The sequence below is a fragment of the Rossellomorea sp. y25 genome, assembly GCF_038049935.1.
Classification (GTDB): Bacteria; Bacillota; Bacilli; order Bacillales; family Bacillaceae_B; genus Rossellomorea.
This window is the reverse complement of record NZ_CP145886.1, coordinates 886715-944385: the sequence shown is the minus strand read 5'-3', so window position 1 is coordinate 944385 and position 57671 is coordinate 886715. Positions and strand designations below refer to the sequence as shown.

General features: G+C 43.9%; 59 protein-coding genes, 1 pseudogene and 1 riboswitch (2 of these 61 running past the window's edge). Of the genes and pseudogenes, 16 read left to right on the top strand and 44 right to left on the bottom strand.

Going from position 1 to position 57671, the window contains the following annotated elements:
• A protein-coding gene (locus AAEM60_RS04660; RefSeq protein ID WP_341357540.1) for an MFS transporter crosses the window boundary here: on the bottom strand, positions 1–17 show its start. 1231 nt of this gene lie to the left of the window's left edge; 17 of the gene's 1248 nt are visible here — the first part of the coding sequence; its start codon is at positions 15–17; the stop codon falls past the left edge of the window.
• A gap of 315 nt (positions 18–332) precedes the next feature.
• Here AAEM60_RS04660 and AAEM60_RS04655 point away from each other — a divergent pair, with 315 nt between their 5' ends.
• Positions 333–1877 carry a ZinT/AdcA family metal-binding protein gene (locus AAEM60_RS04655; protein ID WP_299742389.1) on the top strand — a complete coding sequence of 515 codons (1545 nt, stop codon included), beginning with the start codon at positions 333–335 and terminating at the stop codon, positions 1875–1877.
• 83 nt (positions 1878–1960) lie between these two features.
• Here AAEM60_RS04655 and AAEM60_RS04650 read toward each other — a convergent pair whose 3' ends face one another.
• From AAEM60_RS04650 to AAEM60_RS04580, 15 genes and pseudogenes are all read right to left on the bottom strand, one after another.
• On the bottom strand, positions 1961–2422 hold the full coding sequence (locus tag AAEM60_RS04650) for a hypothetical protein (RefSeq protein WP_299742386.1): 462 nt from the start codon (positions 2420–2422) through the stop codon (positions 1961–1963).
• Positions 2423–2452: 30 nt separating this feature from the next.
• Positions 2453–2848: a CBO0543 family protein gene (locus AAEM60_RS04645; protein ID WP_299742383.1), complete on the bottom strand. Its 396-nt coding sequence runs from the start codon at positions 2846–2848 to the stop codon at positions 2453–2455.
• A gap of 212 nt (positions 2849–3060) precedes the next feature.
• Positions 3061–3666, bottom strand: a complete 606-nt coding sequence (locus AAEM60_RS04640; RefSeq protein ID WP_299742380.1) for a GNAT family N-acetyltransferase — start codon at positions 3664–3666, stop codon at positions 3061–3063.
• Positions 3667–3894: 228 nt separating this feature from the next.
• Positions 3895–4761: a VanY-A/VanY-F/VanY-M family D-Ala-D-Ala carboxypeptidase gene (gene vanY, locus AAEM60_RS04635; protein WP_299742378.1), complete on the bottom strand. Its 867-nt coding sequence runs from the start codon at positions 4759–4761 to the stop codon at positions 3895–3897.
• 90 nt (positions 4762–4851) lie between these two features.
• Positions 4852–5961, bottom strand: coding sequence for a HAMP domain-containing sensor histidine kinase (locus tag AAEM60_RS04630; RefSeq protein WP_299742375.1), 1110 nt, complete (start codon positions 5959–5961; stop codon positions 4852–4854).
• Positions 5954–6655 carry a vancomycin resistance response regulator transcription factor, VanR-F/VanR-M family gene (gene vanR, locus AAEM60_RS04625; protein WP_299742373.1) on the bottom strand — a complete coding sequence of 234 codons (702 nt, stop codon included), beginning with the start codon at positions 6653–6655 and terminating at the stop codon, positions 5954–5956. The genes AAEM60_RS04630 and vanR overlap by 8 nt, the downstream gene beginning before the upstream one ends.
• A gap of 404 nt (positions 6656–7059) precedes the next feature.
• The gene (locus AAEM60_RS04620) at positions 7060–8295 is read right to left on the bottom strand and encodes an ATP-binding protein (protein ID WP_299742370.1); all 1236 of its coding nucleotides are present in this window, start codon (positions 8293–8295) and stop codon (positions 7060–7062) included.
• 738 nt (positions 8296–9033) lie between these two features.
• The gene (locus AAEM60_RS04615; RefSeq protein ID WP_299742367.1) at positions 9034–9579 is read right to left on the bottom strand and encodes a hypothetical protein; all 546 of its coding nucleotides are present in this window, start codon (positions 9577–9579) and stop codon (positions 9034–9036) included.
• A 56-nt stretch (positions 9580–9635) separates the two neighbouring features.
• The gene (locus tag AAEM60_RS04610) at positions 9636–10019 is read right to left on the bottom strand and encodes a VOC family protein (RefSeq protein WP_299742364.1); all 384 of its coding nucleotides are present in this window, start codon (positions 10017–10019) and stop codon (positions 9636–9638) included.
• A 61-nt stretch (positions 10020–10080) separates the two neighbouring features.
• On the bottom strand, positions 10081–10359 hold the full coding sequence (locus AAEM60_RS04605; protein WP_299742684.1) for a metalloregulator ArsR/SmtB family transcription factor: 279 nt from the start codon (positions 10357–10359) through the stop codon (positions 10081–10083).
• Between the two features lie 242 nt (positions 10360–10601).
• Positions 10602–11040 (bottom strand): annotated as a pseudogene (locus AAEM60_RS04600) (VOC family protein).
• A 100-nt stretch (positions 11041–11140) separates the two neighbouring features.
• Positions 11141–11695 (bottom strand): cysteine hydrolase family protein, encoded by a 555-nt coding sequence (locus tag AAEM60_RS04595; protein ID WP_299742361.1) that lies wholly within the window; start codon positions 11693–11695, stop codon positions 11141–11143.
• An 89-nt stretch (positions 11696–11784) separates the two neighbouring features.
• Positions 11785–11949: a hypothetical protein gene (locus tag AAEM60_RS04590; RefSeq protein WP_341358034.1), complete on the bottom strand. Its 165-nt coding sequence runs from the start codon at positions 11947–11949 to the stop codon at positions 11785–11787.
• Between the two features lie 158 nt (positions 11950–12107).
• Positions 12108–12617 (bottom strand): MepB family protein, encoded by a 510-nt coding sequence (locus tag AAEM60_RS04585; protein ID WP_341357539.1) that lies wholly within the window; start codon positions 12615–12617, stop codon positions 12108–12110.
• 27 nt (positions 12618–12644) lie between these two features.
• Positions 12645–13142, bottom strand: a complete 498-nt coding sequence (locus tag AAEM60_RS04580) for a GNAT family N-acetyltransferase (protein ID WP_299742355.1) — start codon at positions 13140–13142, stop codon at positions 12645–12647.
• A gap of 162 nt (positions 13143–13304) precedes the next feature.
• Between AAEM60_RS04580 and AAEM60_RS04575 the strand changes: the two genes are divergently transcribed.
• Genes AAEM60_RS04575 through AAEM60_RS04565 form a run of 3 tightly spaced genes read left to right on the top strand, consistent with a single transcriptional unit; the run spans position 13305 to position 14357 of the window.
• Positions 13305–13823 (top strand): hypothetical protein, encoded by a 519-nt coding sequence (locus tag AAEM60_RS04575; RefSeq protein WP_341357538.1) that lies wholly within the window; start codon positions 13305–13307, stop codon positions 13821–13823.
• A 14-nt stretch (positions 13824–13837) separates the two neighbouring features.
• Positions 13838–14074, top strand: a complete 237-nt coding sequence (locus tag AAEM60_RS04570) for a hypothetical protein (protein ID WP_341357537.1) — start codon at positions 13838–13840, stop codon at positions 14072–14074.
• Positions 14075–14120: 46 nt separating this feature from the next.
• The gene (locus AAEM60_RS04565) at positions 14121–14357 is read left to right on the top strand and encodes a hypothetical protein (protein ID WP_341357536.1); all 237 of its coding nucleotides are present in this window, start codon (positions 14121–14123) and stop codon (positions 14355–14357) included.
• Between the two features lie 216 nt (positions 14358–14573).
• Here the strand turns inward: AAEM60_RS04565 and AAEM60_RS04560 are convergent, their stop codons facing one another.
• Positions 14574–15839 (bottom strand): MFS transporter, encoded by a 1266-nt coding sequence (locus AAEM60_RS04560; protein ID WP_341357535.1) that lies wholly within the window; start codon positions 15837–15839, stop codon positions 14574–14576.
• Positions 15840–15939: 100 nt separating this feature from the next.
• Between AAEM60_RS04560 and AAEM60_RS04555 the strand changes: the two genes are divergently transcribed.
• Positions 15940–17592 (top strand): ABC transporter substrate-binding protein, encoded by a 1653-nt coding sequence (locus AAEM60_RS04555; protein ID WP_341357534.1) that lies wholly within the window; start codon positions 15940–15942, stop codon positions 17590–17592.
• Between the two features lie 250 nt (positions 17593–17842).
• Positions 17843–19033 carry an MFS transporter gene (locus AAEM60_RS04550; protein ID WP_341357533.1) on the top strand — a complete coding sequence of 397 codons (1191 nt, stop codon included), beginning with the start codon at positions 17843–17845 and terminating at the stop codon, positions 19031–19033.
• Between the two features lie 67 nt (positions 19034–19100).
• Here AAEM60_RS04550 and yiaA read toward each other — a convergent pair whose 3' ends face one another.
• On the bottom strand, positions 19101–19571 hold the full coding sequence (gene yiaA, locus AAEM60_RS04545; protein WP_341357532.1) for an inner membrane protein YiaA: 471 nt from the start codon (positions 19569–19571) through the stop codon (positions 19101–19103).
• Between the two features lie 417 nt (positions 19572–19988).
• Between yiaA and AAEM60_RS04540 the strand changes: the two genes are divergently transcribed.
• On the top strand, positions 19989–20984 hold the full coding sequence (locus tag AAEM60_RS04540) for a tRNA-dihydrouridine synthase (RefSeq protein WP_299742333.1): 996 nt from the start codon (positions 19989–19991) through the stop codon (positions 20982–20984).
• A 716-nt stretch (positions 20985–21700) separates the two neighbouring features.
• Here AAEM60_RS04540 and corA read toward each other — a convergent pair.
• From corA to AAEM60_RS04495, 9 genes are all read right to left on the bottom strand, one after another.
• Complete coding sequence (corA, locus tag AAEM60_RS04535; protein ID WP_341357531.1) at positions 21701–22657, bottom strand: magnesium/cobalt transporter CorA; 957 nt, start codon at positions 22655–22657, stop codon at positions 21701–21703.
• A gap of 99 nt (positions 22658–22756) precedes the next feature.
• The gene (locus AAEM60_RS04530) at positions 22757–24703 is read right to left on the bottom strand and encodes an ATP-binding cassette domain-containing protein (RefSeq protein ID WP_341357530.1); all 1947 of its coding nucleotides are present in this window, start codon (positions 24701–24703) and stop codon (positions 22757–22759) included.
• 34 nt (positions 24704–24737) lie between these two features.
• Positions 24738–26189 (bottom strand): MDR family MFS transporter, encoded by a 1452-nt coding sequence (locus tag AAEM60_RS04525; protein ID WP_341357529.1) that lies wholly within the window; start codon positions 26187–26189, stop codon positions 24738–24740.
• An 8-nt stretch (positions 26190–26197) separates the two neighbouring features.
• On the bottom strand, positions 26198–27451 hold the full coding sequence (locus tag AAEM60_RS04520) for a glycosyltransferase (RefSeq protein WP_341357528.1): 1254 nt from the start codon (positions 27449–27451) through the stop codon (positions 26198–26200).
• A 151-nt stretch (positions 27452–27602) separates the two neighbouring features.
• Positions 27603–28040, bottom strand: a complete 438-nt coding sequence (locus AAEM60_RS04515; RefSeq protein WP_341357527.1) for a MarR family winged helix-turn-helix transcriptional regulator — start codon at positions 28038–28040, stop codon at positions 27603–27605.
• 200 nt (positions 28041–28240) lie between these two features.
• Entirely contained in the window at positions 28241–29248 is a 1008-nt protein-coding gene (locus tag AAEM60_RS04510) for a Gfo/Idh/MocA family oxidoreductase (protein ID WP_341357526.1), read from the bottom strand.
• Positions 29249–30065: 817 nt separating this feature from the next.
• A complete protein-coding gene (locus tag AAEM60_RS04505; protein ID WP_299742313.1) occupies positions 30066–30689 on the bottom strand; it encodes a DUF2306 domain-containing protein in 624 nt (207 codons plus the stop codon).
• Positions 30686–31813 carry a cysteine desulfurase family protein gene (locus AAEM60_RS04500; RefSeq protein ID WP_299742310.1) on the bottom strand — a complete coding sequence of 376 codons (1128 nt, stop codon included), beginning with the start codon at positions 31811–31813 and terminating at the stop codon, positions 30686–30688. Before AAEM60_RS04500 ends, AAEM60_RS04505 begins: the two co-directional genes overlap by 4 nt.
• Positions 31810–32445, bottom strand: coding sequence for a rhodanese-like domain-containing protein (locus AAEM60_RS04495; protein ID WP_341357525.1), 636 nt, complete (start codon positions 32443–32445; stop codon positions 31810–31812). The genes AAEM60_RS04500 and AAEM60_RS04495 overlap by 4 nt, the downstream gene beginning before the upstream one ends.
• A gap of 288 nt (positions 32446–32733) precedes the next feature.
• Between AAEM60_RS04495 and AAEM60_RS04490 the strand changes: the two genes are divergently transcribed.
• On the top strand, positions 32734–33372 hold the full coding sequence (locus AAEM60_RS04490) for a TetR/AcrR family transcriptional regulator (protein WP_299742304.1): 639 nt from the start codon (positions 32734–32736) through the stop codon (positions 33370–33372).
• Between the two features lie 105 nt (positions 33373–33477).
• Here the strand turns inward: AAEM60_RS04490 and arr are convergent, their stop codons facing one another.
• Entirely contained in the window at positions 33478–33894 is a 417-nt protein-coding gene (arr, locus tag AAEM60_RS04485; RefSeq protein ID WP_299742301.1) for an NAD(+)--rifampin ADP-ribosyltransferase, read from the bottom strand.
• Between the two features lie 541 nt (positions 33895–34435).
• Between arr and AAEM60_RS04480 the strand changes: the two genes are divergently transcribed.
• The 4 genes from AAEM60_RS04480 to AAEM60_RS04465 all read left to right on the top strand — a co-directional run bounded on the left by AAEM60_RS04480 (position 34436) and on the right by AAEM60_RS04465 (position 40282).
• On the top strand, positions 34436–34696 hold the full coding sequence (locus AAEM60_RS04480; RefSeq protein ID WP_299742298.1) for a heterocycloanthracin/sonorensin family bacteriocin: 261 nt from the start codon (positions 34436–34438) through the stop codon (positions 34694–34696).
• 134 nt (positions 34697–34830) lie between these two features.
• Positions 34831–36738 (top strand): putative thiazole-containing bacteriocin maturation protein, encoded by a 1908-nt coding sequence (locus AAEM60_RS04475; RefSeq protein WP_341357524.1) that lies wholly within the window; start codon positions 34831–34833, stop codon positions 36736–36738.
• Positions 36738–38684: a TOMM precursor leader peptide-binding protein gene (locus tag AAEM60_RS04470; protein WP_341357523.1), complete on the top strand. Its 1947-nt coding sequence runs from the start codon at positions 36738–36740 to the stop codon at positions 38682–38684. Before AAEM60_RS04475 ends, AAEM60_RS04470 begins: the two co-directional genes overlap by 1 nt.
• 20 nt (positions 38685–38704) lie before the next feature.
• Positions 38705–40282 (top strand): SagB family peptide dehydrogenase, encoded by a 1578-nt coding sequence (locus AAEM60_RS04465; protein WP_341357522.1) that lies wholly within the window; start codon positions 38705–38707, stop codon positions 40280–40282.
• Positions 40283–40926: 644 nt separating this feature from the next.
• On the opposite strand, the gene AAEM60_RS04460 is transcribed toward AAEM60_RS04465, so the two are convergent.
• Positions 40927–41274, bottom strand: a complete 348-nt coding sequence (locus AAEM60_RS04460) for a hypothetical protein (RefSeq protein WP_299742286.1) — start codon at positions 41272–41274, stop codon at positions 40927–40929.
• A gap of 222 nt (positions 41275–41496) precedes the next feature.
• Here AAEM60_RS04460 and AAEM60_RS04455 point away from each other — a divergent pair, with 222 nt between their 5' ends.
• The gene (locus tag AAEM60_RS04455) at positions 41497–41787 is read left to right on the top strand and encodes a DUF4190 domain-containing protein (RefSeq protein WP_299742283.1); all 291 of its coding nucleotides are present in this window, start codon (positions 41497–41499) and stop codon (positions 41785–41787) included.
• Between the two features lie 86 nt (positions 41788–41873).
• Here AAEM60_RS04455 and AAEM60_RS04450 read toward each other — a convergent pair whose 3' ends face one another.
• From AAEM60_RS04450 to add, 7 genes are all read right to left on the bottom strand, one after another.
• Positions 41874–42410, bottom strand: a complete 537-nt coding sequence (locus AAEM60_RS04450) for a GrpB family protein (protein ID WP_341357521.1) — start codon at positions 42408–42410, stop codon at positions 41874–41876.
• A 148-nt stretch (positions 42411–42558) separates the two neighbouring features.
• The gene (locus AAEM60_RS04445; protein ID WP_341357520.1) at positions 42559–43692 is read right to left on the bottom strand and encodes a serine hydrolase domain-containing protein; all 1134 of its coding nucleotides are present in this window, start codon (positions 43690–43692) and stop codon (positions 42559–42561) included.
• 33 nt (positions 43693–43725) lie between these two features.
• A complete protein-coding gene (locus AAEM60_RS04440) occupies positions 43726–44301 on the bottom strand; it encodes a type 1 glutamine amidotransferase family protein (protein ID WP_341357519.1) in 576 nt (191 codons plus the stop codon).
• 519 nt (positions 44302–44820) lie between these two features.
• Entirely contained in the window at positions 44821–45807 is a 987-nt protein-coding gene (locus AAEM60_RS04435) for a hypothetical protein (RefSeq protein ID WP_341357518.1), read from the bottom strand.
• On the bottom strand, positions 45804–46145 hold the full coding sequence (locus AAEM60_RS04430) for a PadR family transcriptional regulator (RefSeq protein WP_299742268.1): 342 nt from the start codon (positions 46143–46145) through the stop codon (positions 45804–45806). The genes AAEM60_RS04435 and AAEM60_RS04430 overlap by 4 nt, the downstream gene beginning before the upstream one ends.
• A gap of 1118 nt (positions 46146–47263) precedes the next feature.
• Entirely contained in the window at positions 47264–48025 is a 762-nt protein-coding gene (locus AAEM60_RS04425) for a hypothetical protein (RefSeq protein WP_341357517.1), read from the bottom strand.
• 283 nt (positions 48026–48308) lie between these two features.
• Positions 48309–49301, bottom strand: coding sequence for an adenosine deaminase (gene add / locus AAEM60_RS04420; RefSeq protein ID WP_341357516.1), 993 nt, complete (start codon positions 49299–49301; stop codon positions 48309–48311).
• Between the two features lie 52 nt (positions 49302–49353).
• Positions 49354–49453: riboswitch (purine riboswitch) on the bottom strand.
• Positions 49454–49737: 284 nt separating this feature from the next.
• On the opposite strand from add, the gene AAEM60_RS04415 reads away from it, so the two are divergent.
• Together AAEM60_RS04415 and AAEM60_RS04410 are read left to right on the top strand one after the other, a co-directional pair.
• Positions 49738–51027 carry an FAD-dependent oxidoreductase gene (locus AAEM60_RS04415; protein ID WP_341357515.1) on the top strand — a complete coding sequence of 430 codons (1290 nt, stop codon included), beginning with the start codon at positions 49738–49740 and terminating at the stop codon, positions 51025–51027.
• A complete protein-coding gene (locus tag AAEM60_RS04410; protein WP_299742258.1) occupies positions 51024–51890 on the top strand; it encodes an RNA polymerase sigma-70 factor in 867 nt (288 codons plus the stop codon). The genes AAEM60_RS04415 and AAEM60_RS04410 overlap by 4 nt, the downstream gene beginning before the upstream one ends.
• Positions 51891–51899: 9 nt before the next feature.
• On the opposite strand, the gene AAEM60_RS04405 is transcribed toward AAEM60_RS04410, so the two are convergent.
• The 6 genes from AAEM60_RS04405 to AAEM60_RS04380 all read right to left on the bottom strand — a co-directional run bounded on the left by AAEM60_RS04405 (position 51900) and on the right by AAEM60_RS04380 (position 55872).
• Positions 51900–52094, bottom strand: coding sequence for a hypothetical protein (locus tag AAEM60_RS04405; RefSeq protein ID WP_341357514.1), 195 nt, complete (start codon positions 52092–52094; stop codon positions 51900–51902).
• A gap of 9 nt (positions 52095–52103) precedes the next feature.
• Positions 52104–52484 (bottom strand): VOC family protein, encoded by a 381-nt coding sequence (locus AAEM60_RS04400; protein ID WP_341357513.1) that lies wholly within the window; start codon positions 52482–52484, stop codon positions 52104–52106.
• 41 nt (positions 52485–52525) lie between these two features.
• A complete protein-coding gene (locus AAEM60_RS04395) occupies positions 52526–53047 on the bottom strand; it encodes an SRPBCC domain-containing protein (RefSeq protein WP_299742249.1) in 522 nt (173 codons plus the stop codon).
• 189 nt (positions 53048–53236) lie between these two features.
• Positions 53237–53563: a metalloregulator ArsR/SmtB family transcription factor gene (locus tag AAEM60_RS04390; protein WP_299742246.1), complete on the bottom strand. Its 327-nt coding sequence runs from the start codon at positions 53561–53563 to the stop codon at positions 53237–53239.
• A gap of 235 nt (positions 53564–53798) precedes the next feature.
• The gene (locus AAEM60_RS04385) at positions 53799–55187 is read right to left on the bottom strand and encodes a HAMP domain-containing sensor histidine kinase (RefSeq protein WP_341357512.1); all 1389 of its coding nucleotides are present in this window, start codon (positions 55185–55187) and stop codon (positions 53799–53801) included.
• Positions 55177–55872, bottom strand: coding sequence for a response regulator transcription factor (locus AAEM60_RS04380; RefSeq protein WP_299742240.1), 696 nt, complete (start codon positions 55870–55872; stop codon positions 55177–55179). Before AAEM60_RS04380 ends, AAEM60_RS04385 begins: the two co-directional genes overlap by 11 nt.
• A 196-nt stretch (positions 55873–56068) precedes the next feature.
• Here AAEM60_RS04380 and AAEM60_RS04375 point away from each other — a divergent pair, with 196 nt between their 5' ends.
• Positions 56069–56506, top strand: a complete 438-nt coding sequence (locus AAEM60_RS04375) for a hypothetical protein (protein ID WP_299742237.1) — start codon at positions 56069–56071, stop codon at positions 56504–56506.
• A gap of 412 nt (positions 56507–56918) precedes the next feature.
• Here the strand turns inward: AAEM60_RS04375 and AAEM60_RS04370 are convergent, their stop codons facing one another.
• Both AAEM60_RS04370 and AAEM60_RS04365 read right to left on the bottom strand, forming a co-directional pair.
• The gene (locus AAEM60_RS04370; protein ID WP_341357511.1) at positions 56919–57473 is read right to left on the bottom strand and encodes a hypothetical protein; all 555 of its coding nucleotides are present in this window, start codon (positions 57471–57473) and stop codon (positions 56919–56921) included.
• Positions 57474–57489: 16 nt separating this feature from the next.
• A protein-coding gene (locus AAEM60_RS04365) for an SAR2788 family putative toxin (RefSeq protein ID WP_341357510.1) crosses the window boundary here: on the bottom strand, positions 57490–57671 show its end. 622 nt of this gene lie beyond the right edge of the window; 182 of the gene's 804 nt are visible here — the last part of the coding sequence; its start codon lies beyond the right edge, outside the window — the gene reads right to left on this strand; it ends in the stop codon at positions 57490–57492.

Sequence of the window (57671 nt, the reverse complement as noted above, 5' to 3'; positions counted from 1 at the left end):
TCGTTGCAATTGTTCATTCAATTAATCCACCCTTTAAAGATTGATCTACCATTACCTAAGTATTTGAATTTTCAATGAAAAACATTCGGCGAATATGACGACTCCCTGCAAAAAAATGTTGAAAGTTAGGAGAATTTTCAACAACCATTTTGTCCATCTTTAGGAACTTCGAGACCATTCAGTGGAAAGTTATGGCCCCATAATCGATTATCTGAGCTTACGGAAAAAAGCGATCATTACTATCTACTACCACTAATAAATCGTAACAATTACTATTTACAAATCGTAACGATTACGATATATTATGTTTAGAAATAATAAGGAGGATACATATGAGGAAAAAATGGGTGGCTTTATTTAGTTTATTATTTGTTCTTTCTCTTGCTGGTTGCGGAGAAGGAAATGAGAATAACAGTGCGGAACAGGCAGCGTCTTCAACTGAACCGGTGAAAATTTTCACTACGGTATATCCCCTTCAGTTTTTTGCAGAACGGATTGCTGGTGAAGAAGCTGAAGTTGAATCACTTTTACCTCCCGGATCGGACTCTCATACCTATGAGCCCACTTCTAAAGACGTAATGGCCATTGCTGAAGCAGATGCATTCATTATGAATGGCGCGGGGATGGAGGCGTACGCCGAAAAAATCACTGAGGCTGTAGAGGCTGAAGATGTGAAGGTCGTTGAAGCAGCTGAAGGGATTGAGCTCAATGAAGGAGCCCATGACCACGATCATGAAGAGGATCATGACCACGGAGATCATGATCCTCACGTATGGCTGGATCCAATCCGCTCCATTGAATTAGCAGAGAACATTAAGAATGTATTAGTAGAATTGAAGCCTGAAGAAGAGAAACTATTTAATGAAAACTTTGAAACACTCAAGGCTGACCTTGAAGCTCTTGATCAGGAGTTTGCCACTGAACTGGAAGCAACACCAGGCAATCACTTTCTCGTCTCTCATGCCGCCTATGGCTATTGGGAAGAAGCGTATGGTGTACATCAGATTGCTGTTTCCGGATTGAGCCCGACACAGGAACCGTCTCAGAAAGAACTCCAGACCATTGTAGAGACAGCTAAAGAATATGGATTAAAGCATGTCTTTTTTGAACAGAACATCACGACGAAAATAGCTGGAGTCGTAAGGGATGAAATAGGTGCAGAAACACTCAGACTTCATAACCTGTCTGTACTGACAGATGAAGATATTGAAAAGGATGAAGACTATTTTACACTGATGAGACATAACCTGACACAGTTGCAGACAGCATTGGAACATGCACCTGCTATTGAACCGGAAGAGCACGACCATGACCATAGCCATAAATTAGATGAAGAAGCGCAGAAGATTTATGATGGTTACTTTGAAGATGAACAAGTGAAAGATCGTGAGCTATCTGACTGGGAAGGTGACTGGCAGTCCGTTTACCCTTATTTACTGGATGGTACCCTCGATGAAGTATTTGCTCACAAAGCCGAAGACGGAGATAAGACTGCCGAAGAGTATAAAGAGTACTATACAATCGGATACAAAACAGGCGTCGAGCGCATCATGATTGATGGGGATACGTTCACCTTCTATGAAGATGGAAAAAAATCGTCTGGACACTATACCTATGACGGGTACGAAATTCTAACCTATGAGAAGGGAAACCGTGGAGTGCGCTATATCTTCAAGCTTGCTGATGAGGAGGAAGGAAAGATGCCAAACTACATCCAGTTTAGTGATCACAGCATTGCCCCAACCGATTCACATCACTATCACTTGTATTGGGGAGAAGACCGGGAAGCGTTGCTGGAGGAAGTTGTTAACTGGCCAACCTATTATCCTTCTGACTTAAGCGGCGAGGAAATCGCTGATGAAATGATGATGCATTGATTTCCCACCCCTGAGAAAAGTACATTTGAATCTCTATTCTGCTAGGATGATATCCGGTGACCCCATAATTGGGCACCGGATATTTATAATGAGGTAAACCTCAACAAAATTGCCCGAATGATAAACCCTGCCGCCAGTCCCGGAATCAGCGCAAGCATCGGCAGCCAAATCGGACCAAAGTGAACGGAGAGGAATGGTTGGGGGGAATACATAATTCCAACCGTGACAAAGTAGGCAGCGAAGGCAAATGGAATAAACGATAACGGAGGATTTTCTCCATCTGAAAATTTGTATGCATCATACATCGCATACATGTAAACACATGGATAAAACATGATCCATTGGTAGTGAATCACTTCTTCAGCTTCCGAAATTCTGCCAAGAAAGCTATACATGATAGACAGATTAAATGTACTCATGCTATTAATGATAAATTCTAATAAAATAAATAAGAATCCTTTTATGACATGACCATTCAACAGCTGCCCAAAGCCCGGAAATGCTATGCTCCATAACACCACTTCTAGTTTTTGAGTCTTTTTCATATGACCAAACCTTTAGTTGACGTTTTAATATTAAGTACTCTTAGGTTGATCCAATCTTTTAACTACGGATACAAGCCCTCTGATGATAAATAATGTGAAACTTACAGAACCAAAGGTATGAAATGGCGACCACTTTTTCCATTGGATTAACTTTGTGTATTTCACAAGAAACCATTGAGTTATACTCATAGGAACACTCCAAGTCAAACTTTTCCAAAGGATCTTCCATAACCCGTCATTATACGTTTGTCTAACCCAGATCACACTCAACAATGGAAAAAACAACATATCAAAAACAATGTTGGTCTTAAACACTCCTGGAAAAGGACGAATTGGATAGGCAACACGTTTCTCCGACACAACATATGTATCAACTAGAGTGGACAGAACTCCCTTTGAAAAGAAAACAATTAAGTTTTGCTTCATCCTAGCCCCCCTGAATAAGAATGGGAAGCAAATCAGGCATAAGGAAATGAGTACGCTTAACATTTTTTTCTCCACAACATGATCCTCCGTTTAAAGGTTTTGTTACTAGTATGATGTTAAGCCGGACCCGTTATGCTATATCTTTTCTTCTAGATTATTGGAGCTCACTATACTAACCTGTTTTTCCAAAAATCAGTCATTCCATAAGCTCTTTAGTCCCCCACTTCTTTCACTTTCACAAGCTTCATATAGACAAGATCATTAACACCACTTTTTTCACTGTGCTTTTGAGGTATACGCATGAACTCTGCAAAACCCAGTTTTTCATAAAGGTGGATAGCACTTATGTTGGTATCTGCTACCTCTAAGACATATTCGTCGTATGAAGTTGAATGTATGATCGATTTTAGCAGTTCAATTGCCACACCTTTTCCTCTATACTTTACCGACGTTGCCACAAACTCTATTGCACCCATCTTTTCAGAAATTTGAAAAGGATATTGCTCTTTCTCAAATTCTTTTTTGAGAATGACATAAGCAATACTCCCCATGAATAAGCCGAGGTGCTTTCTAAATTCACTATATTTCAGTCTTACAGAAGGTATATTGCTTGTAGTGCAAGCCGCTATAGCCGCAATACGATCGTCAACTACTGCCGTATAAAAGACCTCTTCATTAAACATATGGGCAAATGTCTTGTAAAGTTTAGCCTTATCCTTTGAAAAATAATTCAGCCATTGATAGAAGCCGTCTACAAAGATTGTACTCATCTCATTTCTTCTATTACTTTCTGATTCACTAGCACGAATAATTTTCATAGGTTATCCCTCTATTCTTTGTGAATGTATCCTGCATATTCATTAAGTTACTACTATTTCTATTTTTTTAGAACATATCCTTCATGTACCTACCTAGGCCAACAGTTCCCAAAGCACGCATTAACCCAAAGATGGGCACTATAAAAATGAAAGGAAAAGAAGAATTGTCAAAACGAGTGCTGTTTTTTTAGCCATGTACCATCATGCCTTTCATTCAGTTCGTTCGTCTCATTCCGCATCAGGAAACACTGTCACAATCACACCATCGATATTGTTACCTGAAATCTCATAACGTAGATCGGCAGGCACATGGATGGTCGTACTTTTAGTAACAGGATAATAAGAAATCTCATATTTTTCCCCATTTACACTAGCAGAAAATGTTTTTTCTTCTTTTAGGTATTCCAGATATTCTTCTAATACGAAATTCTTGGATTTCATAATTGCGCTATGGGGGAAACCAACATAGCGGATGTGCCACGGTTCATATTCAATTCCTGTTATGTCCGTTTTATTCTCTGGATAACGTAAGATGAACCCGTATTTCCAAGCGTTCTTTTCTATCCACTTTCCTTCTGGTGCATTAGCCATCTTCATTTGAGTAGATCCTGCATCAAGGGATAAGCCCAGATTGTGTTCACTGTAGCCTGCTGGCAAGGCATAGTCAGAACCCATATCTTGATAAAGCACACTTTGCTCATCAAAATCCCGAAAGCCGCTCGTAATGGCGAAATGTTGAAGCCCATCTTTTTTTGCAGCAGCAACCATCTCTGAAAACGCATGTGCAATTTCCTCTGATAAATAAGTGTCACTGCCTAACAACACGTACCCTTGTGCCAGTTCATTGTTTGCAGATAAATTGACAATATCCGATCGAATGCTCTCCTGGTGAACAGGATATTCACTGTTGACCAAAAGCAGATCTCCTTGATAGATTTGATCCTCTGTCATTTCGATTTCTTGGATGCCACCCTCTGCGATACCATTTTCAGATTGAACATGGTTTTGAATTTTCACTTCTGGTTCAGACAAAGGTTCCAAATAGGCGAACGTTAACCCTAGGCAGGATAATAATAAAAAGCCCCACTTCTTCATTTATCTGTTTCCTCCTTACTCTTAGTTGCTTATAAGTGTAGGGAAAACTATTTAAATAAAGAGTGGGGTAAATTTTAAATTTTTCTTAAATCATTCATTCGGACTTTCACCATCCTGCGGCAAGCGCACTTCAAAAATGGTACGTATGATACTGCTTTCGGCCGTAATGGTCCCATCATGCTGCTCCACGATATTCTTGGCAATGAAGAGGCCGATCCCGGTGCCGCCTCCTTGATGAGTACGTGCTTTGTCACCGGTATAGAACATATCAAAGAGATGGGGCAGATCATTCTGAGGAATGGGATCTCCATAATTCACAATCTGAATAACCACTTTCCCTGAATCAATAAAGCCATTAATATCCACAAACTGGCCATCGTTACCATAGCGATTCGAATTGGTCAAAAGATTTTCAAACACGCGTGCCAACAGCTCTCCATCACCCAAAACAGGTAGTTGCGGAGTCACATTCACTCTAGCGATCAAATCATTCTTCTCGAAGACAGGATACAATTCCTCCTTTAATTGATTAAGGAGATCACTTACATTTAGATGATTTTTTTGAATGGGCAATATGCCATAGTTCATTCGCGTTATTTCGAATAATTCATCAATCAGTCTTTCTAAACGCTGGGATTTCGTAAAGGCAATCGTTAAAAAATGTCTGACTTGTTCTTTCGTCAAATTCTCATCCTTAAGGATCAAATCCAAATAACCTAAAACGGAGGTGAGGGGTGTACGGAGATCATGAGCTAAATTGACGACTAACTGCTCTTTACTACTTTCCGAGAAGTCCCCTCTTTCGATAGCTTGTTCCAATTTTTCACTGGCGAGATTTATGCTCTCGGCAAGGTCACTAAACTCATCATTCGACACGATTTGAACCCGATGCTTGAAGTCACCCTGGGCGAGATAATGAATTCCCTTTGAAATCTCATTGAAATAGGCAGAGTAGGGTTTTGTAAGTAAAAAGAAGAAGAAAATCGAAAGCAGGATGAATACTAGTAAAAAGACGTTGAAGTCTCCAATATTTCGTATGATAATGCGAAAATAACCTAATGAATCTCCATAATTCACATTTGAATAATAATACATTTGGAGTACTTTAAAGAATAGGTATGTAATAGCAGCAGACAACAACATGCTTAGACCCAGCAATAAGATCATTTTCAAACGGAAGCCTCGTAGTATTTTACCCATTGAATGTATACCCTACGCCCCATACTGTTTTAATGAATTTATCTTTCCGTTTATCCTCTTCAAGCTTTTTTCGTAATGTGCGGATATGGACCATTACCGTATTCCCACCTTCAAAGTATGCATCCCCCCACACCTGCTGAAAAATATGTTCCACACCGAAAACTTTCCCCGGGTGACTCGCCAGTAAGTACAAAATATCAAACTCTTTAGGCGTTAGTTCGATGCTTTCACCATATAGAGTCACTTTACGCTGATCGGGGGAAATGACCAATCCACCACTTTCCACGAAGGCTTTCCTTTCTGTAGCCGTCTTAGGTTGATTGAGCTTCAAAAAACGTCGGAGTTGAGCATTTACACGAGCAACCAATTCGATCGGGGTGAAGGGTTTCGTCATATAATCATCTGCCCCAATGACCAGGCCCTGAACTTTATCGAAATCAGATGTCTTGGCACTCAAAAAGATGATTGGCATATTATGCTGATCCCGAATGCGTCGGGTGACTTCATATCCATCCATTTTCGGCATCATGATATCCAAAATCAGCAAATCAACAACCTGAGTCTCGACCACACGAACCGCCTCCTCACCATCCGATGCTTTCGTCACGTGGTATCCTTCTTTTTCTAAATGGATGGCAATCAGATCCGCAATTTCCTCCTCATCATCAGCTACTAAAATTGATAAAGGTTTCATTCTTTCACTCCTACTCTAGTGACATCCGCTAAATCTCCAACAATCCTTACAAAGCTGCACCTGACATTTCGTCATCATGATTGTAACTTTCGCGGCGGCTCATTTAGGGCTTTCACTTATTTTCCATTATTTTTTCATAAGCATACCCTTTGGAGAGAAGATATCCAAAGGGATTTCATCATCGATGATAAGTATTGTTTACTTACACATAAAAAAAACCTTCAAGTGTGATAGTGTAAATGAAATTTCTTAAAAAAATCATGGGAGAATTCTTAATTTTTTCTTAAGATAGGATGAAACGCACATAAAAACGGTGCCTGCCCCCCGGTACGCTAAAGGTTTACCGTGCTGGGTACAGGCACCAATATTTTATTATGTGGTGCTATGGGACCTGTCCCCATGGCTCACCCCTGCAAATAAATCCTAAACGTTGTCCCCACTCCCTGCTCGCTTTCCACCTGTATTTCACCCTTCAACCTTTTGACAATTTGATAGCAGAAGGTCAAACCAAGTCCCGTCCCTTTTTCCTTGGTCGAGTAATAAGGTCTGCCCAATACCTTGAGTTGTTCCGGAGTCATGCCCGCTCCATTATCTTGAATGACAATCAAGATCCTGCCGTCTTTATGTACAGTGGCTGCCGCAGTGATTTTTCCATTTTCTTTTACCGCCTCGATGGCATTTTTCAGAAGATTGAGGAGTACTTGCTTCATCTCAATTTTTATCCCTTTGATCATCAGTTCTGTTTCAATATGTTTATGTATTTTAATGCTATTCATCACAGCATACGTAGACATCACGTCAACGGATTCATTCATGGTGTCAGTCAGACTGAACACCTCGTATTCCTCCGTCTGCGGCTTGGCAAGGGAGAGGTATTGAGTAATGACGTCTTGGGCGTGATCTAATTCTTGTATGGATATGTCGATAAAGCTCTTCTGTTCAGTCGTTAACGTTTCTCTCTGCAGAAGCTGCATGAATCCTCTTACGGTCGTCATGGGGTTTCGGATTTCATGAGCAACAGAAGCCGCTAACTGGCTGACTACATTAAACTTTTCAGCCTTCATGAGTTCAGTTTTAATCCTGGTTTGTTCCAGTCGGTTTTCAATCAGATAAATGGTCAGGATCAGCGTGATCCAAATGATCAAGGTGGAACTTGCGACAAGGGGAAGCTGCCGTACTTCATTGTTCTGGAGTAAATAAAGGGATTTTGTAACCGGGATGAACAAATAAAAAACCGAAATCAGGATCATTTTGTTCTTCCAGGTACCCTTTCTATACCATTTCGATAAAGGAATCAGGAGTACACTATAAATCGCATAATTCACGATCAAAAAGACCATTACATGGTTGGTCAATGAACCGATCAACAGCATGGCGGTGAACGTACTGAACCCGGCTCTCTTCCCGCCATAGAGAAAGGCAAGGATAATAGGAACGACCTTGAAATCGTACACATAACCACTGGAGTATACAACGGGGAAGATCATTGTAAACAGTAAAATAGCAAGATTCATGAGAAAGAACTTAAAGGGAAACCCTTCTGTATTGCTGTCCGATCCATTCGTAACCATCTGAAAAGCAAGAATCGTAAATAGGATGAATACCACATGCAAAATTAAATGATGGACAGTCTCTACCATAGCAGGTCTCCTTTAAGAAAAAGAATCTTCTTTAAATTCTTCGACATCCTTATCGGAAATCCTTTCCATTCATTGCGAACATTCGACAAAAATCAAGAGAGCACGGAAACACGGGGACGGTTCTTATGCTTCTTTCTTGCTTTTGGAAGCAAAGATCCATGTTAGCGGTAGTCAGGTTATTGATGACGGGCTTTCATATAAGCCCTTTTACGCCATGTAAAAATTAAATATGTAATCAAAAACAAGATAACTCCAACCTTATTAAAAAGGAAAATACGTTCACAACATCTCTGAAAGAAACAAGCGGGTAAAAACCGTTCAGAAGTAAAGTTGGAAAAACAGTCAACAGCATGACCAAGTATTGAGCCATCATTTGTTTGAAGAATCGCCATTGTTCAATTTCATATATGACGCTTGCCAACCCTATGAAAAAAGAGAACTGACCATAAAAAAAGAATGTGTTTGCAATGGCTGATGACCCTTGAAATTGATTCCATAACAGCTAAAAGAATATCAAGAAGCTAAATGGGATGACTCCTCTAAGCAATCCTTTTATCAATAAATTTATTTTATGTTCCTTATTATTAAGAAGAATCCCCAACATCTCATAGAATAAACCGATATTTTTCCAACTGACTATCCCTATTTAAAGAAAAAGGACCATTCCTCTACGTGCTGCTTACAACACGTAGAGGAATGGCCACGGGGGTTAAGACTTCGTTCTTTAAGAAAGTTGAATTACTTCCAAATATCCATATACTTTTTTTTGTATTTTTTGTCATCAACCGTATCAATCAAATCTAAAGCGGTTTGTTTGATAGACTCATCATTAAAGTGGTCATATAAATTCCTCATGTTTTGAAGAATGTCATTCCGGATTAAAGTAACGTTTTTTTCATCTGTTCCTTTTTTAAAACGTTCAACCATAAAATCCATAACCATTTCTTTTTGAGGTGTACCAGCAATTCCGACCTTCCAGATTGATTGGAGAGAATGCCTAGCCGTCACAAACTTTTCATCTTTTGTTACCTCCCACAACCCTGGGAAATCTTTCATTATCCTCATCTCTGGATCGCTTATGGCTAGGTTAGCTAAATATTGTGCTGCACGAGAGCGTTGATGGTTATCTTTATGAGTTAAGTCCTCTAGTAGTTGATCCCATACTTCATATGCCCAATCAACTTTTTGGTCCGTTACTTTTAATATATATTGGTAGGCTTCATAACGCTCTTCTTTATCGCCTGACTTAGAATGTTCAAATTCCAACTTTACTTGACTGTCCATTTTTATCTCACCTAATTTTCAATGCTCAGATTTATTTTATACATCGTCATAACCAATTACTGCTGTATCATCTGAATAAGGTTTCCACATGTATCGTCAAAGACAGCTATCGTGATCTCTCCCATGACGGTAGGCTCCATCGTAAACGTTACACCTTTTTCCACTAGTCGCTCGTACTCTTTGCGAATATCTGAAACCCCAAACATCGTTACAGGGATGCCGTCTGCGAATAATTTCTCTTGATACTCTTTCGCAGCCGGGTGCTCATTTGGTTCAAGTAAAAGCTCGGTCCCGTCTTGTTCATCAGCTGAAACAAGCGTAATCCACCGGTGTGCTCCTGTAGGAACGTCATGTTTTTTCACAAAGTCCAGCGTGTCTGTATAAAACGCTAATGCTTTGTCTTGATCTTGAACGAATATACTGGTTATAATAATTTTCATCCTCATTTGGCCTCCTTTAATCGTTGCGATGGCAGTTGCTCTTCTGCCGATTCGTGAAAAGTTAGTCTACCCATCCTTTCAATAAGTTTGCAAGTGGTTCTTTGTTAAACATAAGTACTCGATATTTACCCTTCCGTTCTGACATGACGAGTCCTGCATCTTCCAATAGATTTAGATGTTTGGTGATCGCCTGTCGCGAAATGGAAAGGTTGTGCTTCATAACGAGGCGTGCCGTAAGTTCATACAATGTCAGCTCGTTGCGATCGGAAAGCTCATCCAGGATAAGCCGCCGAGTCGAGTCGCCAAGTGCTTTGAATATAGTGTCTTTGTCCCAAGTCATAGATTGATTATATGCAACTAAATGGTTGCTCGTCAAGTATAAGCAACTAATTGGTTGCTTGATAGAAGGTACTTTATGATTCCCTATAATAAGAAAAATCCCCTTTAACGGTTTTTAGAAAGTTATTAGGGACATAGAAAACACCAGAAACTTATGGTTCTGGTGTTTTCCTCTTTTAGCGTCTTTTTTCATTAAAGTACCCCAAGCCGGAGATCTAAATCATTTAAAATCCGATACACTATTTAACTGATTTTCTCCGCCAACTCTAAAATAATCCCTTTTGGACCACGAAAGTAGCATAACTTATAACTTTCTTCGTACTGCTGTATCTCACTAAAGATTTCCGTGCCCTTCTTTTTTTCAAATTGGCCACAATCGTTTCAATATCTTCAACAGCAAAGCAAATATGTCGGATACCCAGCGTAATGGCAAAAGGTTGCTGAATACCTTTTTCATCTGAAGGTGTATAAAATTTGACCAGCTCTATCCATGCCTGACCATCTGGCATCCCCAATCCTACACATGCCGTTTTAACGTGATTAAGTCCAACGATTCTGTCCAACTGCTCTCCATCCAATTCCCATTCCGCTTGCACTTCGAGTCCTTAATCAACAAAAACGCCTTAGCCTCTGAAAGGTCATTTACGTTTATACTCACATGATCGATTCTATTGGTGTTCATATCCCACGCCTCCTATGTTTCTGTTATGGAAACCATAGGGACAGCTCCCTCGGCTCCTTTACTAAAAATGAGGCACCATGGTACCTGTCCCCATTGTGTCTTAATTCAACATATCTAACAATTGTTCCGTTGAAAGGATGGTGGCAAATTCATCATTCAATGTAGCTAAAGACACGTTATGTATCGTTTCCGGATCAAAATAACGGCCATCTTGATCTTTCATTCCAAATGCCGCTGTGGCATCGGATATTAGGTAAGTGTTAAAGCCTAAATTCCCGCTCATTCTCGTCGTTGTTGAGACACAATGAGGAGTGGTCAACCCTGTTATTATCACTGTTTTAATATGATTTTTATTTAACGTTTCTTCTAAATTGGTGCCAATAAAACTACTATTCACTTTCTTGGTAATTACCACTTCTTCTTCAAGAGGACTAACCAATTCCTTTATAGTAAAACCTTTATTGCCGGGATAAAATACAGAATTCGGATGGTCTGACGTGTGTTGAATATGAATGACTTGCCCTCCCTTCGCTCTCCAAACCTTTAGTATTTTACTAATATTCTCTTCTGCATTTACATTATTTCGTTCTCCCCATTTTGGGTCATCAAATGCTTTTTGAACATCCACTATAATCAATGCACTGTTTTGATTCACTATACTTCCTCCTCTATAATATTCGGTTAATCTTCAAATTTATTATAAGAATTCAACCAAAAGAGAGTTAAACCTTCAATATACGCACGCTACCATTCCCTCTTTTCAACAAATAGCAAAATTGGCGTCGCCAAAGGACCCAATACGAGTGAAAGCAGAAACCAGTTTAACCCCTTCCTGTTTTTCCCTTGTGCAAGTCCGGCATTTATCAGCGCCAGTGTGCCCCAACCTACAAAATATTGATTATCCATCATCTGTCCTCCACATTCATTAAACCAATACCAATTATTTCAAATTCATTATCCTACTCAAGTCAAATTATCACAATAAAAAAGCTTATCGTTTCTAGGGTAAGCCCTCTTTAATGGATAAATATAAGTTCAGACATGTGGTATTAAGTGAATATACTAATTTACTGCGAATACAGTTCCAGTATTTTTTTCATGGGCAGTTTATTGGTATCACTCAAATCGACAAAATAGGGTAACTGCCATGTTTGAGTTTTTATCGCTTGTTTGCTGGTTGGGGTATCCCAACTAGGGTAAACTCTAATGGCCATTTTCCCTTTCGCAGCACTCGTCTTAAGAATATCTTGTTTGGCAAGAATGTCTTTCGGGAAAACAAATTGCCCCCATTCTTCATTACTCAAAAAGGTATTGATGACCAACAAGTCAGGTGCCTTTTCATATGTAAATGGTTGATTATTATCATTTTCATCTTTTTCCCAAAATGCAACAAATTGCCCCACCTTATTAGGTGTTACTTTTGCGACCCTAAATCGAACTGAACGAGAAGCCAGTTCAAATGTACCAGCTCCGTAATTCGCATTTTGTTTTTCTTCTTGAACCGATTTTAAGGTTAATTGATTAGGTTCATAGACTAATTTGTTTACAAGAGATAACGCTTTATTAAAATTGTTCACATCTTCCCTCCTACTCTTTTCATTATTTTAAGTATAATCATCCGTCAGAGTCACCCCCTTCTCCAGTTCAATTTCATCTCTAATGGGAATCCCGTCAATTCCGATCATAGGGATCTCAGGCTTTACCTTTCTCGCCTTCTCCACTGCGAACCGGTGAATAGTTGAAATCATGAAGCCCCTCTTTTGGTAAAATTTCAGTGCCGGCAGATTGTCATTGGTTGTGATCAGCGTGATGCGCTTGCACCGGCTCCCGACTGCCACCTTTTCTACTTCTTTCATCAGGGAGGTGCCGATGCCCTTCTTTTCTTCCAAACTATCAAGGGAAATAATCTCGCATTCTTCGTCTTTGACCACATATGTAATCAAACCTGCGATTACGGTTTCTTCATTCAGGTAGGCAAAGCCGTCTAACGCAGCACAGTCATAGATCCCACTGGAAATGACCATCTTCGGACTGCCCCAATGCCGATTGAAGAATTCAACCAGGTTCTCTTTCGGCATCTCTTTAAGTGATACGATCCTCATTCGTCCTCTCCCCCTTATCCGTTTCGTGAGTGCTCTACTGGAAGATACCATAGATTTAATTGTAAAAAAAGGAAAATACAAGAAACCCTATGGTAAAATGGAATTAAATTCTCCATGTCTTATAACCTTCAAAAATACATGTATACAAGGAGCAAGGACATTTTGAAAAAGGTACGAGTTTTACTTTTACTAATGGCAGTGGTCTTATTGGCCGGGTGTTACGGGAAAGAACAGAATCTGATCGACGGAGATAAACAGATAACCCAACAAATTGATAACGCGATCTCCCAATATATCATCCAGAACTATTCCACCTCCTACTACGGTACAGAAAAGCAGTTTGAAGTCCACAAAATCTATGGAACGAGCGAAAAGGATGGGATCCTGAGTGTGTATATGTGGTCGTATTACGGTGGATTTAATAAAGCGACCGGAATAGAGGCCCAGTCCGGGCATTCATTACCTGCCGTAATTCGGTTAAGCATAAAAGATGGGACCTATTCTGTGATTGAATACATAGAACCAAAGGACGGCAGCATGTATCAGTCCTCCTTGGAAAAAATGTTCCCGGCGAAATACGTTAAATCCGCTCAGAGAGATAGTGGAAACATTGGGGAATTGCAAAAAGAGATGGAGAGAAAAGTGGAAAAGTGGATCGAGAAACAGGACAAAGAATCCTAAGGGGGATGAAAAGCATGGAACTGACCATTAGGAGAAGGATCGAGGAAGATGTCCATGAGTTCATTACGTGGGCGTATGAGGGAATCTATTCGTTTTACGATAACAATAGTCAGGCGGAAAAAATCGAAGGATTGAAAGAAAGCTTTTCCTCTATAGTAAATTTGATTCACCACAAGAACCCCCTTATGACAGTTGAACGTCATGAGAAACGATTAGAAGAAATAAAGCAGCTGTCTGGAATTGAGTTTTAAGTCTTATTTAAACTAGCGGGTGCCCGAACACAAGAGGGAGATGGTTATGATCAAAATGTTCATTTTATATGTACTATCATTTATTGGGTTCTACTTAGGCTTTATTCTGTTGAGTTCCCTTGCAGAGAACTACAACATCTCAAGCTTGTACGTGGTACATGTAAAAGAGGATGGGGTGGAAATTTTCCCAACGATCAATCCTTTTTTAATCATGTTTCTCTATACAATAGGTTGTCAAAAATTAATCTCTAGAATGATTGATAAGAGTGATAATAAAATGTGACGTTACACTTAAAGCAATGGGGGATTTAATGAATAAGAATCACAAAGGAAAGTGGTAATGAAGATCATGCTAAAGAGGGACTCATACTCATACTCATACCACTCACTCCCTCTTGCTCCTTAATTACTTTTTCATTCCCTCTGATCAACGGAACAACTCGTGATTTAGAAACCATCAAAAAAAGGGGATTCCTCCTTCCAGGAATCCCCTTCCCTTTTACTTTCCTCCACTCGCACCAACACCACTGTCCAACACTTTCGCCTTTACCCAGCTTCCGCCAAACAATCCCGTATAAACAAGAACGGTACCGAGCATAACGATGAAACCGATATAAACACTCATCATCGTCGGCATCAAGAAGGCACCGATAATGATCGTGGACCGTGCGACAAGATCCGCCCCGCTGAAGGACAGGTTAGAAAATGCGGAGTAGGAGCCCCGCTTATCGCTTGGGATCATATTAGCCTGCTCTGCGTTACGGATCGGGGAGTAGATCAGTTCCCCCATTGTCGCAATCAGATTAAATGCAATCAGGACGTACCACGTGTTGGCGGATGTGACCGCCATATAGCCGATTCCGTACAGGATGAGTCCGATCAAGAGGGCGTTCTTCTTATTCAGGCGGTCTGTATAACGGTTGATGATGAACGTGAGGCAGACGACGAGCAACATGTTCTCAATGTTCAAAATACTGAGCATCCTGACTCCGACGATTTCAAAATCCCCGATGTTCACAGCCTTGAAGGTTTCCGCTAAACGGATCCCGATATAGCTGTTCAGGGAGAATTCCGCTGCGAAGATGAAGGTGGACCCTGCCACCACTTTCACGAATGCCGAATCCCTGAAGGCTATCCGGTAATTGTTCACGAGATCGATGAACACATTCTCGTGCTTTTTCTGCAGATGATCCTTGAAGTTGTCCTGAAGCCAGATCCCATACGCAACGGGAATCGTCATGGACGTAAAGGTCAGCATCATAAATAGCTCTGTCTGATGGTCCAAATACAGTAGTCCCCCTAGGGCCGCACCGATCGCCATGGACAGGTTGACGAGCCAGTAATCCAAGGCGTAGACGGCTTTACGGTTCTCCGGCGTCGTCGAATCGATGATAATCGCATGCATTGCAGGACGGCCCAGGCTGCTCGTGATGATGAACCCGATATAGGCACCTGCAAACAGCAGGATCAAGTTATCCTTCGGAAAAAGACTAACAGTCATGATGAAAAAGAACATGGCGTTCAGCCAGGACGTTGTCAGCAGGACTTTCTTCCGGGGAAAGCGGTCTGAAATGTATCCCCCGACCAGATTGATGAAAAACCCGATCACCACGGTGACGATCAGGAAGATCCCTGCCCAGATCTTATTCAGTTCCTGAGCAAAGAACAGTGCCATGAACGGCATGACGGCGGATGAGACGGCACGGTTAAAGAATGATGTGATCATCCGTACTTTTATGTTTTGAGGTAATTCCTTCCACTTCATGTTGTTACCCCTCCTCTATTTACTGTATAGTAAACTAGACGAAAGATTATAAAAATAGACACTTTTCAAATCGATGTCCCCTTTTAGGAGGAGAAGCAACGTGGAGAATAAATTACTAACCCTTTGGCGGTACTATCCATCAGGCAGCATCCGAGTGGAGGAAATCTCTGAAACCCTGCAATTGAGCCACAAGCAGACGACCCGTTATTTGAAAAAATGGGATAAAGAAGGCTGGATTGCCTTTACACCGGGACGCGGACGGGGAAATGTATCGACACTTCTATGGAAGAAAGATGTGGAGGAAGAGTTCGAAGAGGAAGTCGTAAAGCTCCTGGACGAGGAACCAATTGAGACTAGCAGCAAGTATCTCATGTACAACTGGTCAACCGACAGCAAGATGAGGCTGATGAATAAATTCCACAGTAAGCTCGGATTTGTGAAAGAGTCCAAAGATAAGCTGATCGTGCCGAAGAGATATCCCTTTTTCTCTATCCACCCATTGGAGGCAGCCGATGTCCTCAGCGCCCATCTAGTGGCAAACGTATTCAACCGCCTCGTCTCCCTCACAGAAGAAGGGGACATCCTCCCGGAACTTGCACACAGCTGGGACGCTTCATCTGCGAAACTGCGACTATATGTAAAAAAGGACATCCAATTCCACGACGGTTCCCTCCTGACGGCAAAGGATGTTGTCCATTGTCTCGAACAGCTTCGGACATGCCCTCATTATCAAGATCTTTGGGAACCAGTCGAAAGGATCGAGGCAAAGGCCCCCCTCATCATCGATATCCATCACCCCGGGGGCTGCAGCTACATCCTCCCCATGCTCAGCATGATGTGTGCGAGCATTTATAAAGAAAACAAGGGACGGACCTTCGGGACTGGATGCTTTTCCATCGAGGAGAATACAGATGCTAAGACAACTCTCGCTGCCTTTAAAGAGCACTTTCAGGAGAGGCCGCTCCTCGATGCTGTAGAATTTGTCCAGGTGCCGAAAGATTTCAAAGGAATTTATCATTCTCACATTGAAGAGAGTCAGTCTTCTTCTGTTGAGGTCGAGAGTGACTCGGGCTTCGGGATTGTCGTCATGAATGCCGTTCCGGGACGAGATTCCCAGATTCAAAGAAAAGCCGTACGGGATTATCTGCACTGGGTGATTGCGAAGAACCGCCACACCCTTCGTGACCTCGATCCCCGCCTGACACCGAACGGCAAGAGCATCCTGATCGGACAGGACCAATCCATGACTATCCCGGAGGCAGAACGTCCCTTGTTTAAAGAGCCGATTGTGATCCGTTGTGCCAATCATACAGCGAAAACCACCGAGTGGCTTGTGGAGGTTTTTGAAAAAGAAGGCATTCCAGTCGACGTTAAGTGGTTTTCCTTTGCCGACACCCTGAAGAGGCAGCCCGAGACATTCCATGTGGACCTATTCGTTCACGGAGAAATCTTTGAATCCAACCAGAACTTCTCGTTTTATCACTTTTTGAAAAACGGATATTCGCCTCTTTATCCCCTTTTTGAAAAAGACAGTACGTGGAAGTCCCGTCTGGAGGAATATCGTCAAACATCATTCGAAGACTGGACCGCCTTAAATATGGAGCTGGAGAATAGGCTCATGAGAGAATCCATCATGATTCCACTCTATTACGAGAAACGATACATCCCTTTTTCGACTGACATTATGAACATTGAGATCAAGCATTTTGGATATGTGGACTTTTCGAAGTTGTGGGTGCGGCCGGAGATTTGAGAACAGTGGGGACAGGTTCCGCGGCTACTGGCTGTTGACGTCGCGTATGCCTTGATATAGAAACCGTAAAAGCAAAAAAAGGAATGCTGAGAATGAATAGCATTCCTTTTTTGTTTAGGAAGCACCAGAACCGCCCCCCATGTTTCCTGGGACAAGGGACCTGTCCCCACTGTCCCATTTTATGATATGATAATGAAATTGTTTGCCCATACTACTATTGATGTCTATCCATCCTAGAAAAGAGGTACTTATGCAAGAGACTGTATTAACCAAACAACAGTGGTTTCTTATCTTCACGCTTAGTTTACTAACTTTTGTTCTCGGCACAAGCGAGTTTGTCATCGTGGGGATCTTAACGGAGATTTCCTCGAGCCTTCATATAACCAACGCAAAGGCAGGTACGCTTGTGTCAGCGTTTGCGATTACCTTTGCCATCGCCACCCCGGTCGTCATGTCTGCAACAAGCCATTTTCCTAAGCGGAAATGGATGTTGTTTTTGATAGGGTCGTTTATCATCCTGAATGCATTGTGTGTGATTTCGACGAGCTACGTCATGCTGCTTGTCCTTCGAATGCTGACAGCCATCGTCACAGGCGTTTCGATTTCCCTTGCCATGACGATCGCCAGCGAAGCGATTCCAGTAACGAAACGGGGAGTGGCCATTTCCTTCGTTTTCGGCGGGTTTACTCTGGCAAACGTGATCGGAGTACCCATCGGTACCGTCATCGCGGAGTGGTACGACTGGCATGCCACGTTCCTGTTAACGACGATTCTTGGTGTGGTTGCCTTTTTGGCCTCTTTCATGAATTTGCCGAGTAAGCTCAGTCAATACCGCAGTTCCATGCGTGATCAGTTTTCGTTGTTGACCCACCCGCGGATCTTGATGGCTTTCTTCATCCCGGCTCTTGGATTCGGTGCAACCTATGCGGTCTTTACGTATCTTGTCCCGATTCTGAACATGATGGGCGCACCGGGCAGCTCCATCAGCTTGATCCTGTTTGCCTACGGTTTCATCTCGATTTTCAGTAACATACTGGCCGGAAAGATTGCCAGCCACAATGCCATCGGACGCCTTCGATTCGTTTTCCTTATCCAGGCCTTTGTCCTGATGGGATTGTACTTTACCACCGGCCATTTCGTCGTCGGATTGATCAACATTGGACTGATGTCCCTGATGGCGATTCTGCTCACCACCTCGACCCAGCTTTACTTGATCGACCTAGCCGGTGTGTATCAGCCGAAAGCGACAGGACTCGCCGCTTCCTTGATGCCCGTTGCAAGCAATGTCGGCATCGCCATGGGATCGGCACTCGGAGGGCTTGTCTACCATCAAGGCCCATTATTGAATGTGACACTTGTCGGCGGGGTCGTTGCACTTGGTGCGAGTCTGTTGACCTTCTTGAGTCATCGCTTGGACCGGAAGCACGCCACATCGGCTTAAATGATGTCATAAAAAAGAAGTATCAAGAACGTTGAATGGTTCTTGGATACTTCTTTTTTTTTAAGAATTATTCCCTTTCTCTGGCCCACTGCGTATCCCGGATATTTTTCTGAATGGTGATGGCAGCAAACAGACAAAGAACAAATGACATACCGTAAAATCCTTTTTCGCTTAAAATGATACTCCCCGCATTATAAAGTCCGATCGCCATCAAGGAAATGGCCACAATGACGGCAAACCAGCTGAGCCCATAATAGATGCCGGAAACCGGGATATCCTCTTCTTTGTCCCTTACCGCTTTTTGAAGGGATACTGCTGCATACAGTCCGAAAATCAATACCGCAAAGTAATACCCCTTCTCATTCAGTTCCATCGAAGCATTGAACAGGCCGATCAGATAAGCGGAAGCACCTACTACAAAGGCCGCCCAGCTCGCCCCTTTAAAGGCGGCAGTCGGTTCCCCTTCTTTTCTTTCCACCTTGATCTTTGGTTTCGTTTCATCGCTCTTCATTAACGGGTTTTCATTAAACTCAGACATCAGCAGCTCCCCTTTACTGTCATTCAATATGTGAGTGCCTGCCCTGCACTATAAGAATCATTATAGCAATTTTTTACAGATGTTGGTTGTACTTTTTGGGTATTTTTTCATCTTTGAGATATGAATGAAATCCGGTCCCTTGGTGTGCAAAACGTTAGCTTACTGGCGGTACCTCTATTTGTGAGAAGGTTCATCGTTCTATTTTCAACACCACTATCATCCAATCTCCCCCTTCCAGAGGAGAATGAAGGAGGATTTTCCTCAAAATAAGACGACTCGTCCCCTTGCACTTTTCGTTTATTCCTATTAAAGTATATACTGGTTGGAATCCAGCCTATCTGGGAATGGATAAGACTGAAGCATTCTACTTTTTAATTTTGGGAACATGTTTTCCTTAAGGAAAGGGTTTAAATAGATATGAAAGATAATTTTTGGCATGAGTTGCCTAAACCGTTTTTTGTTTTGGCACCGATGGAAGCCGTGACCGATGTCGTTTTTCGTCATGTTGTGAGTGAAGCGGCGAGACCTGACGTGTTTTTCACAGAGTTTACGAATACAGAAAGCTACTGTCATCCGAAAGGAAAAGACAGCGTACGCGGACGTTTGACGTTCACGGAAGATGAACAGCCGATCGTCGCCCATATTTGGGGGGACAAGCCTGAATACTTCCGCCAAACAAGTATCGGTGTGGCGAAAATGGGCTTTCGCGGAATCGATATCAACATGGGTTGTCCTGTACACAATGTCGCAGCGAACGGAAAAGGATCAGGACTGATCCGCCGCCCGGAAGTCGCAGCGGAACTCATCCAGGCAGCCAAAGCGGGTGGACTTCCCGTCAGTGTGAAGACCCGTCTCGGATATACTAAGGTGGAGGAATGGCACGACTGGCTGAAGCACCTGTTGGAACAGGATATTGTCAACCTGTCCATCCACCTCCGTACGAAAAAGGAAATGAGTGACGTTGATGCCCACTGGGAGCTGATTCCGGAGATCAAGAAACTCCGTGACGAAATCGCCCCACACACCTTACTGACGATCAACGGAGACATCCCTGACCGCCAGAAAGGACTTGAGCTCGCCGAGAAATATGGCGTGGACGGCATCATGATCGGAAGAGGGATCTTCCATAATCCGTTCGCCTTCGAAAAAGAGAAGAAAGAACATACAAGTGAAGAACTGCTTGACCTTCTGAGGCTGCAGCTGGATCTTCATGATAAGTATAACGATGAACTCGAGCCTCGTCCGTTCAAACCGCTCCGCCGCTTCTTCAAGATTTACGTCCGCGGCTTCCGTGGAGCGAGCGAGCTGAGAAATCGTCTGATGGAAACCGTCACCACCGACGAAGTTCGCGCTCTTCTTGATGAGTATGCAGATGGAGTGAAAGATGAGGAAGGCTTTTCTGTGACTAAGTAAGGGCCCTTGTTTAAAAGGGGTGCCAGCCCCCAGCACATTCACTGTGCCGGGGCTGGCACCCTTTTTTTGTTTTAAAAGTGAACTACCTAATAATCAAAAGCAGTTGATCTACCTCACGATTCCTATCAAGCAAGGTATCATCTAACAAAAAGCTCCCTTCACAGCCTCTCTCAAACCTTACCTCTCCATATTCAATACTCTTTGAATAAATGCTGCCTTTGCTTCCGAATGGGCTTCCCGGTCATCAGTTCGGTCCGCCAGATGCTTCTTGAGCTCTGCATATTCTCCCTTCAAAAAGGGTTTTTCGTTCAAACGTTCCTGGAATGACCGCTGCTGTTCCCATCTCGGTTCCCCCTCCAGCGTTATTATCTGATTTTCAACAAAAAAGAACGTTATATTGTCCATTTTTATCTGGAGCAGGTTCTTTGGTGAGCATGAGGCCCCGGTACTGGAGTGAAATCCACCATGGAAACGCCACCGAATGTGGAATTGATCCAAATCAGACCCTATTCAATCCTGATCTACGTTTATTGCTCCTAGTTTTTCGATTATCAATCCTGTTTAGAATTTTATTGATCCTCTTATTAAATAATTGATCCTCCGTGTCGAATTTTCTTTACCTCAGCATACCTTATGAGGCCAAAAAGGCGGGGTCAGCGGAACCACAGGGACAGTCCCCCGGTTCCAGCCCCCCGGCAGATTCGCCACGCCATGGGTCATCTAAACCATCCCCTCTTCCAAAACCACCCGATCATCAAAATACATACCAAGCCCATGACTCCGAGTACAATGGCGTAGCCGTAGGTCCACCTCAGTTCCGGCATGTGAACAAAGTTCATCCCATAAATTCCTGCGATAAACGTCAAAGGAGCGAAAATGGACGTAATGATCGTAAGGATTTTCATGACATTGTTGGTTTGCAAGGAGTTCAATGATAGATAGCTATCTCGGATATCCACCGTAATTTCCCTGTTCGACATGACCATTTCAGATAGTTTTAGAAGATGGTCGTAAATATCCGAAAAATACTTCCTTTTCTCTTTAATCCCTTGTAAGTGTTGGGAATTGAGCATTCTATAAAGGAGATCGCGCATTGGATGGATGATATGACGCAGTGTCAGCAATTGGGAGCGTGTATCAAAAAGCTCGGTCATTAGAACATTCATCGATTGGTTTTGCCGATTCTCTTCAATTCTGTCCAAGCGGTCTTCTATTTCATAAATAACGGGAAAGTAGTTGTCCACGATTTTATCTACCACTTGATAAAACACATAATTGGGGTCCCAGTTTTCAATCCCAGCTTGTACTTCCCGTATCCGTCTCTGTACTTGATTGATCTCTATTGATTGATACCGGTGGAAGCTTACTATGAACTGTTTTCCGACAAAGAATTGAACCTCTTCCTTTGACAGTCCTTCCCGTCCTTTCTTCACTGCATGGGTTACGTAGAAGGTATGATCCTCGTAATAGTCCAATTTAGGTCTTTGAATCGATTGGAGACAGTCCTCGATCGCTAAAGGATGAAAGTGGAACGTATCAGATAAATGACTGATTTCTTCAACCGTAGGGGTATCGAAATCGATCCAGATCCATTTATATGATTGGAGTCCCCTTCCAATCAAAATATCCGTCTCCAGCTTATTTTCATGTGTAATTCCAAAAGCGTGAATCACGTTACCTCCTCCATTTCACAGAAAGAGCCCAGCATGATGGCCTGGGCCCTATATAACATATTCATTAGTGTTGGTTTTGCTCGAATGACCAAAGCCTGATTATTCGTAGCGCAGCGATTCCATCGGATCCAGCTTTGATGCTTTGGCAGCTGGCAACAAGGCAGCAAGGATGCTGATGATCACACTGATCAGGATTCCCGTCAGAACATTCCCTGCACTGATTTGGATCAACTGGGCATCGAACGCCTGTTGCATCACATTATTTCCCAATATCCCGATAATGCTTGCCATCAGGACCCCGATCACGCCGCTAGCAAAACCGAGTAAAGCGGCTTCTGAAAAGAAGATCCGTTTGATGTCTTTTCTTCTTGCCCCCACGGCACGCAGGATCCCGATTTCCTTTGTCCGTTCCACTACGCTGATGTACAGCACGACAATGATCATGATAGCGGACACTAGCAGGGAAATACCGGCTATCCCAGCTAATACATTGGTGGCGATTTTCAAATAATTTGTCACCTGGTTCAGGATGTTCCCTACCCCGGTACCGGTGAAGCCTGCGTCCTCCAGATCTGCCTGTACCCTATCGACATACTTATCCTCTTCCACCGTCACATCCAGCTGGGTGGCCATTAATGTGATGTCTTCACTTTGAAACATCTCATCTAATGTCTGATACGATGTGTAGGCAAGATCCTGATTCATGCTGCCTTTGATGACTCCTGACACAGTCATTTCTTTCTTTAGGATGACCGGCCTGTTTTGATCATCTGTTGTATTGATGTAAAGTTCCACTTGTTCTCCGGCAAGTTCTTCAGGAGAGTCTTTCACTTTTTCTGCGGCCGTTTCAGAAAGCAGTACTTCATCAACCCCGGGGAGTTCGCCTGCAATGAGATCCTCTTTATTCACACTATCGTTCATCGTTTGGTATTGTACGATATTCACTGATGTATCCTTGTACAAAATGGAGCTTCCCATCGTTAACGTATAGACATTCTCGACTTTCTTGACATGGTCGATGTTCTTTACTCGCCGTACATCCTCCTGTTCAAGGGGCACCGTTTCCTGCACTGGATTCGGTAGTGGTCCTGAGCCTGCACTTCCATCACCTTCGGGCGCTTTCGTCACTTGAATGAGGTTCGGATTCAGATTGGCATTGATTTCTTTATTGATATAGTCGGTCACCCCTGACCCCAACCCCAACATCAGGATGACGCTCAAGATTCCGATCGCACCACCGAATGATACGAGCAGATTTCGTTTGAGGTTCAATCGGATATTGTTGTAAGCCATTTTCATCGCTGCCCCGAATCTCAAGTTCTTCGTTTTGACCTTCGGTGCGTTCTCTTTCTGGCCATAAGGTTCTCTCAACGATTCATCTTTTATGATGTTCCCATCATCCATAGTGATGATTCTGGTTCCATAGTCCGCCACCTTTTGAGAATGAGTAACCGTTATGACAAGCTTTCCTTGTGCCGCGATATCATCCAGCAGCTGCATGATCTGCTCGCTGTTTTTCTTATCAAGAGCCCCTGTCGGTTCATCTGCAAGGATAATGTCAGGATCATTGGAAAGCGCGCGTGCGATGGCCACCCTTTGTTTCTGCCCTCCGGAAAGTTGATTCGGTTTTTTATCTATATGATTCCCCAAGCCAAGGTCGGTCAAAGTCTTCTTAGCTTTCTGTTCTCTTTCAGACGCACTCATGTCCGTCATCTGCATAGTCAGGACAACGTTTTCCAATACGGACAAATGACTGATCAGATTAAAGCTCTGGAAGATAAATCCTACTTTAAGCTTCCGATACGCATCGAGCTCATTTTCCTTCATCCCTTGAAGGCTTGTTCCGTCCACCATCACATCTCCTTCGAAATCCCTGTCCATCCCGCCGATGATGTTCATCAGGGTGGACTTCCCGCTCCCGGACTCCCCTAGGATGGATACGAACTCCCCCTGATTGAATTCTACATCCACACCATGCAATACTTGAACACTTTCACTCTTACCAAGCTTATAAGATTTCTTAATGTTGCTGACTTTGATACTCATGTGTTGTTCCTCCTATAATGAATGTTCTTTTGTTTTATCCATTGCTTATTTCATGGCCTTCCGTTTGTACTGATGCTCCCTTTTTTAAGAAGAGGGACAGAACCAGCGCCCCAATGGCAAGGAATGAAGCAAATAGAAATGCCTGGTTATACCCATGTACCATGGCCATCTCACCGATCATCTGTGATCCGCCTCCGGAAGGACCTTCAGGTGTGTAACCTTTTGAGGACATTGTCATAATCGTGATCAATATGGCGGTCCCGATCGAACCCGAAATCTGCTGGAATGTATTGGCCATTGCGGATCCATGGGCACTCCACTCAACAGGGATCTGATTCAGCCCATTCGTCATCACTGGCATCATCGCAAGAGACAATCCGAACATCCGAAGACAATAAATGGCGGACAGGTAGACAATCGACGTCTCCATGGATAAATTCGTCATCAAGAAAGACGTCACAACGACGATCAGGAGTCCAGGAACAGCCAATTTTCTTGCACCCCATTTGTCAAAAAGAATTCCGGTAACCGGGGACATGACCCCCATCACAATCGCCCCCGGCAATAGCATTAAGCCGGATTGGAGCGGACTGAATCCTCTTACATTCTGCATATACAGTGGCAGCAATGTTTCTGCGCCGATCATCGAAATGATGACGACCATCGTGATCACTAGAGATAACGTAAAAGTCTTATAACCAAAGACTCTAAATTGAAGTAATGGTTGTTTGAGTCTTAGCTGCCTCCATATGAAGATTCCAAGCGTCATGAAGCCCATTGTGATGAAGAGGAGGACGATTTGGCTGGACCAGCCTTTTTCCCCCGCCACGCTGAATCCATAAAGCAATCCCCCAAATCCAAGAGAGGAGAGGAAAATCGACAGGAAATCGATTCTGGGACGAGTCAGCTTTGTCACATTTTTCACATACACAACCGCCAGCACCATGATCACTGCCACAATGGGCAGGACAACGAAGAATAGCGCTCTCCAAGAGAAATATTCGAGTAAGAACCCGGACAAGGTTGGTCCGATCGCTGGTCCAAAGGAAATGACGATACCAGCCCAGCCCATCATCCGACCTCTATTCCCCTTTGGTATGATGGTCAGGATGATCGTCATGATCAGTGGAAGCATGATACCGGAGCCCGCTGCCTGTACCACCCTTCCCAACAATAGCAATGAAAAGCTGTGGGAGAGGGCTGCAAGCATAGTCCCCAGACCGAACAACCCGATTGCTGACAGGAAAAGCGCCCTTGTCGAGAACCGTTCAATCAAATAAGCCGAAATGGGAATCATGACGCCGTTGGTCAGTAAGAAAGCTGTCGTCAGCCACTGTACCTTATTCTCATTCAAACCGAAGTCATTCATAATGGATGGCAACGCCGTAGACAATAAAGTTTCATTTAGAATGCCCACGAAAGCCCCTAACAGCATGACCGTAAACATTGGGCCAAAACGGAAGTCCTGGTTATTTGCGTCTGTCATATCGATCCCTACCCTTTCAGAAAGTGATGAATGTAATCTGCCGTTTCTCCGGCACCATTTTCTTGTTGCAGCTGTCTTCCCAATTCGAGAGCAATCTTTTTCATCGGTTCTTGTTGCATGGAAGTAATTGCTTGCGATAGATTTTCCACCGTCAATTCCTTTCTCGGGATGGGGGCGGGCCCTACCCCCAATTCTTCTGTCCGTTTTCCCCAGGCGAACTGATCATTTCCATGGGGGATGACGACACTTGGGACACCTGCACGGAATGCGGTTGCTGTGGTACCCGCCCCTCCGTGATGGATGACCCCGGCCATCTTAGGGAAAAGCCATGTATGAGGAATACTTTCAATGAAGTACATATCTTCATATCCTTCTTTGTTCCCAACCTGATTCCAACCCGTCCCGATAATCCCCCTTTTACCGGATTTACGGAGTGCCTCTATGACCAGTTTCGTTGTTGTATCGGCACGCTCATCATAAATGCTTCCGAACCCCACATAAACGGGCGCATCCCCTTGATCCATAAAGTCGACAAGATCGCGGGGTGGAGTCCACTCGCTCAGATCCTCATCCAGAAACCAGTAACCCAACGACTTCATCCCAGCTTTGGGTTGTGGAAATACGCAGGGACTCATCGACATGACAGAGGTATGATCCGTTGTCGACTCTCTACCAAATGGGTTGGTAAAATGGGGCGGGCGTCCACCGAAACGTTCCTTCCAAAATGCAGCGATCGAAGGCTTGATCGTAAGCCAGAATCCCTTCTCGAACAATTTATGTGTCAGGAGATTGACCGTCTTGCCCCATCTCAGCTGATAGAAGATGAGGGCGGGGTATTCTTTTGTAGGTGCCATGGGAAAAGGGGACGCAAGAATAGTCGGCACACCCCAATGTTCACCGGCGAACTGACCGATGGCTGCTCCCGGATGATAGATGATGGCATCTGCTCCCTCACACGCCTCGAACAGATCCCTCTGCATTCCCATCTGCTTATCTTTTATATAAGGCTTCATCTTTTGAAAGCTAGAAAAAAATTTAATCGGGTTGTCGGACTCAATCGAGCTTTTGGCCATTTCCCTTGAAATTTTGGCAATATCCCCTTTGATTGGATGGAAGTGCAAACCATGCTGCTCCACCAACTCCCCATAATTTTCAAATGCGGCAAGTTTCACTTCATGACCAAGATTCTTTAGTTCTTTCCCAAGTGCAATGTATGGTTGGGTATCTCCTCTTGTACCTGTGGTTAATAATGAAATTTTCATTCGTTTACACCTCATATCAATTAATTTAGTTAGACTAACTTACCTTTAAGAAATTTCATTCGTTAGGCTAATTGATGTTCACGGAACTTTCTTTTAGTTAGACTAACTTATATTTTAGGGGAACAAGGGACTTTCCCACTGTTCCAGAACGTTATTCGGCGCTTTTCTCGTAGAACCCCTTGATCAATTTCTCCAATGTCCGTTTGAACTGTTCAGCCTCATCCGGGGTAAGCAGCCGTTCGATGAATGCGACATAATCCTCCAAAGCCTTTTGATGCAGACGCATGAATGTCTGGCTGGATTCAGTAAGTGTCACGTGATAAATCCTTTTATCTTCGGTTGATTGGCTTTTTTTCGCATAGCCGAGTGAAACCAATTTATTAATTCCTGTCGTGGCCGATGCTTTCGTGATGTTGAGCGCTTCGGCTATCTCACTAATAGTAGGATACCGAAGTGTGCCGATCGCTTGTATATACTGAATCTGATTGACACTTAAATTGGAGACACCTGCTGTTTCAATCGTCTCTTGGACCAACTTCTTAAAAGAAGTGTCAAGTGTAACGATAAATTCACGAAGAATTTCTTCCATAAATGCAACAACCTACCTTTAAGTTAGTTTGACAAACTAACTATATATCATTTATTACCTACTGTCAAATGAAATAAATAAAATACTGTTTTTAAACGGAGCCTGCCCCGAGTACGTTATAACGTTACCGTGCCCGAGGTCATGCTCCCAAGACCATGGTGAATCCATTGCATTCAAAAGCGTTCCGGTTCTAAAATCAGCTAGATTTTTAACGCACTCAGGTGCCTTTCTTTCCCGACGATCGCATCCATCACCCAATTCGTTCGTGCACCGGAATCTCCAGTACTTGGACACCAATCGCCACCCTCGGTCAGCTCTTTCACAATCGTTTCAACAAGCGGCTGATGAACATGGAGGGGGCGTTCAAAACTCCATTGCTCTTTTCCTTCAATTGTTGTCAACGTGACGGGATCATCTCCAAAAGTAGAAAAGCAGATCTTCCCTTTACTTCCGACAATCTCATTCATGTCCACATCTTCAAAAGCCGTGAAACACCACTTTCCGATTCCTTGAACGCCGGATGTAAATTGATATGTACCCGTCACAATATCTTCTGCCTCATAATAGCCACCTTGATTCGATGCAAACCCTTTTGCCTCTTGTATGGGTCCGAGCAGAAAATCTAGAATATCGAGAGTATGGCTGGCCAGATCGAAGAATAATCCGCCACCGGCAACAGCAGGCTGGACACGCCAAGGAAGATGTTCGGAATCCTTCACGTCGACCCGCGCTTTTTGATACTGAGTCGAGGAGACAAAACGAACGTCTCCGATTGCCTCTTGATCCAGCAATTCTTTGATTTTCAAAAAGCGCTCCTGTGCCCGGCGGTAGTATGCCACATACAAGGGAACACCAGCCTCTTTACAAGCAGCCACCATTTCAGTGCATTCATCAAAGTCACGAGCCATCGGTTTTTCAACATAAACAGGTTTCCCCGCAGCCGCTGCCTTCAGCGTATATTCCTTGTGAGAGCCTGGCGGCGTGGCGATATAAACCGCATCCACCTCAGGATCATTTATGAGTGCATTGGCGTCATCGTACCACTTGGGTACCTGATGTCTTTCCGCGTAATCTTTGGCCAAATCGCCTGTCCTCCGCATGACCGCGACAAGCTCTGAATTTTTCACCTTCTGAAAGGCAGGGCCGCTTTTCTTCTCTGTCACATCGCCGCAGCCGATGATTCCCCAGCGCACTTTTTTATCATGCATGGGTGGATCCCTCCTAATAAATTGTTGTTCTCAAGCAGCTCATTATAGACTGCACTTGAATTCGCCATTTTCAGGCTACCCTAATGCTGATGAAAACAGCTTAGGATCATTTCTATAATTCATACGGGGTTCTTTCGCCCTCTTCCCCTATTTTACACATAACGAGGTACTCTACTGGAAGATACCATATATTCAATTGTAAAAAAAGAATCTGGTAAGATAGTAGAATGAAAGTACTGGATGTATCCGGAAGCTTACTTAAATTGAAGCCAACCTATCTTCTTTTATCTGCTTTTCGACGGAGAAAGACCTTAGATTGTCAATTTTTATCTGGAGCCGGCTCCTTTATGGGCATGAGGTGACGGATATAAAGTCAAATCCTCCATACGAAGTTCTTCCAGCTTTGGAATTGAACCAGATTCCGCCACATTCAATCCTGATTTCCGATTATTAATCCTGTACGGAATTTATTGATCCTGCTTTCGATTTATCAATCCCCTTTTTAACGAATTGATCCGCCATGTCGAATGTTCTTTATTTTGGAGAAGCCACGGGTCGGTACCGCCCCTCCTTAGAAAAACAGAAAACTGAATATCTATTGTTTGCTTTAATACTTATAGAATAAATTGCTGCAAGTCCCGATCTATCAATAAAGGGTGCTCTTCTGTCTATGGAACACTCATTTAATATGGGGAGGTATCTTTTTCTTGGAATAAATTTAATCATTCGATATTTCTCATACTGCTTAGGATTTCCAACTCCCGGATAGTTCGCCGATACTGATTTTGTCAGGATCCTTCCGGCTACGACAACCGCATTATCCCCTATTGTCATCTCTTCTCTTGATGATTCCCTCTGCGATGATAAGATTCAAGAACCATCCAATCCAAACGGAGATTTGATAAGACACGATGTAGTCCAGACCCGCGCCACTATTCAATGCCAGTGTCAGGATGTAGATCGATGTGTTGGCTAGAGTGACAGCATAGCTCCTCGTCATCCATCTTTTGTGATCGGCCACTTTTCCCTGCCTGATCTTCTTATAGGCCAGGTAAGTGGTTCCCGTCCAAACCACATTCAGACACAGGAAGCCCAGGAAACTGATCCATCCACCTGTGGCATAAAAAGAGACATATAGAGCAGGTATGGCATTTAGGAAAATAGAAAGGACGTAGAATCGCCCGGCGTACTTGTGCAAAGTAGCCGTCCCTTTCCTGGATCTCTTCAAAAGAGCGATGGGTCCCGCACAAAGCGCTACAAGTGATAGGATGATGTGCGTTCTAAGGAAGAACGTCCAAAGATGATTCTCCAACAGCTCAAAGGAACCTTTATGCTCGAGAAATCGTGAGAAATCAGGATCCACGATGAAATTCTTTGAGAATGTATGTCCGAACCATGCCAACACGATGATCAACAGGAAAAGGAAAGACACCCTTCTCATACGAATATGTCCTTTTGACAAATTCGAATAAAGCACATCAGGAGTTGGTCAACTTCTTCAAGCGTATTGTGGATGGAGAAACTGACCCTGATAGCGCCTGCCGCATTCTCCTCCTGGATACCCGCAGCGGAAAGCACCCGGGACGGCTTCCCGCTTTTGGATGAACAGGCAGAACCGTTTGAAACATAGATCTCCTCCTGTCCTAACTGCTCCATGACGTCCCTCGAATTGGTCCCCTTTGTAGAGAAATGAACAATATGGGGAGCTCCATTCTCAGGGGAATGGATCGTGACGCCCGGAATCATTCTGAGCCCTTGGATTAGGTGATTTCTTAATGAGGTCAGATGATTGACACTTTCTTCAAAACGAAGTACCTGTTTCTCCATGGCTAACGACAGGGCTACACTTCCAGCCAGGTTCTCCGTTCCTGATCGCAATGCACGTTCCTGTCCTCCCCCTGCTTGAACGGGAAACAGGTTGGTTCCATCCTTTACATACAATAGACCCGTTCCTTTTGGGGCGTGAAGTTTATGCCCGGATAGGGACAGCAGGTCAATCCGACTCATATCCAGTGAAATCTTCCCGAACCCTTGGACAAAATCTACGTGAAAGAGGATGTCGGGGTACTTTGCTAACAAGGTAGCGACCTCCTCTATAGGCTGTATGCTCCCCACCTCATTATTGACCCCCATAATGGAAATCAAGATGGTCTCAGGACAGATTTCTCGTTTGAGATCCTCTAGATGGATCATTCCATGAGAATCGACCGGCAGATAGGAGACGGTGAACCCTTCCTGTTCAAGCTGTCTACAAGTTTCATAGACAGAAGCGTGTTCAATGGAGGTGGTAATGATGTGATGGCCCTTTTGTCGGTTGGCATAAGCCGCACCCTTCACGGCCAAAGTGTTGCTCTCTGTCCCTCCTGAAGTAAAGATCACTTCACCCGATTCTCCCCCCAGAGCTTCTACCGCCCGTGCTCTCGCCTTTTCAAGCATCAGAGAAGCAGCCTGTCCCAGCCGGTGAGAAGAGGAAGGATTTCCTGGATAAGCCGTTGAAACATGTACAAACTCTTTCAGGATGTTATCATCTACAAACGTTGTCGCACTGTTATCAAAGTAAATCATGACCGGGTCTCCCTTCTCCCTTGTCTCTTCCATTTACTAACCGTTTTCAAGGTTCCTGTGACGATTGGGAGGATGAATCCCGCTCCCTTCCATGCGATCATCCCGCCTTCGAGATGAGAAGCAGAAAAGCCGTTGTCTCTTAAAAACTCACAAATATAAGGGCTTCTATATCCTGCAGAGCAATAGACCACATACTCTTTCCCCTTCTCTAATTCATTCAACTTTGAAGGAAGCTCCTTAATCGGAATATGAATCGCTCCTGGTAACATACCTGATTCCACTTCGAAAGATTCCCTGACATCCAACAATTGTATGGCATCGTTGGCTTTCAATTGTTCCTTCAGATCTTTAGGTTTTACAGCGACCACTCCGCCTCCTTTCCCCTTATGTTCCTTTAATGTAAAAGGAATTTCTTCTACCCTATACGTTTCGAATAATGGAAACATGTCCATCGTTTGTTTGGCCGCTGCCTCTGCTTCCTCTTTCGTCGATTTGATCCCAAGGGCATACCACTCTTTAGAGCGCTTCATCTTAAGTGAAATGGAGAAGCAGGACTGCCTGCAGTTCCTGCAAAGACCATCTTTCAACTCCACATGTGATTCCGTGCATATGGTACAAACGTTATTTCCCATCGTTCTCTCCTTTTAAACAATAATTTAAAACAGTTGTTTTAATTCACTTTTATAGTAAAAATGTTTCTCGCTTTTGTCAATTCATTCAGTTTCCTTACTAACGATGACAAAACCTTATATATCAAGGTTTTTTGCCTTTCTGGCTTTTACAAGGAACGATTTGTCATAAATCGTTCACCTGGACGTCAACGAATGTTCACGTGTACACTCTCACTCATCCGGGTTGATTTCACACGAATGAAATGACTATAATAATGTTTAAAACAACTGTTTAAGGAGGAAAGCGGAGTGTCCAAGCGCAAGGATAAAAAAGAGCGGATCTTAAAAGCCGCTGAACAAGCCTTTGCCCATGAAGGTTCCAATTTTTCATTGCGGACCGTCACGGAAATGGCTGAAGTGAATGTGGCTGCCGTCAACTATTACTTCGGATCTAAATCTCAGCTGATCGAGGAGTTGGTTGAAGGAATTTCTGGGGAGTTAAATAAGGAACAGCTCAGAAGACTGTCTGAATTGGATCAATGTCAGGTTTCAGATATCGTGGAGGCCTTTACTACCCCTTTTTTTCTTCTTTATTCAAACAAAGCGGATCGAAAAGTCAAAACAGCTATATTGGGAAGGCTGCTGATCGATACCCAAGCAGAAACCCGCGAGACATTCTATCAGAATACAAGAGAGATCGACGCAGCATACCTGGAGGCTCTAAAGAAACGCCTCCCGGAATTATCTGAAGAAGAACTATATTGGAGGTACCGCAATATGATAGGCCTCATCATCCATAATCTAGGGAAATTCATTGACCTTCCGGATGGTAATAGCTCTTCTCTTTCTGACCGGGAATTGATTTCAAGGATTGTTGGGTTCTGCAGTGCGGGCCTTTCATCTTCTTCTGGGAATGATTTCAAAAGCATGGAAAATAATCGACATTAGAACTTCTCCTGCAGACTAAGAATGGACATTCAGAACAACGGGGACAGGCACCAAGGCCCTTATACAATAAGATAGCCAAGGAACCTGTCCCCGCGATTTTTTAAATTAATCGTATATGATAGCTTTTCCTTGTTCACGTAACGTTTTTAAGCTTGTCAGCATATGAGTGATTTCTTCATCGGAATGTCTTTCCCATGAACCTAATTCTGCTATTATTTTTAATGGCGATTTAGATCTGTAAGAACGGGTTGGATTTCCTTTGAATCTTTTGTTCGTTAAGTTCGGGTCGTCTTCAAATTCGCCTAATGGTTCTACCATGTAAATTCTTTCTTTTGAATCAGATGTTGCTAATTCAGCACCCCATTTAGCTGCATCTAATGTTGCGGTGAAATAGATATAGTTTGATTTTTTGTCTTGGTAATTTGATAAGTGTTGTGGTTCAAGAAGCTCTCCGATGTTCAATTCCGCTTTCGTACCATGAAAGAAAGGACCATTGTCTAAAACATCTTTTTTACCATTCATACTGAATCACCTCTTAGAATTTTAGGCTTGCTTTTAACAGTATAGGGCAGGAGCTCTAGAAAGTGCAGTCTATAAATTGATCATTTTTAGTAGTATAATCTAAGTAGAGGGAATTGTATGAAACCACCTGTTTATTTACCACTATATCCTTCTACAGAAGAAGCACACAGTTAAAAGACTCGTCAAATTCGACGGGTCTTTTTTTCACTTTATATGGAGCGATTAGTCAGAAACTTATCGAAAAAAGTAACAAAAACGAATACAAAAAAAATCAAATTTTCCACCTATATACGATCTTTTCTCCACCAGTAGTTGTTTTTCGATCGTTGGAGTTAACTATTTTCTAATGAAGCACTGTCTATTCCAACCTCCCTCTTTAAATAGGCTTATGTATCAGTAACAATACCCAGCAAGGTGACATAGATTGTTGAAGAGTGTTCACATAGTGCATTTACCTAAATGACAGAAATTCCTTTAAAAAAGTTTTTGTTTCTTAGTTTCGAGAGCCCTTGGGTAATTTGTTTGGGAGGTAATGAAGAGAATGAATAACTTTCACAATGAACTTCAAAGTCTGAATGTAGGTGATTTCCAGGCAACACAACCTGTTTCCTGGGATCAAAACATGTATGATCCGAATGACGAAAGACTTTTCCTTGGATTTGGAGGCTGTTTCGGCTTTGGCTTCTCATGCTTCTTTAGCTGTTTTGGCTGTGGTGGATGTTTCCGTTGCGGAGGCTGCGGCAGATGCGGTGGCTGTGGCAGATGTGGCGGTTGCGGAAGATGTGGACGCTGCGGCCGATAATCGGCATTTAGAATATTGTTTTCAACTTGATCCCTGTATGAGTCGGTGCAGGGGTCTTTTTTATACATAAGGGACAAATTGAGACTCATACGATGATAATGATAGTCACATTAGCGGATGTAAGGAGGAGCGCTATGGCAAAGTTGGACCCTTCTATGCGTTTAAAAGTGAAGAGGGATACGTTTTACCTCCCTGAACCAAACAGCGGTGTTTTCTTTAGGAATAACCAATGCTCTTTCCGCATGGAAGGAAGTGGAATAGATCAATGGGTGGAGAAGCTGCTGCCGATGTTCAATGGGGAGTACTCCCTTGAGTATTTGACGAACGGTCTGCCTGGACCTTATCAAAACAGGGTCATGGAAATGGCAGAGGTTTTGCATAAAAATGGATTTGTTCGGGACGTGAGCAGGGATCAGCCACACCGGCTGCCCCAACATGCAGTGGAGAAATTCGCATCACAGATCGAATTTGTCGACAGTTTGGCAGGTTCGGGAGCTTCAAGGTTTGAAACCTACCGCGGGGCCAATGTCCTGGCAGTCGGATCTGGTCCTTTACTGACTTCACTCGTTTCATCGCTGATTGAATCCGGGATGGCTAAGCTGCAGGTGCTCCTGACCGATGAGGTTCCAACGAATAGAGGCCGGCTGCTGGAGCTTGTGGACCATGCGTGTAAAACCGATCCGGAGGTAGAGCTCCTGGAAGTGAGATTCAATGAAGACGGATGGCGGGAGACCCTGAAGCCTTTCGATTCCATTTTATACGTAAGTCATAAAGAAAACCTTGAGGAGTTGGACCTCCTCCATGCCATCTGCCGAACAGATAAGAAGCTGTTTATTCCGGCGATTTGTCACAGGCAGAAAGGAATCGCTGGCCCCATCATCCATCCTGATTCCGAGGCTGGCTGGGAATCGGCATGGAGGCGCATCCACACGACTGCCTTGCTAAAGGAAAATCAGTTCCCTGCTGAATCGGCGGTCCCTGGAGCGATGCTTGCGAACATGATTGTCTTTGAGTTATACAAGGAGCTGACAGGTGTTTCAAAATCCAATCAGAGAAATCGAATCTTTCTGCTGGATTCAGAAACCCTTGAAGGAAGCTGGCATTCCTTTTTACCCCATCCCCTGGAAACAGGGAACGTAGCAGCTGAAGCCGTTCAGAGTCTGGAAACACGGTTGGAACAGGACTCTGATAGATCTGACCCTGAAAAGATGCTGTATTTCTTCAGTCTGCTGACGTCAAAAGAGACGGGGGTTTTTCATGTATGGGAGGAAGGAGAAACAAAGCAGCTTCCATTGGCTCAATGCCGTGTCCAGCCGATCGATGTACTATCCAAAGGTCCCGCAGAACTGCTCGATGAAGTGATCTGCAATGGTTTGACCCATGAAGAAGCACGCCGGGAAGCCGGATTAAGAGGAATAGAGATGTACGCTTCACGATTGACCAGGATGATCGTCCCTCATGAGACGGGTGAATATATGGCCACCGGAGCAGGAGCGACATTTGCAGAATGTGTCGGTCGCGGTCTTCGGAAGTGTTTGACTGAGGGGCTGAGGAAAAGAGAATCTGTTCAAAGCTGCACGATTTCCCGTCTTGAATTGGATGGGGTGGAAGATGAAAAATGCCGTTTTTACTTAAAGGCACTGACCACCATGCAAGGAAAGCCGGAAATCGGATTAGGGGAGGATTTGGCTGGATTTCCTGTCGTCTATGTTCGTGGAAAGAATGGCTGGTATGGAAATACCGATTTCACGATCACCATGGCACTGAGGAACTCTTTGCAGCATGCACTCTTTCAAGCTCAGAATGATACGGAGTCCATCGACGCAAAACCTGTTGTCTTTGCATTAGAGGAACAGAATGCCCAAAGAATAGCCATTCAAGCGAATGAAGACAGAATCCAACGTGAGAACCTGAAAGAAGCAATCAATACCTTGAAAAGAAATCAGAAGAAGTTAGTCGTGCATGAGCTGAATATTGAACCCGCTTTTAAACAGGAGCTCGCAGGCGTGTTCAGTGTGCTGCTGCGAGAGGAGGAAACCTGATGAGTTCTTTCGTGGTGATTGTGGGAAGTGGGATGCTTGCGGACCTTGTATGTGCGCAAATGTCAGCCCGCTATCCCGTTTTCCGGCAAAAAAACGTTGAAAAAAAGTTTCCGGCACATACAGATTTGGTGCTGACATTGGATGATACCTGGAATCCGGCTGTCCATCACATGGCCGAAGAAGTGATGAGGCAGGCTCAAGTACCATGGCTGAGAGGCTTCGTTTCGTTTGGAGAGGGAATCATCGGCCCCCTGGTTCGTCCGAACATACCAGGATGCTCACAATGTGCCGATGTGAGGCGTCTCCTTGGAGGAAAGGAACGGAATGAAATGCGGGAGGTACAGGAAAAACTCGCTGAAGTTGGTGGAATCGCGAAAGACCCGTGGGCTTCGAATACCGGTTTACTGCATATGACTCACATGATTGCAGCAGAAGCCGGCAGGCTCCTTGAGGGTGAAAAGGCGTATTCCGAAAGACGGATATGTGTAACCGACTTGAAAACATTGAACAGCTCCTGGCACTCCTTCGTTCCCGACTCGTTATGCCGGATCTGCAGCCAGATTCCGGATGACTCACCGGAAATAGCCCATGTTTCCCTTCAGCCCAGCCCGAAGATTCATGCCGGCAGTTTCCGCTGTACTCCCCTGGATGATTTGAAAAACGTTCTTGTTAAAGACTATCTGGATAATCGTACCGGACTTTTCAACAGCAAGATGTACGATCTGGTGACGCCATTTGCCGATGCGAGTGTCAATATGCCGATGTTCTCCGGGGATGAAGGAACGGCTGGACGGACTCAAGTCTACTCAGACAGCGAGCTGACTGCCATTCTTGAAGGATTGGAACGTCACTGCGGCCTAGAGCCCCGGGGCAAACGGACAGTCGTCCATGACAGCTACCGACAATTGGCGGAACATGCACTGAATCCCCTGAAGGTCGGCGTGCACACCGACGAGCAGTACGCTATGCCAGGCTTCCCATTTGAGAAGTTCGACCCTGACCGGGCAATGGACTGGGTTTGGGGTTACTCCCTCATCGAAGAACGGCCGATTCTCGTCCCTGAGCTCCTCTCCTATTACAGTCTGGGTTGCGGCTCATCCGGTTTTGTCTATGAAACGTCCAATGGCTGTGCCCTTGGGGGAAGCCGGGAGGAAGCGATTTTTTACGGAATCATGGAGGTAGTCGAAAGGGATTCGTTCCTTATGACCTGGTATGCCGAACTCAATCTGCACCGTCTCGATCCTCTTACGGCAGAGGACGAGGAGCTTCAGTTAATGATCGAACGGATGCGGGCAGTTGCAGGGTATGATCTATATTTGTATGACTCTACCATGGAGCACGGAATTCCAAGCGTCTTTGCGATGGCCAAGAACAGGAAGGATCAAGGATTGAATCTGATCCTCGCGGCAGGTGCCCATCTGGATCCGGTAAGAGCGGCAAAAAGCGCGATTCAGGAGCTCGCCGGGATGATGCTGAATCTGGATGAAAAATTGGAGAAGAACAAGTCGAATTATGAAAAAATGCTTGACGATGATTCCCTTGTCAGGCAGATGGATGATCACGGCATGCTGTATGGACTGCCCCAGGCCGAGGAACGTTTCACATTTTTGCAGGATGACAGCCGGCCTTTGCGGAGTTTTCAGGAAGTATTCAACTGGATGTCTGATCACAAAGATCTTACGGATGACCTGAAGGATATTCTAGAAACTTTCCGGAACCGGAACCTTGATGTCATTGTCGTGGATCAAACCGCACCCGAACTGGAACAAAACGGACTATACTGCGTGAAAGTCTTGATTCCCGGCATGCTTCCCATGACATTCGGTCATCACCTCACCCGTCTGACAGGATTGGAAAGAGTCCTTCAAGTCCCTGCAGAACTGGGATATGCCGACCGGCCGTTGACCTATGAGCAGCTGAATCAAAAACCGCATCCGTTTCCTTAAGGTACTAGGAGGTAAGGAGGATGAGTCTGGAAGAATTTTTACACAATCTGCAATTTGATATCAATCGGGCCAATCAGCCAAACTGGGAAGCGGACTGGGACGATGCCCCTCTCCCCTATAAGCTATACCGGGGGTTGCGGGTCGTGCCATTGTCTCTTGAAGTACCGGTGTCACTCACCTGGAGCCAGGCACCGTCAGAACCCGACTTAGAAAGAATCGGTCATTTTCTCTGGTATGTCTATGGCATCACCGGGGTAAGCCAGTCGGTGGATTCTGATGACTCCGAGCATCAGGAGTCTTACCCCATCCACTCTTATCGGCGGTTCGCTCCATCAGGAGGGGCCCTGTATCCGAATGAACTATATATCTATTTAAAATTGGATGATTTACCCCACGGAATCTATCATTATGATGTTGCCCACCATCGCCTCGTCCTGCTCCGGGAAGGGAATGTCGATTCATACGTGGAAAGGGCACTCGGCAATCGCTGCGAAATTTCATCCTGCTTTGCCACAGCCTTTGTCTCCACAAGGTTCTGGAAAAACTTCTTTAAATACAATAACTTTGCCTATCGGCTGCAGGGATTGGATGCCGGTGTTCTGATGGGGCAGCTGCTGGAGACAGCCAAACGGTTTGGCTTCGAGTCAGGAGTATATGTTCAATTTCTGGATTCAGCGGTCAACTCTCTGCTTGGACTGACCGAGGAAGAGGAAAGTGTTTATACCGTCATCCCGCTTTCGGTTGCACCAACGAACTGGGCTGGAAATAGGAAGGGAATGGAACGGACATTCACCGCTGAAGAAGTATGCAGGGAGCTTCCCCCACTTTCTGTAGAACACTACGAAAGGTCTGAAAGGATTAGAGAGTTTCCTATGTTACTAGAAGCGAATGAAGCTTCTAAAATCGGTTCGACAGCCGATTTTCAGAAACTCGGAAAACAACCGGCTTTCAGAACCGGTGAAAACGAAATTCATCTGCCAGAGGTGGAGCCCTTCACCTATGATTTTGTTGAAATATGCAAAAACCGCCATTCCCCCGAAATGGATTTTGTCATGAGTAAGGTCAGTCAGCAGAAGCTCGCGACGTTATTAAAAAAAGCGACTCAGTCCTACTCCTTTCGAAGTGACATCGACGAAGTTCCTTACGGCAATGAATCCGGTGTTTCGATTTTTGGCTGTTTATATAATGTGGAAGGCGTACCAAATGGGGCATACGCATATGACAGCGTCCGCCATTCATTGCGGCAGATCAGCACAGGGGATCATCGTCTTCAGCTTCAATCAGGTCTGTCTCTAGATAATGTCAATTTGCATCAGGTGCCCCTATGCCTTCATATCATCGGGAACAAAGATCACTATCAAGACACCTTGGGATACAGAGGCTACAGGATCATGCAAATGGAAGCCGGAATGCTAGTACAGCGCCTGCTATTGGCTTCATCGGCCGCCGGGTTTGGCGGACACCCGCTGCTTGGGTTTGATACGACGTTGACAGATGAAATCTACAAACTCGATTCAAAAGGTCAAACCACCTTGATTCAAATCCCGATCGGACCTTTTCGGGAGCGGGCTTGGGTGAAAGGGAGTTTGTTAAGTTAGGAGCCTTGGGATCGCCCCATGGCTCTTTTTTAAAACCGGGATAAACTGGAGGGTGAATGGAAGAGATCCATTCCTTATTTAACTGGTCCCCCTTGCATGTTTATACTCTCTGCATTGCTTCGTTGATATATTTACTTGAGATTTACCATCTTTACAATTTATACGATGTTTTTTCAGGGAAGTGAGGAGACGAAAAAATGAGGCTGGGACAAAAGTGTTTTAGTCTAAGTGAAACCCGAACAAATCTACCTTCTAAGAAGCAGATTTGTTCGGGTTTATTATTTATTTCGATACATTTGATTTTAGCTGTTTCCAGCGGTTGATTGGAGTGCAAGACGAAGACTCCTGCGGGAAAAGTAGCTTATGTGAGACTTGTCCAGCTATAGGGCTTAGAGGCAAATGTCATAAGTCTGATCGTCCATGAAGGCAAAGAACGCCTTCAAGGCCGCTCCGCCTTATGCCAACCGCCTCTGAGCGAAGCCCTTCCGCCTTTCTACCCGCAGGCTTGCCGAGGAGGCTCACCGGCTACCCGCGGAAAGTGTAGTCTTGCACGGAAATCATTAGCGGTATTAAGAACCTACACTTCTATTGTTCGTCTTTACATCGTGGCATTTTAGTTTTGTCCCAGGCTCTTTTCCCTACTCTTAACTCAATTTAACTTGCGAATCTAATTCATCAGAATCCCTATAGGAACGATAGGAAACGAATCTCTTCCCGTGTAATGAACCATCCAGTTGTAAAATACGGTCAGCCTTTGTTTCTAAGTAGAAGTGATAATGGTTGATGTTCAACCTGGAAAAGGTAATGGTGATACCCAAAAGATGCTTCCTGGTTTCTTGTGTGTCGTGATGGTGCTGTACGAAATCCGCCAGCTCCTGTACGGAAGCTGTGGGAATATCTGCGATAGAATAATACGTCCCCTTCATAGTATCTTTGAACTTACTCATAGCGGCGAATGCCCTGTCTTTTAACTTCTTGCCTTCTAACTCCATACGCTCACTCCTCTTTGGTCACTAGTAAGAAGAATCCCCAATATGGCATAAAATTAACCAAAGTGCAGGGTGAGTTTTCTGTGTCAACTTCCTTTCTATAACCTTTCATCAGTCAACTATGAGGGAAACTGAAAAGATTCTGGAGGTCCGTCCCTCCGGAAAATTGGAAGGGTCGTTTTCTATTGCATGAGTCATATACTTTTTAAAAAGGGGGACTGTTCAATGAATCAGGTTCATGAGACTGAGAGGAAAGGGTTAAATGGAAAATCGGTTGCCTCATTCATATTAGGTATCCTATCCATCGTCATTGTGATTATTCCTGTTATCGGAGCTGTTCTGGGCATAGTCGGTGTCATACTGGGTATGATCGGACTGAAAGAAGTAAAACGTGATAACCGGGAGGGCAAGAATCTGGCCATTGCAGGGGTCATTTTCAGTATAATCGGCATTGTATTTTCCATTTGTTGGGTCGTCATTGCTTATATGACATTTACGAGTACGATTTCTACTTGAACAGGAACCACAGGGACAGGTACCGTGGCTCTTTTCCATTAATGAGGCCAAGGTACCCGTGCCTATTCTTCATTTCTCTCCCTCATTTACAAGCGAGCGAATACTCTTTGAATAAATGCTGTTTTCCCTTCCGAATAGGCTTCCCGATCGTCAGGAAATTGGTTGGCCAGATGTTTTTTTAACACAGCGTATTCATCCCTTAAAGTTGGGTTTCCGTTTAGAAGATCCCGAAACAAACGTTGCTGCTCCCATCTTGGTTCACCTTCTGGCATTAGGTGTAGATGAGCGACACGTTTTTCGTTTTCCACCTTTATGAAAAATCTCCTCCAAGGTCGGTTGTCCAACCCCGGCGGAACATAATGCCATTGACCCTCCGCAAGTTTACATGCAATCTCGTCTAAGTCGTCAAAGGATGGAATCATCGCCATCAAGTCAAGAATCGGTTTGGCAGGAAGGTTGCGGATCGAGGTGCTTCCAATATGCTCCACTCCCTTTACACCATAGGGACCTAACAAGCGTAGGAGTCCCCTCGCTTCAGCGGTTCCTGCGTCAATCCAGTCCGGGTTTGGAGATTCAATCTCTATTGATTCCACAGCCCATTTTGGCCAATTTCGTTTTTCCATCAGTTAACTCACACCCTTCTCCAGTTCAAACTCATCCCTGATCGGAAGCCCATCATTCCCGGATCCCGGGATTTATTTTTCTTGCTTTCCCCACGGCATTCCGGTGGAAGTTCGATAGGAGGAAGCCCCCCTTTTGATCGTCCAACTGTTATGAATCCATAAAAACATCCATGATCCTATCACAAATATCATGATGAATAGTCCCATCATAATTCAATAAAACCACCACTCCCAGATTGAGCTCAGGAACCATGGTCATCAGGGATCTGACACCTAACTGACCTCCCCCATGTTCGACGATTTTATATCCTCTATACGTATCTGTAAACCATGCAAGTCCATAGCTCCTGACATCACATCCAGGCGCCCTCCACTCTTCGCTTACAAGATGAATGGGCTTTTGCATTTCTTCTATTAATTCTGATCGTAAGATAGCCGATTCCTTATTCAAATGGAATGTTAAATAGTTGCCTAAATCATTGGCAGTCGAATACAAATACCCGATTGGAGCCGAGATTGGATTGATGGGAAAAGGCGTTTCTATTTTATCCTCGCCTACATAATATCTGGCACTGTTCTGATCTTCTTCCACCTCATGCGGGTCACTCGTCGTCCGCTTCATACCAAGAGGTGTGAGGATGTCATCGTGCAGGGATGCTTCCCATTTGCGGCCTGTCACTTTTTCAAAAAGATCGGCAAGAATCACATACGCATCCGTGCAATAATTCCATCCCTCCCCTGGTGGGTATTCCAATTCTACTTTTTCGAACCATTTCGTGATATCTTCGCGATTTTTTATACTAGTAATCTCTTCTTCTGTAAGCTGATAATGGTCCAATGCTTCCTGAAATTCTGTCGGTGTATCTGAGAATATTTCCTTTACATTCGGAGCAATCATATTGGCGATCCCCACTTCTGAAGGAAAACCTGCCGTGTGGGATAACACATGTCTGATGGTGATCCTGTCGCTTTGTTCTTGATTCTTCGTTCTGAAGTATGGCAAATAGGTAACAACCGCATCGTCCAATGCAATTAAATTCTTCTCTACAAGCTTCATGATGGAAAGCGCCATAAAGTTCTTGGATATACTTTGAATGCTCATCCTAGTATCGCCGTCAATCGGGCGTTCTGCATTTCCGATCCTGGCATTCCCAAACCCCTTGGAATAGATCGTGGCTGAATCTTTCACAATGGCAACGCTTACTCCGACTCCCTGGTGATCATGAAGCAGGTCATTTATGTATTCTGTTATTTGATTATATTGTTTATTAAGTGATTTCATATGAGCCTCCATACAAGTATTTCATGTACTCTATCAACTTTTCAAAAAACCATTCTTAAACATATCATACCAACCTTGCAGTTTTTCCCCTTCCAGCACACCAAGCTTATGCAAGATATCCCTCGAAAACTCCAATGCCCCGGTTCCATTCGCTGTGATCAGGCCACCATCACTGACCGATTGCCTTTCTATATAGTGCTCATCCCCTCGGTAGTTGGGTGCCCCTTCTTTTAAATAGGCCAGTGAATTCCCAGTATGTTTACGGTCATCCAGATATCCATGAATCCCTAAGAACGTGGTGGCATCACAAATGGCGGCCACTGGAATTCCGTTTTCAAAACAATGATCCACAAGCTTCTTTGTCTGTTGATTTTTTTCTTCTCTCCATCCAGTACCCCCGGGAATGATCAGCATCTCAAGTGACATAGGATAATCTTCTAAACTATGATCCGGAACGACCCTTAACCCACCCATCGAAACCTTAGGCTCTTTATCAATCGCAATGGTCTGAACGTGATAACCCGTTCCTTGTTTATTGATTTCTGCCGTTACGTAGCTTGCTTCCCAATCGGCGAAACCGTCTGTGATCAATACCAACACGTTTTTCATGTGTGTTTCCCTCATTTCCTATTTAGAGTACAGTCCGTTCAGTAGAGTTCATCAATCAAATTCCTTTTATTGGAACAATCCTATAACTTTATTTTACCACAAGTTCACTCGTGTGTTTCCCGGATAAATGGTCCTTGCCTCGGTACTACTTTATAAGACTGAGGTTCCGGGCTTGCTGTTCGAATCGGAGTCCATTTGTCCTTTTTGATCTGCTTTTCGACGGGAAAAGGCGTTAGATTGTCCATTTTTAGTTGGAGACGGGTCCTGGGAGGGGATGAGATGCCGACTATAGAGTGAAGTTTCTCAAAGGGAATGCCTTTGAGTTTGGAATTAATCCAGATTGGGACACATTCAATCCTGAATGGGGATGATTGATCCTGTACTGGATTAATTAATACTCTCTGGAGATTATTAATCCTCTTTTTACATAATTGATTCTTGGTGTCGAATTTTCTTTATGACAGGCAGGTACCGTGACTTAAAGAAAAAAGGTTCCGATCAAGAGATCGGAACCTTTTTTCATCTATACGCTTTTTTCAATCCATCATAGCTGTTGATCACCGCAGTGACCAATAATCCAACCGATATCGTCAGGTAGAGCCACTGGAAATTGAAGGAGCTGTTGAACAGTTCCTGTATCCTATCTGTGAATCCGGTATTCAGCACCTCCATGTTCCTGAAAACAAACATAAAGGCTAGAACAGGAATGAACTGATATACGGCATTCACGATCGCAAGCTTCCTGGTCCAGACCCCCGCTTTCCATTTTAGAAGAAGCAGGTGAAGTTCCAAGCCGATCAGGACCACGACCAACGGCCAATACCCCATGAGTACCTCCTGATCAAAGATAGGAGTAAACATTCTTTCGTTGTCACTCTTTTCATACAATCCGACGATACTTGACGCTTTAAAGTAACAGGTTGACCAGATGACCGTCCATACCAGACCTCCGAAAATCTCCAGCTTGGAAATTCGTTTTTCTTTTGGGATATACGGGATGTCATTCAAGTCATCAGGCGTCCACTCTTTTCCTTTCATGGTGATCGGAAGCTGACTGTCCGAAGAAACGGTCCGCTCGATGATGGCGAAGGTGAGGGTCAGCCAAAAGAAGACCTGCATTCCAGTTCCGATGACCTCGACCACGCCATTTCCTGCGATGGACAGGAATATCTCAATGGGACTTGATTCCCCTGAGTAGCTCAATACAGATGATACGGCTAACACGATGAATGTGATGGCGGCAGAAATCGGGAGAATGACCTTCAAGAGCGTCATATACAGATCATAATATCTTGGCCCGATCAGGTGCATCGGCCTGTCTTGATAATTCGAAGCAAGCACGGCAGGGTTCCCGAGTGACGTCAGTACCTCCCTCACATCATCCTCTGTATACTCCTCCGGCAACATGTCTTCAATCGTGGATGTCAATTCGAGGGCAATATCCTCCCGATTCTTCTCCGGCAGCCTTCTCATCACTTCTTGAATATAGAGTTCAACAAGCTTCATCCTTCCTCATCCCCCTTTAATAAAATGGCCAGTTCCCCCGACATCTTTTCCCATTCGGCCTGTAACTGTCCCAAGATCTCAGTGCCGTATTCGCTCAGCACATAATACCTTCTCGGCCTGCTTTCCGACCGGTCCCAGCTGCTAGTGACCAGTTCTTGCTTCTCCAAACGGCGCAGCAGCGGATAAAGTGTACTCTGCTCCATCGAAATTCCGCTTTTCTCCAGTAATTGGACAAGTGAATATCCATACTGGGGTGACCGCAATTGACTCAATACGGCCAGGGTCAATGTCCCCCTCCTCAGTTCCGTCGTCAAGGAAGTCAGCAGTGACTTATCCATATGTTCACCTCTTTGATTGAATTATACTGTGTGTCGTACACTATATGGTTTATACTATGTATCATACACTATAGAGGTGCGTAATAGAACGATTTTTTTTAAAAAAAGAAGAAGGATCAAAGAACGTTGGGGTGTTCTTTGATCCTTCTTTCACTTAGGCGAACCACTAACCACGGGGACAGGTACCGTGGCTCTCATACAAATGGTGCCAAGGAACCTGGCCCTATGGCTTCCGCTTCAGGACTTCAACAACACAAACAGAATTGCTTTTGTCCAGTAAACTGCCCCCGACAAATACCGTCTGGATCACCTGTACATGTAATTGAAAGACTTCTAATATTATCAACAAGAAAAGCTTCTCTACCTTCTATGATTTCAGTAGTTATTCTGCCATCCATTGTTTCAATGATAGCGGTCATCATACATTCTTCAGAACCGGATACTTCTAGATTGGATACGGTTATCTGGGTCACACTCTCACGAGCCGATAGATCTTCATATACGGTTCGAGTGGTACCATTACAGTTCTGTTCAAAAAACTGGGGAACGAAGGGGATAATTGCAGTCCTTGTAGACTGCATTCCTCTTGTTCGATACTCCTGCCCTTACACTTTTTCTTCTTTTTCATAGAACAAGTATGGCATGACAGACATTCACATACTTGTTGAGATACTGTAATTTGTCCCTGGCATGTATTCTCAGGTAAACCTTCGCATTTCACTGAGACACTCTTTAACCCATTTACTGCTATAGCGATGGCATTACTATTAAATACTTGGATTGGTGGAGGAACAACCCTGCTTATGATGGTCCCGTCATTCTTTTCTATGATCAAGGTCATCGTGCAGGTAGCTGGCGGCCTTGTGATATTTCTAATACTCACGATACTTTCACTACATTTGTCCCCTCCCATGATCTCGAAGAAATATCTCCTTTCCCCATCACAGGGTATAGAGAAATCATTATCTAAATATGATTCAGACTGTATATTACATAATGTATTGGCACTCCTACAATCAACACCATTCATATTAAATCAGCTCCTTTTATTTTGTCATGAAATGTCTGTCTTCTTCCATGCGGTAAGGCGACATAAATTTCCTTCTTTTGGATTAATTTTAATCTTTTAACACTCTCTCATTGCAGCATAAACAGGATCTCTTTTCAGAGGTCACTGTTCCTTCGCAGACACCATTTGGCTCTCCTTCACACCTTATTGATACCTTTCTGATGTCTTCAACAGAAAGATTGAATGAAAGAGTGAAGATGACGGTCCTCTCTATTTTTGCTCCGTCATTGGCCTCAATAATGGCTGTCATCTTGCATTCGGGCGAGAAATTTTGAATCGTTACTCTCGTCGTACTGTTCCGATCGGACAAATTATCTAAAATGGTTCGCAGTTCCCCATCACACGGTTGATTAAATCTAGCAAAGGTGTTCATTGGTATTGTCATGCATCCTGGATCTGTTGAAGGGACCGTCTTCGTTTCACACCTTCTAAACCCACATTCTATACAATAACAAGAAAAACTATTAAAAAAGATTAATCCATCACACGTTTTCTCCGGGTTTCCCTCGCATCTGACGGAAATACTGACCACATCTTGATCATAAATGGAATACCCATTACTAGTCTCTGAAGGTTGAGGGGGCTGGACGACCTTAGTAAAGATAGAACCATCTCTTCTTTCTATTACTAAGGTCATCACACAATCCTCAGTCTCTGACCTATTCTGAATATCCACACTCACTTCATTATGAATAGTATCCGTTATACTCCTAAAGAACGTTCGAGAACTCCCGTCACAAGGAATAGAAAAATCAGTACCATCCGTTGTCTGTCTTATCGTACATACACTTGGTTTCCTACTTTTTGGCATACTTTCATCCCCTTTTTAGAGTGATAGTATACAGTATGAAATATAAGATAGAGTGTAACGTCTGATAACTAGTCTCATAGAGTTACAGGACGAAATCAGAAATGCCCCCGACCGCAGTACCATTCTGCGGTCGGGGGCATTTCCATCTCATTCATCCTTTTATCTTCGGCGCGCGGGCACCGTCCTGTTCTACTTCTCTCCAATATAATTAGCGAAGCGTGGGGACGGTTCTCATTCTTCCTTTGAAGTCAAGTAGAAGCAGCAGAATCATCCCCATACTTTCCTATAAGTACTTCTTCAACCTTTCCTTCACCTCATCACTCACAAAAGCAGCTTCCACACTGTTCATATAAATCTCCCCATAATCCTCCTCACTCATGGCAAATTCACCCCAGACTAACTCACATTCCTTCGTCATCGTGGTATTCGATACGGTTCTGTTGTCAGTATTGATGGTAATCTTAATTCCGGCTCTGTGAAAATCGTAGAGAGGGTGATCACGGAACGTTTTAACCGCTTTCGTCTGAACATTGCTTGTCGGACAGATTTCAAGCACAATTCCCTTATCCTTTACAACCTGATACGCTTCCGGACAGTCTGTAATATACACACCATGCCCGATTCGTTCTGCCCCGAGCCATTCAACGGCCTCGAGCACATTTCTTCCAACGCCCGTTTCACCGGCGTGGATCGTGACTCTGTATCCATATTCCCTCGCCAGGGTGATGGGTTCAATGAACTTCCCGCAGAACCCTTCTTCTTCGGACGCACATAAATCGATCGCGACGACTCCTTTTCCAAGGAAGCCCTTCCCCTTTTCAACGACCTCAAAGGCACGTTCCGGAGACATCGTTCTCATACAACACAAAATGATATTTCCTTTAATATCAAACTGTTCTTCTGCTTCTTTCATGCCTTCAATGACACTTCCAATGATCTCTTCTACCGATAATCCCTGTTGTGTATGAAGCAGCGGGGCGAACCGGACCTCCATATATTTCACGTTTTCCTCCGCTGCATCTTCATAAAGCTCAAAGGTGATTCTCTTTAAATTTTCTTTTGACTGCATCACGGCATTAGGGATCGAGAATTTCTCTAAGTATTCATCCAATGATTCGCAGTCTAATGGGGCAATGAGCTCTTCTTTCATCTCTTCCCTTTCAAAGGAAGGGAGATCTATGCCATCTCTCTTGGCCATTTCAATAATAGTCTCAGGTCTGACACTCCCATCCAGATGGCAGTGCAGTTCAATTTTAGGCATTGTAGAATGATTCATTGTTGTTCCTCCTCCATTTTTTCAAAAAAAATCCTGATTACGAAGAAAATACTCATAATAGTATCTTCTTCGTAATCAGGATTTATTGGTTCCTGGTAGAGACCTCCAAACCATATTATTGGAGTTATACGAATGTAAGAATATTAATTTTTTAAAGGATAATAAAATTTTTATAAATTGTCAAGGAGTTAAATACATCTTCTCACAACCAAATATAACCTCAGGAAACGGCTGTGATCCTCTTATTCTGAAGATGCGCCCATCAGGAAATCACTTTTATTATGGAGCAATACTCTTTTCGCTATTAAATTCACTACTTATGTCTCAATCCATTCTTTGTCCAACAATTTCTTCCAAAAAATCTTTTTCCTCTATTCTGTCACAGAATCATTCACTCATCCGTTATATCAGTAAATAAACCAAAAGGATGATGATGATGGGAAAATATGATGTGGTTATTGTAGGTGGAGGAATCGCTGGATTAACGGCTGCTATCCATACAGCAAAAGCAGGAAAACGAACCCTTGTATTCGAACAGCAAAAGCGATTTGGGGGCAGAGCCATCACCAACAAAAAACAGGGGGTCTATTTTAATTTGGGCGGTCATGCACTATATAAAGGGGAGGCGTATGAAGCATTCCGGGAACTCGGATTACGACTTGAGGGGAGCACACCTTCTATCGATGCTTACGGGATGTGGAAAGAACAAGTAGTGCCCTTACCAACGAACATATCCTCCTTCTTTCAAACACCGCTCCTAAGTTGGGCAGGAAAGCTCGAATTCGCGAAGTGGTTCATTAAATTAGGTAAAATGGACACAAGCGTTTGGAACGAGATCAGTATACGCGATTGGATAGAAACTCAATTGCATGATCCCATGCTGCGGAACGTGTTCTATGCACTGCTCCGAACATCCACTTATGTCCTTGCACCTGAATTACACACTGCAGGGCCTGCCTTAAAGCAACTGCAGCGTTCACTTAATGGGGTTCGGTATCTCGATAAAGGATGGGGGACACTTGTAGAAGAACTGCGTAAACTTGCTGTCCAACTGGGAGTGGAATTGGTCAGTGATCGTAAGGTGGGGATAATCGAACATCAAGATCAAAACGTACACTCGATTTTATGTCAAGATGGTACTAGAATAGAAGTATCCAATGTCATACTAACCACTCCACCGTCTATTTCTCACAAGCTGGTTCCTCATGCAGATCAAACTGCCCTTCACACGTGGAACGATCAATCGATTCCTGTTACGGTTGCCTGTCTGGATGTTGGTTTACGCCAGCTGCCTAAGCCAAGGAACCAATTCACTTATGGATTGGATCGATCCATTTTCCTCTCGAACCATTCACGGGAGGGTAAACCAAGGCCTGCTATCTTGAGTGATGATGGGACACAGCTGATATCGCTTTTTAAATATCAGGGGGCACAAACAGATGCTGCGAAGGATGAGGCTGAGTTGGAGCACGTGTTAGATGTGGTTCAACCCGGCTGGCGGAATGAATTAGTAATAAGACAGTTCCTGCCGAAAATGACGGTTGTCCACGATTTTCCTCATATGAATAGAACGGAAGATCCCGGACCTGCTGTTCCTGAAATTGAGGGACTATATGTTGCTGGGGACTGGGCATCACATGGGGAGCTTCTCGTTGATGCATCGGTAGCCAGCGCTAAACGAGCTGTTTCACATCTACTAAACACCAGAGAGGAAATCAAAAGATGAGTATGGAAGGACTTTATCAAACCTATCAACCTTTGCTTTTTTCATTAGCCTACCGTATGTTAGGCAGCGTGATGGATTCAGAGGATATTGTCCAGGAAGCGTTTATAACCTTTAATCAGCTTCCCAACCGCGATCAAATCGAAAACAAAAAAGCGTATCTATGTAAGATCGTCACCAATCGTTGTCTGGATTTAATACGGTCATCCGCCAAGAAACGTGAGGTATACGTTGGACCGTGGCTCCCCGAGCCGTTGCTTGAAGTTGAGAATTCAACTAACGATCCTTCCCAAGCCTTTCTTCAACAAGAGTCCCTCTCTACCGCCTATCTACTATTATTACAACAACTAAATGCCATAGAACGAGCCGTCTTTTTGCTTAGAGAAGTTTTTCAATACTCGTATGATGATATCGCTGAAATCCTAGGAAAAAGCAATGCAAACTGCCGGCAGATTTTTCACCGTGCGAAGAAAAGCATGGGATACGCTCCTAAGAAACAACCTTCCATTTCAATGGCCGAATCTACCATAAAAGAGTTTGTACAGTCCATATTAAATGGAAACGTAAATCAATTATTGGAACTTGTCAGTGAAGATGTCGCAATGTACTCGGATGGCGGCGGCAAAGTAAAAGCTGCACAAGTCCCAATTCTGGGTGCTTTCAGAGTGGTTCAATTGCTCCAAAACCTAATGAAAATGTATGCAGGTAAGTTCACCATCAACTATACATCTGTCAACCGTCTACCAGGACTGATCTTAACAATTGATGACCAATTACAATATGTGTACTCCTTTGCCTTCAGCGGCAATCAAATCCAGACGATTTACACGGTTGCTAATCCCGATAAACTACGACATTTGCAATAGGAGACTCCATCAGATCACTTGATCGCAGTTCTCATTGTTTCCATCAGATACAAAGAGACAGCTGGCCCTTCCCTCTAAGCCAGCTGTTTTCTTTTTTATTGATTGATCATTCAGTTCGTACGTTTGTTCCCACAGTTTAAGAAACACCGTGACGGTTCTCGCGCTTCCTTTTCGGTCAGGGTGAACCAGCAGAACCCTCCCCATGCTTCCCGCTTACTTTTGTTCCATGACGGCAAAGTAGTTTTCTTCATCATCGGCAAAGTTAAATACCCTGCCGGCAGGCATATTGACAATTTCGCCCACTTTGATCTCCTTGTTGGATAAATCGGTATATAATTCATCAAATTGATCGGTGAAGAACATTAAAGAAGGGGTACCAAGATTTATTCCAGGTGACATTTTTGCCACGAATTCCTTATTGTGCAGAATGATGCTTGTTTCGGCCTCCTTTGTTGGCGCCACTTCAATCCATCTCATTCCTTGACCATTATCTTCCTCAGCCTTTACGCTAAATCCTACTTTTTCTGTCCAAAAACGTACTGCCTCATCTTGGTTATCAACGTACACCATAATTTGACCGACCTTATTAATCATTGATTGCTCCACTCCTTTAGAATACATTCACTCTGTATTTTTCACTTATTTAGCAACTGAAGAGCTTCTTCCAAGCGATCCCAGGTTTCTGTGATGCCTTGTATCATTCCCATGTCCATAACGGTCTTAAGGGCGTCTTCTGAAGAGTAAACAGAACGGCTGATCAGCTTCGTCTTGCTGCCCATATCGATGAATTCAAGCGTAACTTCCGTTGATGGCATGTCTTCATTCGTATGGCCTTCCGCATCCGAGAAAGCATCGACGTAGACGATCTTTTCCGGTTCGATGATTTCTTGGTAAACACCTTTCCCCCAAGATTCCATCCCGTAGAATTGACCCTGGCTTTGATCCACGCACTTCATGCAGTAGTGCCAGACACCGCCTGGACGGAAATCCACGTGGCATACAGGTAACTCCCAGCCTCTTGGTCCCCACCAATTTTTTAGATGATCAGGTTCTTTAAACATACTGAACACCAGGTCACGCGGTGCATCGAACACCCTCTCCAGTACAAGCACCCGGTTTTCCTCCACTCTGGAAAACATTTGATTGCTGTTGGACATTTCGTTTCCTCCTCCATTTCAAATGAACGTACATATGTGAAGACGTGTTGCCCTTAAACCTCAATAGCCCTATAAAAAAGGAACCGATAGTAGTATTCTTCAGAGAATCCTTAACTCCTTCTGCCTTTCTAACTATGTTTCCATTCTTCTCTAGACATGGCCCTATGAACATGACTGACCCACTTTCGGTTAATCTTCATCCACTCCCTTTCGTTTTACTTCTTGCAGGTACTCATCCAAACGATTAAATCGCTCGTTCCATAGGTGTTGATAAGAATCCACCCACGTATCCAACTCTTTAAAAGGCTCAGGCCTTAGCTTGTAGTAACGTCGATTGGCAATTGGCTGGACTTCGACGAGACCTGACTGATTCAATACTCTGAGATGCTTAGAAACTTGCGGCTGGTTCATTCGTAGTTTGTCAGTGATTTCCCCCACTGTAAGGGGTCCATCACGCAGAAGTTCAACTATAAGCAGGCGATTTGGCTCGGCGAGAGCATGTAATATGGTTTTCATATCCCTAATATACTCCGAAAGGAATATTCCTATCAAGGAATATTTAGAAAAATTTTGAAAGGAGCCGCAGGGATAGGTACGTTGGCTCTTATTCAATAGTGGGACAAGGTACCTGTCCCCGTGTCCCTAGAATTATACGAATGTGAGAATCGTATTCGTTTTTTTATTACGATAATAAAATGATTATTCCTTGTCATGGGAAAGCACGGGGACGGTCCTCATGCTCCTTTTCAAGTCAGCCCGCAGCGACAGAACCGTCCTCAAGACCCGCAAACCTCACCACAAACCGGCAACCGTCCTCATAACTCCCATCCAACTCAATGGTCCCACCACTTTGCTCGATGATTTTCTTCGCAATGGAAAGTCCCAGTCCCGTTCCCCCTGTCTCGCCATTCCGGGATTCGTCCATCCTCACAAACGGCTCGAAGATCCTTTCGTGGTAGTCGGCGGGGATCCCTATCCCTTTGTCTTCGATCGTCATCACGGCCTGGTTCTCCTGCTGCTTGAGTGAAATGGACAGATAGCCATCACTGTACGCCATCCCATTATGGAGAATGTTCGTAATCGCACGCTCAAGCTTGGATCGATCGAACCTTACCCTCAGGGGATCCTCGGTAATATCCAGGTGATACTCCATCCCTTTTTCTTCGAACTCTACTACAAAAGAAGACAGCATGGTACGGAGCCATTCGGCCATATCCTTTTCCTTAAGGGAAACCGAATCACACTCTATTTCCAAATGGGACAAGTCGAACAGGTCATGGATGAGCCGATTTGCTCTCTTGCTGTTGGACACGATGATATCGGTATATCTCTTCTGATCAGAACGACTCATATTCGTCAGGCTGGTCAACGTTTCAGCGTATCCCTGTATATTGGTAAGTGGGGTTTTCAGATCATGGGAGATATCCAGGATGAGCTGTTTTCTCAGGCTTTCGGACCTTTCCTTTAAGGCGATTTCCGTGCCAATCGTCTGTGCCATTAGGTTGATGTTATTCTTCAACTGGTTCAATTCCTGATTCGCCTCGAACTCGATTTTTTCTCCATAGTTTCCTGCTGAAATCGAATCGATCCCCTTCAGAAGCTTTTGGATCGGCTGAATGAGCTGGACGGATGTTCTTTTCACGTACCAGTACAGGATGACGATCAAGCACACGATGAAGAAGAAGATGGTGAAGAAGAACACATCATCCAATTGGAAATAGTCATCTGCGGGGAAATAGAGCAATAGATACTCTTCACCGTTTTCAGGTATGTATAAATCCGTATCGTACGTATCGGTGTTCTTCAGAAATTCATTCAATCCATAGGTAAACCCGATCTTGTGAGGACTATTGAATTGATCGGTCACTTTATAATCGGTACTGACGATTTCAAGGTACGCATGATCCGGCAGCTCATTCTTCTTGAATGCCGCTTTCATCCCAGATTTCTTCGCATCTTCATACGTCCCTTTAAGGAATTCCTGATCCAAATCCTCATACACGGTCTCGACATATACAAAGTTTGCCACCAGGGTGAACGTCCCCACTCCGAGTAGAATGATGAACAATAAAGCATAGTTGATAAAAAACTGCTTGGTGATGGAAATGGATTTTTTAAGGAGGATCGGATTAGTCTTCATGATTCTCCATCCGATAACCGAGCCCTTTCACCGTCGTGATGTACGTCGGGGATTTAGGATCTGCTTCGATTTGTTCTCTGATCCGACTGATATGGACCATGATCGTATTGCTGTCACCGATGTAGTCCGTGTTCCATACAAGCTCATACAGCTGGGCCTTCGAATACAGCCGGTTCACATTCTTCATGAAGATGGATAAGAGCATTGTCTCCTTCGGGGTCAACAGAAGCCGCTCCCCATCCTTGGTCACCGTTTGATTGATAGGATCATATTCGAGCGATCCGTTGCGAATGACCCCTTCTTCCTCCACCACACTATAATCCGTATACCGCCGGATCTGCGCGTTCACCCTTGATACAAGCTCAACCATGCTGAAGGGCTTCACGACATAATCATCTGCCCCCAGCCCAAATCCCAGAACTTTGTCTGCATCATCCGCCCTCGCTGTCAGCAGCATGATCGGAGCCTTGCACCACTTCCGAACTTCCTTGATCACCTGAAACCCGCCCAATTTCGGCATCATCAGGTCCAGGATCAGAAGGCTCGGCCGCTTCTCCCTGCATTTCCGGATCACTGCTTCTCCATCATACGCCTGCTCCACCTGATACCCCTCATTCCGCAAATGAAGGCTGATCAATCGGTTAATATCCACATCATCTTCCGCTATATAAATTAACTCTGCCATACCGTTACTCCCAGTCTTGTAAAATCAAATTTCCATCCTATTTTATCATGAAAGTTACAAGGGTTTTTGAGATTTATGGTTAATTTAAGGTTGCTTTAAGGTTGGAGTTAAGGAAGTTGTGTACAATAAATTAGTTAATGGTCCTTCAAATATATGACCGGCCATTTTAAAAAAAGTAGTTTGGTGGGTAATGAACATGACAAACAAATTAAATGAGTTCATCATAAAAGGACACTTTGTAGAGGCAAAAGAAATGATGAATGAACTTTCCTATTCAGAACTTGATGAAGAACTGATGGAAAACGCCTTCAAGGATTCAAGTATAACGAATTACGCATTCATCATGAGTTTACTAGTCGAAGAGGAAAACGTTGAGTTACATGAAATGGCGTTTAGATTGATGGCGATTCCACTAAGTTACCTGGACGGTGCTTATTACGCTGCCCTTTATCATGCAAGGCGATGTGTGGAATTAACAGACCGACAAGATATCAGGTATTTATCCAATCTGTTATTCTTGCATCATATCCCCGATAAAGTAGTCAGTGAAGAGGAAGCGTATGATACGGCGAGAAGGATGCTTGAATTAGATCCTGATAATAGACTGGCGAAAGAAATTATTACGAAGCGTTAAGATAAGATGAAAATCTATCAAATATCAAACCAGGCACGACCTTGCGGGTAAGAAATATGAATAAACCAATGTTCTATATCAGTCAGGAGGTATGGAAATGAGTTTAAGAAAACGATTAGTCTACGGTATTTCTTTCTTTGTGATATCGTTAACTATCATACTTATAAATGTTAAACCAAGCCCTTTTCAAATGGGCCTGATGACCATTACAAGTCTGTCCACCATATTTATCATAAATTATAAAAGAGGAGACACGTAATAAAAGTAAGCCTTGCTTTAAGTTGTAATACGTGGGTGGATAATAAACAGAGGCCTACATAGTTCGTAGAATCACGGGAAGGGTTTTCGTTCGCTTTCACGAAAACAAAGCAGCAAAACCAGCCAGAACAAACTTGGCCGGTTTTAATGATGCTTAAAATGGTTTTAAAAAATCGTGAATCCACGAAATATCTGTAGAGTATTCCTTATTTACACCTACCCAATGTTGAAGGAATTTTTCTGTGTCCTCTTTCCATTCAGGATATGCTTCTTTAAAGGCATCAATGAATGTTGAAGTCCCTGCAAGGATTGCGTGATCTTCATGAGAGACTTGCAAGCCCCATTCTCCATGTGGCGAATAGAGGGAATTCTCGACCACAAGAGGAATGGCTTGATAGTCTTCGTAGGCAATGGTATTCTCGGCGCCCCAGTGGTGCGGTGCCAGCTCCGAGAAAAAGTCCTGTGAAAGATTAAAAGAATCTCCTTCCGACTCCGACACGTAAAAGTTCCCATGTCCAACCTGTTCCATGGTTTTCATCAGAGCATGGAACTGATTTTCCTGAAGATAATATCCGTTAGTTGGGAAGATCAGCACCCTTTCGTTGAGGGTTTCTTGAAATGGATCTCCAAATGGATCCGATTTCTTAAATACTCTATGGAATGCTTCCTTTAACCGGGAAATGTCCTCTGCTTTTTGAAATCTCTCCACTTTTTTCCCTCTTTCCCTAAAGAAACTTTATTTTTCTAACGCCTTTTATTCCGTTTATATCGATGGTAGGAGGCCCTGATTTAGAAGATTTCCTATATGTAAAGGTGACCCCGTTCTTGTCTTTTCCGACAAATACTCCAGGTGAAACTTCCCTATGACTGGAGACTTGGGCACTGAAGAAATCCCAGGCATCGGACG

What these genes read in the sequence shown, in the direction of transcription:
- AAEM60_RS04655 (WP_299742389.1), top strand. Translation starts at nt 333, where the DNA reads ATGAGGAAAAAATGGGTGGCTTTATTTAGTTTATTATTTGTTCTTTCT.
- AAEM60_RS04650 (WP_299742386.1), bottom strand. Translation starts at nt 2,422, where the DNA reads ATGAAAAAGACTCAAAAACTAGAAGTGGTGTTATGGAGCATAGCATTT.
- AAEM60_RS04645 (WP_299742383.1), bottom strand. Translation starts at nt 2,848, where the DNA reads ATGAAGCAAAACTTAATTGTTTTCTTTTCAAAGGGAGTTCTGTCCACT.
- AAEM60_RS04640 (WP_299742380.1), bottom strand. Translation starts at nt 3,666, where the DNA reads ATGAAAATTATTCGTGCTAGTGAATCAGAAAGTAATAGAAGAAATGAG.
- vanY (WP_299742378.1), bottom strand. Translation starts at nt 4,761, where the DNA reads ATGAAGAAGTGGGGCTTTTTATTATTATCCTGCCTAGGGTTAACGTTC.
- AAEM60_RS04630 (WP_299742375.1), bottom strand. Translation starts at nt 5,961, where the DNA reads ATGGGTAAAATACTACGAGGCTTCCGTTTGAAAATGATCTTATTGCTG.
- vanR (WP_299742373.1), bottom strand. Translation starts at nt 6,655, where the DNA reads ATGAAACCTTTATCAATTTTAGTAGCTGATGATGAGGAGGAAATTGCG.
- AAEM60_RS04620 (WP_299742370.1), bottom strand. Translation starts at nt 8,295, where the DNA reads ATGGTAGAGACTGTCCATCATTTAATTTTGCATGTGGTATTCATCCTA.
- AAEM60_RS04615 (WP_299742367.1), bottom strand. Translation starts at nt 9,579, where the DNA reads ATGGACAGTCAAGTAAAGTTGGAATTTGAACATTCTAAGTCAGGCGAT.
- AAEM60_RS04610 (WP_299742364.1), bottom strand. Translation starts at nt 10,019, where the DNA reads ATGAAAATTATTATAACCAGTATATTCGTTCAAGATCAAGACAAAGCA.
- AAEM60_RS04605 (WP_299742684.1), bottom strand. Translation starts at nt 10,359, where the DNA reads ATGACTTGGGACAAAGACACTATATTCAAAGCACTTGGCGACTCGACT.
- AAEM60_RS04590 (WP_341358034.1), bottom strand. Translation starts at nt 11,949, where the DNA reads ATGATGGATAATCAATATTTTGTAGGTTGGGGCACACTGGCGCTGATA.
- AAEM60_RS04580 (WP_299742355.1), bottom strand. Translation starts at nt 13,142, where the DNA reads ATGAGGATCGTATCACTTAAAGAGATGCCGAAAGAGAACCTGGTTGAA.
- AAEM60_RS04570 (WP_341357537.1), top strand. Translation starts at nt 13,838, where the DNA reads ATGGAACTGACCATTAGGAGAAGGATCGAGGAAGATGTCCATGAGTTC.
- AAEM60_RS04565 (WP_341357536.1), top strand. Translation starts at nt 14,121, where the DNA reads ATGATCAAAATGTTCATTTTATATGTACTATCATTTATTGGGTTCTAC.
- AAEM60_RS04560 (WP_341357535.1), bottom strand. Translation starts at nt 15,839, where the DNA reads ATGAAGTGGAAGGAATTACCTCAAAACATAAAAGTACGGATGATCACA.
- AAEM60_RS04550 (WP_341357533.1), top strand. Translation starts at nt 17,843, where the DNA reads ATGCAAGAGACTGTATTAACCAAACAACAGTGGTTTCTTATCTTCACG.
- yiaA (WP_341357532.1), bottom strand. Translation starts at nt 19,571, where the DNA reads ATGTCTGAGTTTAATGAAAACCCGTTAATGAAGAGCGATGAAACGAAA.
- AAEM60_RS04540 (WP_299742333.1), top strand. Translation starts at nt 19,989, where the DNA reads ATGAAAGATAATTTTTGGCATGAGTTGCCTAAACCGTTTTTTGTTTTG.
- AAEM60_RS04530 (WP_341357530.1), bottom strand. Translation starts at nt 24,703, where the DNA reads ATGAGTATCAAAGTCAGCAACATTAAGAAATCTTATAAGCTTGGTAAG.
- AAEM60_RS04525 (WP_341357529.1), bottom strand. Translation starts at nt 26,189, where the DNA reads ATGACAGACGCAAATAACCAGGACTTCCGTTTTGGCCCAATGTTTACG.
- AAEM60_RS04520 (WP_341357528.1), bottom strand. Translation starts at nt 27,451, where the DNA reads ATGAAAATTTCATTATTAACCACAGGTACAAGAGGAGATACCCAACCA.
- AAEM60_RS04515 (WP_341357527.1), bottom strand. Translation starts at nt 28,040, where the DNA reads ATGGAAGAAATTCTTCGTGAATTTATCGTTACACTTGACACTTCTTTT.
- AAEM60_RS04510 (WP_341357526.1), bottom strand. Translation starts at nt 29,248, where the DNA reads ATGCATGATAAAAAAGTGCGCTGGGGAATCATCGGCTGCGGCGATGTG.
- AAEM60_RS04505 (WP_299742313.1), bottom strand. Translation starts at nt 30,689, where the DNA reads ATGAGAAGGGTGTCTTTCCTTTTCCTGTTGATCATCGTGTTGGCATGG.
- AAEM60_RS04500 (WP_299742310.1), bottom strand. Translation starts at nt 31,813, where the DNA reads ATGATTTACTTTGATAACAGTGCGACAACGTTTGTAGATGATAACATC.
- AAEM60_RS04495 (WP_341357525.1), bottom strand. Translation starts at nt 32,445, where the DNA reads ATGGGAAATAACGTTTGTACCATATGCACGGAATCACATGTGGAGTTG.
- arr (WP_299742301.1), bottom strand. Translation starts at nt 33,894, where the DNA reads ATGAATGGTAAAAAAGATGTTTTAGACAATGGTCCTTTCTTTCATGGT.
- AAEM60_RS04480 (WP_299742298.1), top strand. Translation starts at nt 34,436, where the DNA reads ATGAATAACTTTCACAATGAACTTCAAAGTCTGAATGTAGGTGATTTC.
- AAEM60_RS04475 (WP_341357524.1), top strand. Translation starts at nt 34,831, where the DNA reads ATGGCAAAGTTGGACCCTTCTATGCGTTTAAAAGTGAAGAGGGATACG.
- AAEM60_RS04470 (WP_341357523.1), top strand. Translation starts at nt 36,738, where the DNA reads ATGAGTTCTTTCGTGGTGATTGTGGGAAGTGGGATGCTTGCGGACCTT.
- AAEM60_RS04465 (WP_341357522.1), top strand. Translation starts at nt 38,705, where the DNA reads ATGAGTCTGGAAGAATTTTTACACAATCTGCAATTTGATATCAATCGG.
- AAEM60_RS04460 (WP_299742286.1), bottom strand. Translation starts at nt 41,274, where the DNA reads ATGGAGTTAGAAGGCAAGAAGTTAAAAGACAGGGCATTCGCCGCTATG.
- AAEM60_RS04455 (WP_299742283.1), top strand. Translation starts at nt 41,497, where the DNA reads ATGAATCAGGTTCATGAGACTGAGAGGAAAGGGTTAAATGGAAAATCG.
- AAEM60_RS04450 (WP_341357521.1), bottom strand. Translation starts at nt 42,410, where the DNA reads ATGGAAAAACGAAATTGGCCAAAATGGGCTGTGGAATCAATAGAGATT.
- AAEM60_RS04445 (WP_341357520.1), bottom strand. Translation starts at nt 43,692, where the DNA reads ATGAAATCACTTAATAAACAATATAATCAAATAACAGAATACATAAAT.
- AAEM60_RS04440 (WP_341357519.1), bottom strand. Translation starts at nt 44,301, where the DNA reads ATGAAAAACGTGTTGGTATTGATCACAGACGGTTTCGCCGATTGGGAA.
- AAEM60_RS04435 (WP_341357518.1), bottom strand. Translation starts at nt 45,807, where the DNA reads ATGAAGCTTGTTGAACTCTATATTCAAGAAGTGATGAGAAGGCTGCCG.
- AAEM60_RS04430 (WP_299742268.1), bottom strand. Translation starts at nt 46,145, where the DNA reads ATGGATAAGTCACTGCTGACTTCCTTGACGACGGAACTGAGGAGGGGG.
- AAEM60_RS04425 (WP_341357517.1), bottom strand. Translation starts at nt 48,025, where the DNA reads ATGCCAAAAAGTAGGAAACCAAGTGTATGTACGATAAGACAGACAACG.
- add (WP_341357516.1), bottom strand. Translation starts at nt 49,301, where the DNA reads ATGAATCATTCTACAATGCCTAAAATTGAACTGCACTGCCATCTGGAT.
- AAEM60_RS04415 (WP_341357515.1), top strand. Translation starts at nt 49,738, where the DNA reads ATGGGAAAATATGATGTGGTTATTGTAGGTGGAGGAATCGCTGGATTA.
- AAEM60_RS04410 (WP_299742258.1), top strand. Translation starts at nt 51,024, where the DNA reads ATGAGTATGGAAGGACTTTATCAAACCTATCAACCTTTGCTTTTTTCA.
- AAEM60_RS04405 (WP_341357514.1), bottom strand. Translation starts at nt 52,094, where the DNA reads ATGGGGAGGGTTCTGCTGGTTCACCCTGACCGAAAAGGAAGCGCGAGA.
- AAEM60_RS04400 (WP_341357513.1), bottom strand. Translation starts at nt 52,484, where the DNA reads ATGATTAATAAGGTCGGTCAAATTATGGTGTACGTTGATAACCAAGAT.
- AAEM60_RS04395 (WP_299742249.1), bottom strand. Translation starts at nt 53,047, where the DNA reads ATGTCCAACAGCAATCAAATGTTTTCCAGAGTGGAGGAAAACCGGGTG.
- AAEM60_RS04390 (WP_299742246.1), bottom strand. Translation starts at nt 53,563, where the DNA reads ATGAAAACCATATTACATGCTCTCGCCGAGCCAAATCGCCTGCTTATA.
- AAEM60_RS04385 (WP_341357512.1), bottom strand. Translation starts at nt 55,187, where the DNA reads ATGAAGACTAATCCGATCCTCCTTAAAAAATCCATTTCCATCACCAAG.
- AAEM60_RS04380 (WP_299742240.1), bottom strand. Translation starts at nt 55,872, where the DNA reads ATGGCAGAGTTAATTTATATAGCGGAAGATGATGTGGATATTAACCGA.
- AAEM60_RS04375 (WP_299742237.1), top strand. Translation starts at nt 56,069, where the DNA reads ATGACAAACAAATTAAATGAGTTCATCATAAAAGGACACTTTGTAGAG.